The organism is Streptomyces sp. NPDC004629, from assembly GCF_042873595.1.
GTDB lineage: Bacteria > Actinomycetota > Actinomycetes > Streptomycetales > Streptomycetaceae > Streptomyces.
In genome coordinates this window covers 56,765-114,104 of record NZ_JBIALO010000021.1, presented here as the reverse complement: position 1 = coordinate 114,104, position 57,340 = coordinate 56,765, and the positions used below count along the sequence as shown (strand labels likewise).

48 protein-coding genes, 4 pseudogenes and 1 riboswitch (2 of these 53 cut by a window edge) are annotated in these 57,340 nt (G+C 71.3%); of the genes and pseudogenes, 11 read left to right on the top strand and 41 right to left on the bottom strand.

The features are described from left to right. Positions 1-29, top strand: the 3' portion of a protein-coding gene (locus tag ACFYTE_RS28745) for a VOC family protein (protein WP_388716363.1). 448 nt of this gene lie to the left of the window's left edge; only the last 29 of its 477 coding nucleotides appear in the window; its start codon lies off the left edge, out of view; its stop codon occupies positions 27-29. A gap of 39 nt (positions 30-68) precedes the next feature. Here ACFYTE_RS28745 and ACFYTE_RS28740 read toward each other — a convergent pair whose 3' ends face one another. After that, positions 69-1,613, bottom strand: coding sequence for a tetratricopeptide repeat protein (locus ACFYTE_RS28740; RefSeq protein WP_388716360.1), 1,545 nt, complete (start codon positions 1,611-1,613; stop codon positions 69-71). A gap of 289 nt (positions 1,614-1,902) precedes the next feature. On the opposite strand from ACFYTE_RS28740, the gene ACFYTE_RS28735 reads away from it, so the two are divergent. After that, positions 1,903-2,538 (top strand): flavodoxin family protein, encoded by a 636-nt coding sequence (locus ACFYTE_RS28735; protein ID WP_388716357.1) that lies wholly within the window; start codon positions 1,903-1,905, stop codon positions 2,536-2,538. Here ACFYTE_RS28735 and ACFYTE_RS28730 read toward each other — a convergent pair. The 4 genes from ACFYTE_RS28730 to ACFYTE_RS28715 form a co-directional block, all read right to left on the bottom strand. Then, positions 2,528-3,445, bottom strand: coding sequence for an ABC transporter permease (locus ACFYTE_RS28730; RefSeq protein ID WP_388716354.1), 918 nt, complete (start codon positions 3,443-3,445; stop codon positions 2,528-2,530). The two genes, ACFYTE_RS28735 and ACFYTE_RS28730, sit on opposite strands and share 11 nt — an antisense overlap. After that, complete coding sequence (locus ACFYTE_RS28725) at positions 3,432-4,418, bottom strand: ABC transporter ATP-binding protein (RefSeq protein WP_388716351.1); 987 nt, start codon at positions 4,416-4,418, stop codon at positions 3,432-3,434. The genes ACFYTE_RS28730 and ACFYTE_RS28725 overlap by 14 nt, the downstream gene beginning before the upstream one ends. A 33-nt stretch (positions 4,419-4,451) precedes the next feature. Next, positions 4,452-5,648 carry an outer membrane lipoprotein carrier protein LolA gene (locus ACFYTE_RS28720; RefSeq protein ID WP_388716348.1) on the bottom strand — a complete coding sequence of 399 codons (1,197 nt, stop codon included), beginning with the start codon at positions 5,646-5,648 and terminating at the stop codon, positions 4,452-4,454. 761 nt (positions 5,649-6,409) lie between these two features. After that, positions 6,410-7,420 (bottom strand): polyprenyl synthetase family protein, encoded by a 1,011-nt coding sequence (locus ACFYTE_RS28715; RefSeq protein ID WP_388716345.1) that lies wholly within the window; start codon positions 7,418-7,420, stop codon positions 6,410-6,412. A 236-nt stretch (positions 7,421-7,656) separates the two neighbouring features. Here ACFYTE_RS28715 and ACFYTE_RS28710 point away from each other — a divergent pair, with 236 nt between their 5' ends. Further along, on the top strand, positions 7,657-9,912 hold the full coding sequence (locus tag ACFYTE_RS28710; RefSeq protein ID WP_388716343.1) for a CocE/NonD family hydrolase: 2,256 nt from the start codon (positions 7,657-7,659) through the stop codon (positions 9,910-9,912). 295 nt (positions 9,913-10,207) lie between these two features. After that, a riboswitch (cyclic di-AMP (ydaO/yuaA leader) is annotated at positions 10,208-10,391 on the top strand. A 3-nt stretch (positions 10,392-10,394) separates the two neighbouring features. Continuing rightward, positions 10,395-10,886 carry a transglycosylase SLT domain-containing protein gene (locus tag ACFYTE_RS28705; protein ID WP_388716340.1) on the top strand — a complete coding sequence of 164 codons (492 nt, stop codon included), beginning with the start codon at positions 10,395-10,397 and terminating at the stop codon, positions 10,884-10,886. A gap of 9 nt (positions 10,887-10,895) precedes the next feature. On the opposite strand, the gene ACFYTE_RS28700 is transcribed toward ACFYTE_RS28705, so the two are convergent. The 3 genes and pseudogenes from ACFYTE_RS28700 to ACFYTE_RS28690 form a co-directional block, all read right to left on the bottom strand. After that, on the bottom strand, positions 10,896-11,702 hold the full coding sequence (locus ACFYTE_RS28700; RefSeq protein WP_388716337.1) for an HAD family hydrolase: 807 nt from the start codon (positions 11,700-11,702) through the stop codon (positions 10,896-10,898). Between the two features lie 115 nt (positions 11,703-11,817). Continuing rightward, complete coding sequence (locus ACFYTE_RS28695) at positions 11,818-13,014, bottom strand: FAD-dependent oxidoreductase (protein WP_388716334.1); 1,197 nt, start codon at positions 13,012-13,014, stop codon at positions 11,818-11,820. 55 nt (positions 13,015-13,069) lie between these two features. After that, a pseudogene (locus ACFYTE_RS28690) lies at positions 13,070-13,340 on the bottom strand (ATP-grasp domain-containing protein); the annotation flags it as partial. Positions 13,341-13,595: 255 nt separating this feature from the next. Here ACFYTE_RS28690 and fahA point away from each other — a divergent pair. Together fahA and ACFYTE_RS28680 are read left to right on the top strand one after the other, a co-directional pair. Next, entirely contained in the window at positions 13,596-14,816 is a 1,221-nt protein-coding gene (gene fahA / locus ACFYTE_RS28685) for a fumarylacetoacetase (RefSeq protein WP_388716507.1), read from the top strand. A gap of 796 nt (positions 14,817-15,612) precedes the next feature. Continuing rightward, positions 15,613-16,551, top strand: coding sequence for a M56 family metallopeptidase (locus tag ACFYTE_RS28680; protein WP_388716332.1), 939 nt, complete (start codon positions 15,613-15,615; stop codon positions 16,549-16,551). A 55-nt stretch (positions 16,552-16,606) separates the two neighbouring features. Here ACFYTE_RS28680 and recQ read toward each other — a convergent pair whose 3' ends face one another. Then, positions 16,607-18,613, bottom strand: coding sequence for a DNA helicase RecQ (recQ, locus tag ACFYTE_RS28675; RefSeq protein ID WP_388716504.1), 2,007 nt, complete (start codon positions 18,611-18,613; stop codon positions 16,607-16,609). Positions 18,614-18,802: 189 nt separating this feature from the next. On the opposite strand from recQ, the pseudogene ACFYTE_RS28670 reads away from it, so the two are divergent. Beyond that, a pseudogene (locus tag ACFYTE_RS28670) lies at positions 18,803-18,916 on the top strand (Uma2 family endonuclease); the annotation flags it as partial. Positions 18,917-19,010: 94 nt separating this feature from the next. Here ACFYTE_RS28670 and nuoN read toward each other — a convergent pair. From nuoN to ACFYTE_RS28600, 14 genes are read right to left on the bottom strand one after another with little or no spacing between them, the layout of a single operon-like run. Beyond that, positions 19,011-20,660 (bottom strand): NADH-quinone oxidoreductase subunit NuoN, encoded by a 1,650-nt coding sequence (gene nuoN, locus ACFYTE_RS28665; RefSeq protein WP_388716329.1) that lies wholly within the window; start codon positions 20,658-20,660, stop codon positions 19,011-19,013. Next, the gene (locus ACFYTE_RS28660; RefSeq protein ID WP_388716326.1) at positions 20,657-22,228 is read right to left on the bottom strand and encodes an NADH-quinone oxidoreductase subunit M; all 1,572 of its coding nucleotides are present in this window, start codon (positions 22,226-22,228) and stop codon (positions 20,657-20,659) included. The genes nuoN and ACFYTE_RS28660 overlap by 4 nt, the downstream gene beginning before the upstream one ends. A gap of 5 nt (positions 22,229-22,233) precedes the next feature. Next, positions 22,234-24,204: an NADH-quinone oxidoreductase subunit L gene (gene nuoL, locus ACFYTE_RS28655; RefSeq protein WP_388716323.1), complete on the bottom strand. Its 1,971-nt coding sequence runs from the start codon at positions 24,202-24,204 to the stop codon at positions 22,234-22,236. Between the two features lie 15 nt (positions 24,205-24,219). Next, entirely contained in the window at positions 24,220-24,519 is a 300-nt protein-coding gene (nuoK, locus tag ACFYTE_RS28650) for an NADH-quinone oxidoreductase subunit NuoK (protein ID WP_351737198.1), read from the bottom strand. Next, positions 24,516-25,358: an NADH-quinone oxidoreductase subunit J gene (locus ACFYTE_RS28645; protein ID WP_388716320.1), complete on the bottom strand. Its 843-nt coding sequence runs from the start codon at positions 25,356-25,358 to the stop codon at positions 24,516-24,518. Before ACFYTE_RS28645 ends, nuoK begins: the two co-directional genes overlap by 4 nt. Then, entirely contained in the window at positions 25,355-25,966 is a 612-nt protein-coding gene (gene nuoI, locus ACFYTE_RS28640; RefSeq protein ID WP_388716317.1) for an NADH-quinone oxidoreductase subunit NuoI, read from the bottom strand. Before nuoI ends, ACFYTE_RS28645 begins: the two co-directional genes overlap by 4 nt. Further along, entirely contained in the window at positions 25,959-27,320 is a 1,362-nt protein-coding gene (gene nuoH, locus ACFYTE_RS28635; protein WP_388716315.1) for an NADH-quinone oxidoreductase subunit NuoH, read from the bottom strand. The genes nuoI and nuoH overlap by 8 nt, the downstream gene beginning before the upstream one ends. Beyond that, on the bottom strand, positions 27,317-29,821 hold the full coding sequence (locus tag ACFYTE_RS28630) for an NADH-quinone oxidoreductase subunit G (protein ID WP_388716311.1): 2,505 nt from the start codon (positions 29,819-29,821) through the stop codon (positions 27,317-27,319). The genes nuoH and ACFYTE_RS28630 overlap by 4 nt, the downstream gene beginning before the upstream one ends. Beyond that, positions 29,818-31,167 carry an NADH-quinone oxidoreductase subunit NuoF gene (nuoF, locus tag ACFYTE_RS28625; protein ID WP_388716308.1) on the bottom strand — a complete coding sequence of 450 codons (1,350 nt, stop codon included), beginning with the start codon at positions 31,165-31,167 and terminating at the stop codon, positions 29,818-29,820. The genes ACFYTE_RS28630 and nuoF overlap by 4 nt, the downstream gene beginning before the upstream one ends. Beyond that, positions 31,164-32,030: an NADH-quinone oxidoreductase subunit NuoE gene (gene nuoE, locus ACFYTE_RS28620; protein WP_388716305.1), complete on the bottom strand. Its 867-nt coding sequence runs from the start codon at positions 32,028-32,030 to the stop codon at positions 31,164-31,166. The genes nuoF and nuoE overlap by 4 nt, the downstream gene beginning before the upstream one ends. Then, on the bottom strand, positions 32,027-33,367 hold the full coding sequence (locus ACFYTE_RS28615) for an NADH-quinone oxidoreductase subunit D (protein ID WP_388716302.1): 1,341 nt from the start codon (positions 33,365-33,367) through the stop codon (positions 32,027-32,029). Before ACFYTE_RS28615 ends, nuoE begins: the two co-directional genes overlap by 4 nt. Beyond that, a complete protein-coding gene (locus ACFYTE_RS28610; protein WP_388716300.1) occupies positions 33,364-34,116 on the bottom strand; it encodes an NADH-quinone oxidoreductase subunit C in 753 nt (250 codons plus the stop codon). Before ACFYTE_RS28610 ends, ACFYTE_RS28615 begins: the two co-directional genes overlap by 4 nt. Further along, positions 34,113-34,667 carry a NuoB/complex I 20 kDa subunit family protein gene (locus ACFYTE_RS28605; protein ID WP_388716297.1) on the bottom strand — a complete coding sequence of 185 codons (555 nt, stop codon included), beginning with the start codon at positions 34,665-34,667 and terminating at the stop codon, positions 34,113-34,115. Before ACFYTE_RS28605 ends, ACFYTE_RS28610 begins: the two co-directional genes overlap by 4 nt. Positions 34,668-34,680: 13 nt before the next feature. After that, on the bottom strand, positions 34,681-35,040 hold the full coding sequence (locus ACFYTE_RS28600; protein ID WP_388716294.1) for an NADH-quinone oxidoreductase subunit A: 360 nt from the start codon (positions 35,038-35,040) through the stop codon (positions 34,681-34,683). Between the two features lie 745 nt (positions 35,041-35,785). Here ACFYTE_RS28600 and ACFYTE_RS28595 point away from each other — a divergent pair. Beyond that, positions 35,786-36,622 (top strand): C40 family peptidase, encoded by an 837-nt coding sequence (locus ACFYTE_RS28595; protein WP_388716292.1) that lies wholly within the window; start codon positions 35,786-35,788, stop codon positions 36,620-36,622. 55 nt (positions 36,623-36,677) lie between these two features. Here the strand turns inward: ACFYTE_RS28595 and ACFYTE_RS28590 are convergent, their stop codons facing one another. Further along, complete coding sequence (locus ACFYTE_RS28590) at positions 36,678-38,507, bottom strand: FAD-dependent oxidoreductase (RefSeq protein ID WP_388716289.1); 1,830 nt, start codon at positions 38,505-38,507, stop codon at positions 36,678-36,680. Between the two features lie 89 nt (positions 38,508-38,596). Here ACFYTE_RS28590 and def point away from each other — a divergent pair, with 89 nt between their 5' ends. Next, a complete protein-coding gene (gene def / locus ACFYTE_RS28585; RefSeq protein WP_388716287.1) occupies positions 38,597-39,223 on the top strand; it encodes a peptide deformylase in 627 nt (208 codons plus the stop codon). A gap of 756 nt (positions 39,224-39,979) precedes the next feature. Here the strand turns inward: def and ACFYTE_RS28580 are convergent. Beyond that, positions 39,980-41,314 (bottom strand): geranylgeranyl reductase family protein, encoded by a 1,335-nt coding sequence (locus ACFYTE_RS28580; RefSeq protein WP_388716284.1) that lies wholly within the window; start codon positions 41,312-41,314, stop codon positions 39,980-39,982. A 230-nt stretch (positions 41,315-41,544) separates the two neighbouring features. Here ACFYTE_RS28580 and ACFYTE_RS28575 point away from each other — a divergent pair, with 230 nt between their 5' ends. Next, entirely contained in the window at positions 41,545-41,853 is a 309-nt protein-coding gene (locus ACFYTE_RS28575; protein WP_388716281.1) for a PASTA domain-containing protein, read from the top strand. 71 nt (positions 41,854-41,924) lie between these two features. Here the strand turns inward: ACFYTE_RS28575 and ACFYTE_RS28570 are convergent, their stop codons facing one another. From ACFYTE_RS28570 to ACFYTE_RS28560, 3 genes and pseudogenes are all read right to left on the bottom strand, one after another. Beyond that, entirely contained in the window at positions 41,925-42,620 is a 696-nt protein-coding gene (locus ACFYTE_RS28570) for a demethylmenaquinone methyltransferase (protein ID WP_388716278.1), read from the bottom strand. Between the two features lie 53 nt (positions 42,621-42,673). Next, a complete protein-coding gene (locus ACFYTE_RS28565; protein WP_388716275.1) occupies positions 42,674-43,768 on the bottom strand; it encodes an acyltransferase in 1,095 nt (364 codons plus the stop codon). A gap of 132 nt (positions 43,769-43,900) precedes the next feature. Continuing rightward, positions 43,901-44,101 (bottom strand): annotated as a pseudogene (locus tag ACFYTE_RS28560) (hypothetical protein); the annotation flags it as partial. An 11-nt stretch (positions 44,102-44,112) separates the two neighbouring features. On the opposite strand from ACFYTE_RS28560, the pseudogene ACFYTE_RS28555 reads away from it, so the two are divergent. After that, positions 44,113-44,811: pseudogene (locus ACFYTE_RS28555) on the top strand (hydrolase); the annotation flags it as partial. Between the two features lie 88 nt (positions 44,812-44,899). Here the strand turns inward: ACFYTE_RS28555 and ACFYTE_RS28550 are convergent. From ACFYTE_RS28550 to ACFYTE_RS28490, 13 genes are all read right to left on the bottom strand, one after another. Further along, positions 44,900-45,346: a hypothetical protein gene (locus ACFYTE_RS28550; protein ID WP_388716272.1), complete on the bottom strand. Its 447-nt coding sequence runs from the start codon at positions 45,344-45,346 to the stop codon at positions 44,900-44,902. Between the two features lie 17 nt (positions 45,347-45,363). After that, positions 45,364-46,563: a cyclic dehypoxanthinyl futalosine synthase gene (gene mqnC / locus ACFYTE_RS28545; RefSeq protein ID WP_388716269.1), complete on the bottom strand. Its 1,200-nt coding sequence runs from the start codon at positions 46,561-46,563 to the stop codon at positions 45,364-45,366. Positions 46,564-46,685: 122 nt separating this feature from the next. Then, complete coding sequence (locus tag ACFYTE_RS28540; protein WP_388716501.1) at positions 46,686-47,354, bottom strand: prepilin peptidase; 669 nt, start codon at positions 47,352-47,354, stop codon at positions 46,686-46,688. Positions 47,355-47,800: 446 nt separating this feature from the next. Next, positions 47,801-50,779, bottom strand: coding sequence for a BTAD domain-containing putative transcriptional regulator (locus tag ACFYTE_RS28535; RefSeq protein WP_388716266.1), 2,979 nt, complete (start codon positions 50,777-50,779; stop codon positions 47,801-47,803). Positions 50,780-51,052: 273 nt separating this feature from the next. Beyond that, positions 51,053-51,514 carry a TadE/TadG family type IV pilus assembly protein gene (locus tag ACFYTE_RS28530; RefSeq protein ID WP_388716263.1) on the bottom strand — a complete coding sequence of 154 codons (462 nt, stop codon included), beginning with the start codon at positions 51,512-51,514 and terminating at the stop codon, positions 51,053-51,055. Further along, on the bottom strand, positions 51,511-51,945 hold the full coding sequence (locus ACFYTE_RS28525) for a TadE/TadG family type IV pilus assembly protein (protein ID WP_388716260.1): 435 nt from the start codon (positions 51,943-51,945) through the stop codon (positions 51,511-51,513). The genes ACFYTE_RS28530 and ACFYTE_RS28525 overlap by 4 nt, the downstream gene beginning before the upstream one ends. Continuing rightward, positions 51,946-52,395 (bottom strand): TadE family protein, encoded by a 450-nt coding sequence (locus ACFYTE_RS28520; RefSeq protein WP_388716257.1) that lies wholly within the window; start codon positions 52,393-52,395, stop codon positions 51,946-51,948. A 125-nt stretch (positions 52,396-52,520) separates the two neighbouring features. Beyond that, the gene (locus tag ACFYTE_RS28515) at positions 52,521-52,772 is read right to left on the bottom strand and encodes a hypothetical protein (RefSeq protein WP_388716254.1); all 252 of its coding nucleotides are present in this window, start codon (positions 52,770-52,772) and stop codon (positions 52,521-52,523) included. 125 nt (positions 52,773-52,897) lie between these two features. Continuing rightward, complete coding sequence (locus tag ACFYTE_RS28510) at positions 52,898-53,818, bottom strand: type II secretion system F family protein (protein WP_388716251.1); 921 nt, start codon at positions 53,816-53,818, stop codon at positions 52,898-52,900. After that, complete coding sequence (locus ACFYTE_RS28505) at positions 53,815-54,855, bottom strand: type II secretion system F family protein (RefSeq protein ID WP_388716248.1); 1,041 nt, start codon at positions 54,853-54,855, stop codon at positions 53,815-53,817. Before ACFYTE_RS28505 ends, ACFYTE_RS28510 begins: the two co-directional genes overlap by 4 nt. Before the next feature lie 2 nt (positions 54,856-54,857). After that, entirely contained in the window at positions 54,858-56,165 is a 1,308-nt protein-coding gene (locus tag ACFYTE_RS28500) for a CpaF family protein (protein WP_388716245.1), read from the bottom strand. Further along, positions 56,162-57,043, bottom strand: a complete 882-nt coding sequence (locus ACFYTE_RS28495; protein WP_388716243.1) for a hypothetical protein — start codon at positions 57,041-57,043, stop codon at positions 56,162-56,164. Before ACFYTE_RS28495 ends, ACFYTE_RS28500 begins: the two co-directional genes overlap by 4 nt. Positions 57,044-57,060: 17 nt before the next feature. Further along, positions 57,061-57,340: the final stretch of a hypothetical protein gene (locus tag ACFYTE_RS28490; protein ID WP_388716240.1), read on the bottom strand. It continues 446 nt past the right edge of the window; 280 of the gene's 726 nt are visible here — the last part of the coding sequence; its start codon lies beyond the right edge, outside the window; the stop codon is at positions 57,061-57,063.

Sequence of the window (57,340 nt, the reverse complement as noted above, 5' to 3'; positions counted from 1 at the left end):
CGGAGGGCAACGAGTTCTGCGTGCAGTGACGGGCGGCGGGTCCCGGTCGGTCCGGTCGGCCGCTCGGGCTAGTCGGCCGCCCGGGCTGCGCGTTCGGTCAGGCGGACCATGCGGGCGTGTGCGGACTCCAGTTGCTCGATGTCTTCGGCCGCCGGACCGTCCTCGGCGGTGAGTTCCGTCCACAGGGCGATCAGGTCCCGGCCGAGGCTGAGACCCTGTTCGGGGTCGCGTACGGCGCGCCAGGCCGCCGCCGCGCTCTGTACGTTGCCGTAGGCCGCGTCGGGGTCCCGGCTGCTGCGGCGGAGCCGGGCGAGGTCCAGCGACAACCGGAAGGCGTGCAGCGGATCGCCGGACAAGTAGGCGATGTAGGCGGTCAGTTCGCGCAGCCGGAGCACTTCGGGGTGATCGGGCCCCAGGTCGGCGGTGGCCTCCTCGACGGTACGCTTCGCCAGCTCGGCCGCCGCGTCGATCCGCCCCGCCCTGACGGCCTCGTTGATCCGCGCGGTCGGCTCCCCGAGCGCGGCCCCGCCGCCCTCCCCGTCCCCGAGCACGGCCTCGGCCACGGCATCGAACCCGCGGGCCGGCGTCGGCCTGGGATCGGGATCGGCCCCGGCGGGAAAGTCGACGACGGGCGGACGGGGGGTGGTGCGGGGTGACTCGGGGACGCTGAGCGCGAAGGCGGAACTCGCCCCCGAAACGGCCGCGTCGGACACCCAGTCCGGCGCGGAACCGGACGTACCGTCCGCCCCGCGTGCACCCGCCGGCTTCAGCACCGCGCCCGGGACCGGCTCGGCAGACAGGGACTCCTCGACGGGGCGCGGCGGGTCCGTGGGGCGCGGCGGGTCCGTGAGGTGAGGCGGGTCCGCCGGGCGGGACGGGGGGCCGGGCATGACCGGGGGCGGTCCGAAGACGCCGGTGGGGGGCCGGACCGTGCCCGGGGCGACGTCCGTCACCCGCCCAGGCCCGAACATGGCCGCAGCCTGCGCGTGCGGCGTCGGCTCCGATACCGGGGCCTGCGCGTGCGACAGCGATTCCGGCACCGGGGGCTGCGCGTGCGGCGGCTCCGAGACCGCACGCAGCGGGAACGTCGGAGCGACCTCCCGCGCCGGTTCGGCGACGGGCCGCAGAAAGTGGGTGGACCTGTCGCGATACGGCGGCCGTTCGGCGGTGGCGGCGGCGGAGCCGTGACCTGAGCCCGAGGAGGTGCCGTCGGCCGACTCCCCGGGTCCCTCCCGCACTTCCGCCTCTTCCGGCGGCCCCGGTTCCGAAGCCGCCCCGGACTTCTCCGACGCCCCCTCCCCCGCCTTGGCCTGCGGAGTCATCCTTGCCGGGTCAGCCGTGAAGTGGCTGGCGCCGTTGGTGTCGACCTGGAGCGGGACCACATAGCCGACGCGGGCGTCGTGGATCACCGCCCGTACGGGGTGGCCGAGCGTGCGGGCCAAGCGGTGGAGGTGGTCCAGGACGGCGTGCTGGATCTCCCGACCGGGGAGTGCGGCAAGGGGTACGCCGTCGACCGTCGCCTCGCCCGCGGCCGAGACACGGACGTCCACCGGTGCCGCCGGACCCGCGCCGCGCCGTTCTTCCCGCTTCTCCTCGCGGCTGAGTCGAGACATCTGCCCCCTCACTCCCCCGGCGTCACGATCCGGTCGTACCCATGCGTACTGTCGAGTGTCGCCGCTCGCCACCGTTTCCGCGTCACTGCGACGTCACAGACTCGCACCAGGAGCCCTCCCGGGCGCCGCAACACGACGGTCCGGCCGGCGATCCGCTTCACCGGGGCCCTCCCCGCAGTCCCGGCAGCGCCTGCCCATCGCGTCCTCCGCACACTCGACGCAGCATTCTTGCGTGTGCATATGATGCGCAAGCCTGTATTCCTCTCGTGCCGATCACCTGGGGGGATCGATGACCCGCCGTTTCCTGTTCGTGCTGGGCAGCGCCCGTCTCGACGGCAACACCGAACTGCTGGCCCGCAGGGCCGCCGAGCAGTTGCCCGTAGACGTCGAGCAGGAGTGGATCCGCCTGCTCGACCACCCGCTGCCCGAGTTCACCGACCTGCGCCATGACGGCGACCATGTGCGGCCGCCCTCCGACACCGCCGCGGGCCGGCTCCTGGACGCCACGCTCGCCGCCACGGACATCGTGATCGCCTCGCCGCTGTACTGGTACTCGGTGTCCGGCCCGACCAAGCGCTACCTGGACCACTGGTCCGGCTGGCTGCGCACCCCCGGCATCGACTTCAAGGCGACCCTGGCCGGCCGCACCCTCTGGGGCGTCACCGCGCTCGCGGCCCGCGAACCCGATGTCGCCGCCCCGCTGATCGGCACGCTCAACAACTCGGCCGCGTACCTGGCGATGCGCTTCGGCGGCGTCCTGCTCGGCTGCGGCAGCGCACAGGGCGACGTACTCAAGGACGCGGAGGCGCTGGCGCGCGCGAAGACCTTCTTCGCGCAGGAGGCACCGCTCGCGCACTTCCCGCACGAGACGGACACGGCCGTCCAAGCGCCCCGGCCCCGTAAGGAGGGCGCCCTTACGCGGTGATGTCCTTCGTCGTGAACCGCGCCCAGGCCGCCGAGCCGAACACCACCGCGTACAGCGCCTGCAGCCCGAGGTTCCTGACCAGGTCGTCCCAGTAGACCGGGTCGCGCATCAGGTCGGCGAAGGACAGCCAGTAGTGCGAGAAGAAGTACGGCTGGATCGCGTGCAGTTGCGGTATCTGGTCGAGGATCTGCACGGTGATCAGCAGACCCACCGTGGTGGCCATCGCCGCGATCCCGCTGTTGGTCAGGGTGGAGACGAACAGACCGAGGGCGGCAAGACCGATCAACGACGCGGCCACGACCAGGGCGATCAGCAGCGCACGCGCCAAGCCGTCGGCGAAGCCTATCCGCGTGCCGGAGATGGTCGTCAGATCGCCCAGCGGAAACAGCAGCGCCCCTACGGCCAGCGCCGAGAGCGCCACCACGAGCGTGGCCACCAGACAGAACGCCATCGTCGTCGCGTACTTGGTGAGCAGCAGGCGGGTGCGGCCCGCCGGGGCGACCAGGAGATAGCGCAGCGTTCCGGCGTTGGCCTCGCCGGCGACCGCGTCGCCCGCGACGACCCCGATCGCCATCGGAAGGAAGAACGGGAGCGTCGCGGCCAGCGCGGTGAACACCAGGAACAGGCCGTTGTTGGTGATCTGCGTGATGAACGCCGGCCCCTCGCCGCCGCCACCGCCGACCGATGAACCGCCCCGCGTTTCGATCTTGACGGCGATGCCGACCAGGATCGGCACCGCGGCCAGCACACCCAGCAACGCGAGCGTGCGCCAGCGCCGGAAGGTGGTGAGCAGTTCGCTGCGCAGGAACCCGAAGGTCCACAGCGGGTTCGGGGCACGGCCGGCCCCGGGCCCGGCCGTCGGCACCGCGGCCGTGGACTCGCCCACCCCGGCGTCAACCTGTGACATCGAACCCCTCTCCGGTCAGTGCCACGAACGCGTCCTCCAGCGATGCCCGTTCCACCCCGAAGCCGCGGACGCGGACTCCGGCCGACACCAACGCGGCGTTCAAGTCGGCGAGTTCACCCTCCGGGGGCTCCGCGGTCACCCGGTCCTCGGCGACCACGACATCGCCCACGCCCCGCTCCTTGAGCACCCGGGCCGCATCCCCGGTGTCCGGCGTGGTCACGACCAGCCGGCCGCGCGCCCCAGCAGCCAGGTCCGCCACCGCGCCCTGGGTGATGAGCCGGCCCTGCGCCATCACCGCCGCGTGCGTGCACACCTGCTCGATCTCGTCGAGGAGATGGGAGGAGAGGAAGACGGTCGTGCCGTCGGACGCCAACTCCCGGACCAGGGAACGGATCTCGCGCATGCCCTGCGGGTCGAGCCCGTTGGTCGGCTCGTCCAGGACGAGGAGCCTGCGCGGCTGGAGCAGCGCGGCGGCCAGCCCGAGCCGCTGCTTCATACCCAGCGAGTAGGCCCTGGCTTTCTTGCCCGCGGCGGCGGCCAGGCCCACCCGGTCCAAGGCTTCGGCGACCCGGGCCCGCCGGGTGCGCGGGTCGGCGGTCGGATCGGCAGCGTCGTAGCGTACGAGGTTGTCCCGGCCGGAGAGGAAGCCATACAGGGCGGGGCCCTCGATGAGCGCACCCACCTGCGGCAGCACGGCGCGTGCCGAACGGGGCATGGGCCGCCCGAGTACCCGCGCGGTGCCGGAGGTGGGCTCGATGAGTCCCATCAGCATGCGGATGGTGGTGGTCTTGCCGGAGCCGTTCGGACCGAGGAAGCCGAAGACGCTGCCCGCCGGGACGGTCAGGTCCAGACCGTCGACGGCGAGCTGTCCGCCGCGGTAGCGCTTGGTCAGGCCGCGGGTGTCGATGACGCTCGGCCCCGCGTCCTCCGGCTCCCGCGCCGTCCTTCGCCCCGTGGCGGACGGTTCGTCCATCGGCTCCCTCGATTCGTCGTGCCCGCAGGGTACCTACTGCCCCGAGTCCGCCGCCTTCACCAGGGCGTCCTTGGTCACGGCGCCGACGTACACCTTGCCGTCGTCCGTGATCAGGGCGTTGACCAGGCGGGTGGAGAAGACCGTGCCCTTGCCGAACTTGCCGCTCACCTGGTCGCCGAGCGAGCCGAGGAAGCCGCCCAGGTCACCGCCGGCGGAACCGGACGGCAGGCCGCCCTTCTCACCCGTGTCGAAGGTGGCTATCGCATTCCAGCCCTCGCCCAGTACCTCGTGGCCCTGCGGACCCTTGGCGAGGTCGTGGCCGGACTCGGGATCCGGGACCTCGGCGGACTTGGACTTGTCCTCCTCGGTCACCTTGGCGCCCTTCGGCGGGGTGAAGTCGAAGGTCGAGGCGGCCGGCTTGGCGAAGCTGACCTGAGTGAAGCCCGCGTCGACGACCGCCGCGCCGCCGCTCGCCGGGGTCAGCGTGAACTTCAGCGGCAGGCCGGTCTTCGCGTCCACGGCGATGCTGATCGCGCCGACCGTGGTACCGGACTGCTTCGGTTTGACGAGCAGCTTGTAGGCGTCCCGGCCTGCGACCTGCATGGTGCCGTCGACGGTCACGGACGTGGTGTCGTCGACGGACTTCAGGGCCTCGTCCGCGAAGTCCTTGGGCGTGGCCGGAGCCTCGTTCTTGTGCTCCGCGCCGTCCTGGGCCGCGGTGCCGTGGTAGACCTCGTTCGACTTGCTGTCGTAGCCCCAGACGTCCTTGCCGTTGTGAATGAGGCTGTACTCGGCCGCGCTCTCGATCAGGGACAGCTTCTGCTTGTCCGGGCCGTCGGCGGCGACGCGCAGGGTGTGCGTGCCGGAGACCAGCTCGGTGAGCTTGGACGTCGGGTCGGCCGAGGATCCGTCGCCGGACGGAGCGATGCCCGAGGCCAGGCTGTTCTCCAGACCGCCCAGGTTCGGCAGGCCCAGGTCGGTGCTGACCTTCACCGTGCCGGACAGCTGCTCGACGTCCGACTTGGCGATCTTCTCTATGAGCTGCTGTGCGGTGATCTTCGGCAGACTGGGGTCGCCGGAGTCGGCGAGCGCCGGGACCAGTCCGATGGTCGCCGCCGTCACCCCCACGACCGCGACCGGGACGACGTACCGAGCGGCTTTGCGCCGGCCGGAGCGCAGCTCCTCGGCCTCCCCGGCGCCCGTGTTGTCAGCGGATTCGTTCCGTGCCATGTGTGGCTTACCTCCGTCGTCGGCGGCGGCCTTCTACGCACCGATGCACTGTTCCCACCCTGAGCCGCCATTCTCACCCGAATCGGTGAGGAGTGGTGATTTCCGTGGCTTCCATCTGACCAAATCCGGTGCGCGGACGCGTCACCCCGCGGACGCAACTCCACGTACACCTCCGGTATGACACGCGGAGGAGGCGCCTCCCCCGACCCGTAGGGGTAAGAGGGGTGCCGCCGGAAATTTCCCAGGTCAACGCGGTCAAACCGTGCGACGGTCGGGGGTTCAGCCAGTCATACGCCCGGGGGGCACGGACGGCCGGACCGGACGGGCACCTGGCGCGGACGGCCGGAACAACCGGCGCGGACAGCGGGAACAGAAGGGCGCCGGGGACGGACGGGCGGACCCTACGACCGCAACAGACGGGCACTGGCGGCGGACGGGCGAATACCTCAGGGGGCAGCCGGAGCGAACGGGCGCCGGAGGCCGGCAGGCGGGCGCGGCCCGCGGTGGGCCGAGCATCCGGACGGATGGCCGGACGCGCGGCCGGCCCGGAGGCACGGAAAGGGCGGAACAGGCGGACGGCGGGTCAGTGCGTGGTACACCGTGCCGGGATCGATGCCCGAGGGCGGGCCCGTTCTGCTCATCACGGGCCCGTTCTGCTCATCGGTCGTTCCGGCTCGCCGACCGTCCCGCCCGGTGGTCGGCCGACCCGGTCGCTACCCCGTCCGATGGCCATCCCACCCGGCGGCCATCCCACCCGATGGTTATCCCGCCCGATGGACCACCGCGTCGCACAGTTCCAGCAGGGCCGTCTTCGCGTCGCACTCCGGGAGGGGGGCCAGCGCCGCCCGCGCCTCCTTCGCGTACCGCACGGTGTCCCGCCGGGCCTGCTCCAGTGCGGGGTGCGCGCGCAGGGCCTCCAGCGCCTGCGCGTGCCGGCCGTCGTCGGACAGGTCGGAGTCCAGCAGCTCGCACAGCGCGAGGTCCTCGGGCAGCCCCAGCCGCGCCGCCCGCTCCCGCAGCCGCAGCACGGGGAGCGTGGGGACGCCCTCCCGCAGGTCCGTACCCGGGGTCTTGCCGGACTCGTGGGAGTCCGACGCGATGTCCAGGACGTCGTCGGCGAGCTGGAAGGCGACGCCCAGCCGCTCGCCGTACTGCGTGAGCACGTCCACGACCGTCTCGTCGGCGCCGGACATCATCGCCCCGAACCGGCACGACACCGCGACCAGCGAGCCCGTCTTGCCGGCGAGCACGTCCAGGTAGTGCTCGACCGGGTCGCGGCCGTCCGAGGGCCCGGCCGTCTCCAGGATCTGCCCGGTGACCAGCCTCTCGAACGCGACGGCCTGCACCCGCACCGCCTCCGGACCGAGGTCGGCGAGGATCTGCGAGGCGCGGGCGAACAGAAAGTCGCCGGTCAGGACGGCGACCGAATTGCCCCAGCGGGTGTTCGCGCTGTCCACCCCGCGCCGCACCGCGGCCTCGTCCATCACGTCGTCGTGGTACAGCGTCGCCAGATGGGTCAGCTCCACCACCACGGCCGACGGCACCACCCCGGGCGCATACGGGTCGCCGAACTGCGCGGCGAGCATCACGAGGAGCGGGCGGAACCGCTTGCCGCCCGCCCGTACCAGGTGCTGCGCGGCCCCCGTGATGAACGGCACCTCGCTCTTGGTGGCTTCGAGCAAGCCTTCCTCGACAGCCGCCAATCCGGCCTGGACATCGGCTTCCAGAGCCTGGTCCCGCACGCTCAGCCCGAACGGCCCGACGACGGTCACGAGGGGTCTCCTGTCTGCTGGTGTCTGCTGGCGATTACACGGTTTGTCGATAGGTCGCTGCCATCACTCAAGTCAGCGTATCCGGTCAGGTTTCGATCACCGATAGCGCCCACCGTCCAGCTCGGGCGGTATCGGATCACGACCGGTATGTTGCCGATCAGTCGATACAATCCGATATTCATGGACTCATGGGGATGCGACACCTTTTGCCCCGCTAATGCCTCGGAACGCCGCCCATGCACATCCGTACGTCCTTCCCCTGCGAAACCGCTCACACGGACCTCCGGATCCCCCTCGACGGGACGGGGCTGTACGCGCGCGTGTGGCGCCCCCTGACGGACGAACCCGTACCGGCCCTCCTGGAGTACGCCCCGGACCGCCTCACCGACCGGACGGCGCCGCGTGACGCCCAGCGGCACCCCTGGTACGCGGGGCACGGCTACGTCTCCGTCCGCGTCGACGCGCGCGGGTACGGCGGCAGCGAGGGCGTACCGGCGGGCGCCGGCCCGGCGGCCGAGGCCGCGGAGGCGGCCGACGGGGCGGAGGTCGTCGAGTGGCTGGCCGCACAGCCGTGGTGCGACGGCAACGTGGGCGTGTTCGGCATCTCCCGGGGCGGCTCCGCCTCCCTCCGGATCGCGGCCCTCGCGCCCGAGCCGCTCAAGGCGGTCGTCGCGGTCTGCTGCCCCGACGACCGCTACGAGAACGAAGGGCACGGCCCCGGAGGTTCCGCCGTCGCGGCCCGCCTGCACGCCCGTTCCGCAGGGGCGCTCACGACCGCAGCCCTCCCGCCAGACCCGCGGTACGCCGGCGACTCCTGGCAGGCCGTCTGGTCGACCCGCCTGGAGGCGCTGACCCCCGCCCTGCACGCCTGGCTCGCACCCCGAACCACCGGCGCACACACCGGCCCGCCTCCGGCCCTCGGTGGCGTCAAGGCAGCGGTGCTGGCGGTCGGCGGCTGGTACGACCCGCACCACGACACCGTCCTCCGTCTGGTCGAACGCCTTCCCCACGACCGCGTCCGCGGGTTGATCGGACCCTGGTCGCACCACTACCCCGACCGGGACCTGTCACCCGGACCGGCGATCGGCTTCCTCCAGGAAACCCTGCGCTGGTGGGACCACTGGCTGAAGGGCGGCTCACCGTCAGGGTCTCTCCGCGGCTCCGCAGCCGGCCCTCCCCGCAGCTCCGCAGCAGGCACTTCCCACGACTCCGTATCCGCCACTTCCGACGGCTCGGCATCCGCCACTCCCCACGGCTCCGTATCCGCCACTCCCCACGACTCGGCATCCGCCACTCCCCACGACTCCGTGGGCGCCGCTCCCCGCGGCTCCGTGGGCGCGCGCCCGGTGATGTCCGAACCGCTTCTGCGCGCGTACGTCGTCGAGTCCCACCGTCCGGACCCGGCCCGCGCCGCCCTCCCTGGCCGTTGGGTCGGCGAACCCGCCTGGCCGTCCCCCAACGTGACGAGCGTCGCCCACGACCTGCGAGGCGCCCCGGTCCTGGTGCGTTCGCCCCTGCACACCGGCGTGGACGCGGGCTGCTTCCGCCCGATCGGCGACGAGGCCGACCTGCCGCCCGACCAGCGGGGCGAGGACGGACGGTCCGTCTGCTTCGACTTCGAAGTGACCGAGGAGACCTGGGTGCTCGGGCGGCCCCGGGTGCGGCTGCGACTGACCCGCCGGGCGCCGCGGACGCAGCTGATCATCCGGATCTGCGATGTCGCCCCGGACGGTGCGTCGACCTTGGTCACCAGAGGCGTGCTGGACCTGGCGCCGCCCGGCCACGAGGAGGCGGCACCTCGGTCGCCGGGCAGCGCGCGGGGAGCGGCGCCCCGGTCGCCGGGCAGCACACAGGAAGCGGCGCCCCGGTCGCCGGGCGGTCCGCAGGAGGCGACCGTCGAACTGGGCGGCGCCGGGCACGCCTTCCCGCCCGGTCACCGCATCCGCCTCGCGGTCTCCTCCGCGTACTGGCCGTGGGTGTGGCCACGGCCCGAGTCGGCGGCGGGCTGCGTGCTCGACCCGGCGGGCAGCTCGCTCGAACTGCCGGTGCGGGCCAGGACGTCGGACCCGGCGGTCGTCTTCGAAGAACCCGAGCAGGCCGAGCCCCTTGGCGCGGGCGAGTCCGTCACGCTGGACGGGCCGCGCCCCGGGCGACTGGTGGTGCGGGACGTCGCCGAGGACGAGTGGCGGGTGGAGGTGGCCCCGTGCCGCGAGGGCACGCGCGCGTACCCGGACGGTCTGCAGTGGACCGAGGGCGCGACGGAGACGTACACGATCACGGGGAACGACCCGCTGTCGGCCCGCGCCCGCTCGGAGCGCTCGGTGCGGCTGCACCGCCCGGATCTGCCGTGGGACACCACGGTCCAGGTCCGTTCGGAGATTTCCGGTGACGTCGGCCACTTCGTCACCGCCGACGAGGTGGTCTGCACGACGGGCGGCGAAGTGATCTTCCACCGGACCTGGGAGAAGCGAATTCCCTGGACCACGGAATGAAGTGCCCGTTTTGCCGCTATTGGCACCTCAATTCCCCTTGGCGCTGAATGTACTTGAGCTTCGAGGGAAGTGACTTGGGTCACCCTTTACCGTGGCGCAGCACCCCGCCCGCAGCCCCCACCGCCCTTTCCTCGATGCTCAGTTGACCCTTGGCAATAGCAAAGGATCAAGCGGCTCATACATCTCAATCGCATGTCAATCGGTATGAGATGGGAATCCACCACTTGTTTCCGACATGTGCGGTCGCATAGCTTCCGGGCCAGTCGGATGGACGCCGAATCCTGCCGCCACCCGACATGACCCATCGACGAACCACATTTCGTACGGCAGGAGCGGGGGACCCAGGGAAGTCGCCGGGCCGGACGGCACAGCCGACCGGAACGGCTAGGGGTGAAGTCGCGTCGCCTTTCGGCGGCCGACCGGGCACCTCCCCCGCCCGAACCCGACAGCTCACCTCGCAGGCGCCGGAGAGGAACATCGCCATGTCTGCAGCCGCTCGGCACCGCCACCCCCGCACCAACCGCCTCGTCCGCACCCTCGTCGTGGCCGGCACCGGAGCCGCGGTGCTCGCCCTGCCGCTCCTCGGCGCCACCGGCGCCCACGCGGCCACCCCCGGGTCCGTGACAACGGCCGGCACAACGCCTGCCGGGTACCCGAACAACCTCGACGGCTGGATCCGCGAATCGCTCGCGATCATGGCGGAGAAGAACATCCCCGGCACCTACAACGGCATCCACCGCAACATCATGCGCGAGTCCTCGGGCAACCCACGGGCCATCAACCTCTGGGACTCCAACGCCGCCAAGGGCATCCCGTCCAAGGGCCTGCTCCAGGTGATCGACCCGACGTTCAACGCCTACCACGTGGAGGGAACGTCGTACGACATCTACGACCCGGTCGCCAACATCACGGCCGCCTGCAACTACGCCGCCAAGCGCTACGGCTCGATCGACAACGTCAACGGCGCCTACTGACACACCGCGTCACGGAAACAGTCTTTCGAGGACGACGGCCACGCCGTCGTCCTCGTTCGACAGGGTGACCTCGTCGGCCACCGCCTTCAACTCTGGGTGGGCGCCGGCCATCGCCACCCCGTGGGCGGCCCAGTCGAACATCGGGATGTCGTTCGGCATGTCACCGAAGGCGACGGCCTCTTCAGGAGCCAGCCGAAGGTGCTCGGCGGCCAGGGCCAGACCGGTGGCCTTGTTGATACCGCACGGCTGCAGCTCGACGGTCCCGGGCCCGGACATGGTCACGGTCGCCAGGGAGCCCACGACCGCGCGCGCCGTCGCCGCCAACTCGTCGTCCGACAGGGCGGGGTGACGCAGCAGCACCTTGCTGATGGGCGCGCACCACAGATCGTCGCGCCGCTCGACACGGACGGCGGGCAGGGTCGGATGCGGCATCAGATACCCGGGCTCGATGAGCGTGAGCCCGCTCACCCCGTCCTGGTCGACGGCCGCGTACACCTGCCCCACCTCGGCCTCGATCTTGCCGAGCGCGGTCTCGGCCAACTCCCGGTCCAGGGTGACCGACCACAGCAGGCGGTCCATGTCGGCGTCGTACACCTGCGCGCCCTGTCCGCACACGGCGAGCCCCCCGCGGCCCAGCGTGTCGAGCAACGGCCGCACCCGGGGCGCCGGCCGCCCCGTGACCACCAGGTGCCGGGCGCCGGCCCGTGCCACGCGCGCGAGCGCGGCGACGGACCGGTCGGAGAGGGTGTCGTCGCCACGCAGGAGCGTTCCGTCGAGGTCGGTGGCGACGAGTGAATACGCGGGAGGAGCGGCCATGACCAGAGAATACGGACAGCGGGCCGCCGCGACTCACCGCTCCGGCCGGCCCCTTGCGTTCCTCCTGCTGGCGACAGAGGTCGCGGCAACGCGCTCGTCGGGTGTGGCGCGGGCCTCAGGCGTGTGCCGCCACCAGGTGTTTCGCCAGGCGCGGCGAGGCGAACTCGGTGCCGCACACGAAGCGCATCACCGGGCCGTAGGAGGCCGCGGCCGGCAGACCGGTGAAGTAGAGGCCGGGGACCGAGGAGACATATCCGGGGCCGAGTTTCGGAGTGCCCCGGCTGGCGGCGAGCCGGGCTCGGATGCCGTGGCTCAAAAAGCCCATCGCGGCTATGTCGACGCGGTAGCCGGTCGCCGCGATGAGATGGTCGGCCGGCAACCGGCCGGTGGCTCCGGTACGCGTGCGGACCGTGAGGACCGGCGTGCCGTCGGGGGCCTCCGCGCCCATGACGCGGTCGATCTCCTCCACCCGCACCTTTCCCTCGAAGCGGTCCCGCAGCCACCAGGCTCCGAGCGGGCCGAGCACCCGGCGGACCAGGTAGTGCCGGGTGCGCGCGGGGAGGTAGCGATAGGAGTGCGGGTATTGGCTGAGGGCCCACAGCGACCAGGCACGGCCGAACGGTGACTCGGGACGCAGCCGCGGCCGGTGCCGCGGCGGGGCACCGAAGCCGACGCGGCGCCGCGCGACCACGCGCACGCGTGCGCCGACCTCCGCCGCCAGCGCCGCGGTCTCCAGCGCGGACTGCCCGGCGCCGACGACAATCAGTTCCTTGCCGGCGAACCGGGTGAGGTCGCGGTGCTGGGAGCTGTGGGACACCGGGCCCGTCGGGGCGGGTCCGTCCGCCGCGGCGGCGGCCAGCTCCGGGGGCAGATGGGACAGGCCCGACAGCCCCGTGGCGATCACGACGGCGCGGGCCGGGAACGACTCGCCCGAGGCCGGCCGGACTTCGAAACCGCCGCCGGGGCGCCGGTCGACCGCGACGACCCTGACCCGCTCCAGGTCGGGCACCAGCTCCCGCTGGAACCACTCTCCGTAGGAGATGAACGTCTCGACGGGGACGATGTCCTCATCGGCGACCAGCCGGGGTATGCCCGCCGCGTCGCAGTAGTCGGCCAGGGTGTGGCCGGGCTGCGGGGCGTCGATGCTGGAGGCCGCCGGGGTCGTCTTCAGGAGCATCCCGGCAGGCATGTGGTCGCGCCAGCTCGCCATGGGGTCGCCGAAGACGCGCACGGGGATCCCGCGCGCCTTGATATGGGCAGCGGTGGACAGGCCGAAGGGTCCGGCACCGATGACTGCTACCGGTTGGATCACGAAGTCCCTCCCCAGGATGTGACGCCTGCTTCATGTGCTTCATGTGCTTCATGGCGGTGGTCGTGCTGCCGGGGCGGTTGCTCCGCCAGATCTGAACAGAGGTGCTCGGCGTCCGGCCGCACGAAGCGCGCGGCCATCGTGAGGAACAGCAGCGGATCCTCACCCGCGAACCAGGCCGGCTCCGTCCCGCTCGGCCGGTCCGGCGCGTGCGGCGTCGTGCGGGCGCCGCGGCGGTAGGCGAGGAGGGCGGGCAGGTCGACGTTCTCCACGACGTACCGACAGCCGGCGCGCTGCTCCCCCGCCGGCGCCGGACGGCCGGTCAGGTCCGGGCTGCGGAACGGCACGCCGACGGCATTCCTGGCCACAGGTCTCCCCCCATGTGTCCCCCACGGGACCGGACCCACCTCGTCCGTGTCCCCCCAAAAGACGCTAAGCCGGAATTGCACCCTCCGACAACAGGGCCTATTTGGACATTACGGACTCTTCAGACACTGCCCTGACAGGCAACTCACCCGTAACGTGTGCCGCGATCCATGGCACACATGACCATGCACGGCACGGATGAGAGCGAGGCAGCACCCATGCTCCCCTTCGACGTCCCCGAGGGCGATCCTTTCGGCCCGCACAACCTTCCGTACGGTGTGTTCTCGCCCACCGGCAGCCAGGAACGGCGGGTCGGCGTGCGGCTCGGCGACCATGTGCTCGACGCGGGCGCCGCGGCCGCCGCGCTCGGCTCGCCGTATGTCTCGCTGCTCGCGCGGCCCACCCTCGACCCGCTGCTCGCCGCGGGCCGCACCGCGTGGTCGGACGTCCGGCGCGCCCTGACGGCGTGGCTGACGGTCCCCTCCCACCGGGAGACGATCGAACCGCTCTTCCACCCCCTGTCGTCGGTGGCCCTGCACCTCCCCTTCGAGGTCGCCGACTACGTCGACTTCTACTCCTCCGAACACCACGCCCGAAACGTCGGCCAGATCTTCCGCCCCGACGCCCCGGACTCGCTGCCCCCGAACTGGAAGCACCTTCCGATCGGCTACCACGGCCGCTCCGGCACGGTCGTGGTCTCCGGCACCGACATCGTGCGGCCGTCGGGCCAGCGCAAGGCACCCGCGGACCCGGCACCGGTCTTCGGCCCCTCGGTCCGGCTGGACATCGAGGCCGAGGTCGGTTTCGTGGTCGGCGTGCCGTCCACGCAGGGCGAGCCGGTGGCGCTCGGCGACTTCCGGGAGCACGTCTTCGGGCTGTGCCTCCTCAACGACTGGTCCGCGCGGGACATCCAGGCCTGGGAGTACGTCCCCCTCGGCCCGTTCCTCGGCAAGTCCTTCGCCACCTCTGTGTCGGCGTGGATCACCCCGCTGGAGGCCCTGGAGGACGCCCGGGTGGCACCGCCGCCGCGCACCCATCCCCTGCTGCCGTACCTGAACGACTCCGGCTCCGGCGACGAACCCGGCGGCTACGACCTGCGGATCACCGTTGCGGTCAACGGTCATGTGGTGTCCGAACCGCCGTTCTCCGCCATGTACTGGACCGCCGCACAGCAGTTGGCGCACCTGACGGTGAACGGCGCCTCGCTGCGCACCGGCGACCTGTACGGGTCGGGAACGGTGAGCGGGCCGGAGCCGGACCAGCGCGGCTCGCTCCTCGAACTGACCTGGAACGGCCGGGACCCGCTCGAACTCCCCGACGGCAAGAGGGCGTTCCTGGAGGACGGGGACGTGGTGACGCTCTCGGCCTGGGCACCCGGCCCCGGCGGCGCCCGGGTGGGACTCGGCGACGTCACCGGCCGGGTGACCGCACACGCCTGACCCGGGCTCCTGACGCCCGCCCCGCCCGACACCGGCAGCCGCCCCAGCCCGGCGACCGGCGGGGCGCGCCCCCAGCGAGCCACCGGCCAGCAGCACCACGTGGGCCGACGGCACGGCGCGGGCCGACGCCAAGACGGGGACCAGCGGCGAGGCGCGCGCTGGCAGCGGGGCTCGGGCCAGCAGTAAGGCGCGGGCCGACGGCACGGCACGGGCCAGCGGCACGGCACGCGCCGGCAGCAGGGCGGGACCCGGGGGCAAGGCGCGCGCCGGCAGCAAGGCACGAGACAGCGGCAAGGCTCGCGCCAGCAGCGAGGCACGGGCCGGCGGCAGGGCGGGGGGCCAGGGGCAAGCCGCGCGCCGACAGCAGGACACGGGCCAGCGGCACGGCACGCGCCAGCAGCAGGGCGGGACCCGGGGGCAAGGCGCGCGCCGGCAGCAAGGCACGGGCCAGCGGCAAGGCTCGCGCCAGCAGCGAGGCACGGGCCGGCAGCAGGGCGGGGACCAGTGGCAAGGCGACGGCCGGGGCAGGACGGGGCCGAAAGTGGACTCGGGTTGACAGCGGAACTCGGGCCGGCGGCAGGGCGGGGCCAGGGCAAGGCGCGCGTCGGCAGCGGGCTCGGGCTGATGGAGGGCCTGGGCGGACCGGGGGCAGGTGAGGGGTCTGCTCGGCTTTGACCCCTGACTCCGGCCGCCCATCGCCGTCATACTTGCGGGCGGGACACCGCACCACCACGCACCGATTGCCGTGCACCACCGACACCGCCCCTTCCTCCGACCAGGAACCGGAGCCCCCGGCATGACCGTCTGCCTGCTCCTGCTGAGCGTCGTCGCCCTGACGTCCGCCGTGCCGGCACCCCGCGCGCTGACCCGGGCCGCCTGGCCCGAGCGGGAACCCGTGGTCGCGCTGTGGGTGTGGCAGTGCCTGGTCGCCACCGTGCTGCTGTGCTGCCTGGCCGCGCTGACGCTCGGTGCCGCGGCCGTCTTCCACACCGTGCGCGACCAGGTCTTCGCCCCCGCTCCGCCGGCCGTCACCGCCGCCTACGACCTGTCCACCGCCCCGGTCTGGGCCGTCACCCTCACCCTGCTGCTGGCGTGCGGTGCCGCGTGGACGACGGCGATGCTCGCCCGTGAGCTGACCGAGGCACGCCGACGGCGCGGCCGGACCCGCGCGCACCTGCGCGAACGCGCCCCCGACCTGCCGGCGGGGCTGCCCACGGCTCGCGGGCCCATGCTGGTGCTGGAGGACGAGTACCCCGACGCCTGGTGGATGCCGGGCCATCCGCCGCAGCTGGTCGTCACCACCGGGGCGCTGCACCGTCTCACCGACCACCAGCTGGACGCCGTCCTCACCCACGAGCGCGGCCACGCCCGCGCCCACCACGACTGGCTGCTGCATCTTTCCACCGCGCTGGCCACCGGCTTTCCCCGGGTCCCGCTGTTCGCCCACTTCTGCGACCAGACCCACCGGCTGGTCGAGCTGGCCGCCGACGACACGGCGTCGCGCCGCTGCGGCCACCTCACCACGGCCCTCGCCCTGATCGAGCTGAACCAGCACCGCGGGGTGCTGTCCTGCGCCTCCAGCCGACGCCTGCTGAGTGAGCGCGTGGACCGCCTGCTGGAGCCTCCGCCCCGGCTGCTGCGCAGACACCGGGCCCTGACGACGACGGTGGCCGCGCTGGTACCCCTGCTGCCGCTGCTGATCACCTTCGCCCCGGGGCTGACGGCGCTGTCCTGACGCGCCCCGGGCCATGGGCGGGACAGTGCCCCAGGCAGGCGTCCCCGGTGCCCGCCTAGAACCAGTCGTCCGGCTCGGGCTCGGCGTCCGGGTCGGGCCCGCCGTCGTCCGCCGCCGCACCGCCCGCCGTGGCCGGGCCGGCAGCCGCGGGCGCGGTGACGGTCGGGTCGGCCGCGGCCGGAGCACTGAGCGAGGACAACACCGCGATCACGCCCTCCCCGTACGTCGCCAGCTTCTTCTCACCGACGCCGCCCACCGTGCCGAGGTCCCGCACCGAGCCGGGCCATCTGGTGACGATCTCCCGCAGGGTCGCGTCATGGAAGATGACATAGGCCGGAACGCCCTGCTCCCGGGCCTGTTCGGCGCGCCAGGCACGCAATGCCTCGAAGGCGGGGAGCAGTTCGTCGGGCAGCTCGGCCGCGGCCGCCCTGGGCTTGCGGTCACCCCGGCCGGACGCGGAGGACGGCGTGCGCGCGGCGGCCTGCTTCTTCGGCTCCTTGCGCAGCGGCACCTCCCGGTCCCCGCGCAGCACCGAGCCGCTCTCCTCGGCCAGCACCAGCGTGCCGTACTCCCCCTCGACCGCGAGCAGCCCCTGGGCCAGCAGCTGCCGGACCACTCCCCGCCACTCGCCCTCGGTCAGCTCCTCTCCGATGCCGAAGACGGACAGCTGGTCGTGGTCGAACTGGATCACCTTCGCCGTGCGCTTGCCGAGCAGGATGTCCACGATCTGCACCGCGCCGAACTTCTGCCCGCGCTCGCGTTGCAGCCGCACGATCGTCGACAGCACCTTCTGGGCCGCGATCGTGCCGTCCCAGGTCTCGGGCGGGGTGAGGCAGGTGTCGCAGTTGCCGCAGCCCGCCGGATCGGGATCCTGCCCGAAGTAGGCGAGCAGCTGGCCGCGGCGGCAGGTGGCCGTCTCGCACAGCGCGAGCATCGAGTCCAGGTGGGCGGCGGCCCGGCGGCGGAACGCCTCGCCGCCCTCGCCGGACTGGATCAGCTTGCGCTGCTGTATGACGTCGTTGAGCCCGTAGGCCATCCAGGCGGTGGAGGGAAGTCCGTCGCGGCCCGCGCGGCCCGTCTCCTGGTAGTAGCCCTCGATGGACTTGGGCAGGTCGAGATGGGCGACGAACCGCACGTCCGGCTTGTCGATGCCCATGCCGAACGCGATGGTCGCCACCACGACCAGGCCGTCCTCCCGCAGGAACCGGGCCTGGTGCGCCGCGCGCGTGCCCGCGTCCAGGCCCGCGTGGTAGGGCACCGCCTCGATGCCGTTGCGGCTCAGGAACTCCGCCGTCTTCTCGACCGAGTTGCGCGACAGGCAGTACACGATGCCCGCGTCCCCCGCGTGCTCCTCGCGCAGGAAGGCGAGGAGTTGCTTCTTGGGGTCGGCCTTGGGCACGATCCGGTACTGGATGTTGGGCCGGTCGAAGCTGGCCACGAAGTGCCGGGCCGACGGCATGTTCAGCCGGCCGGTGATCTCCTCGTGGGTGGCGCGGGTGGCCGTGGCGGTCAGCGCGATCCGCGGGACCTCCGGCCAGCGCTCGCCGAGCAGGGACAGGGCGAGGTAGTCGGGCCGGAAGTCGTGGCCCCACTGGGACACGCAGTGCGCCTCGTCGATCGCGAAGACGGAGACCTTGCCCCGGGAGAGCAGGTCGAGGGTGGAGTCCAGGCGCAGTCGCTCCGGGGCGAGGTAGAGCAGGTCCAGCTCGCCCGCCAGGAACTCCGCCTCGACCACGCGGCGCTCGTCGAAGTCCTGGGTGGAGTTGACGAACCCGGCGCGCACGCCGAGCGCGCGCAGCGCGTCCACCTGGTCCTGCATCAGCGCGATGAGCGGCGAGACCACGACGCCCGTACCGGGTCTGACCAGGGCCGGGATCTGGTAGCACAGCGACTTGCCGCCGCCGGTCGGCATGAGGACGACCGTGTCACCGCCCGCCACCACATGCTCGATGATCGCTTGCTGCTCGCCCCGGAATTCCTCGTATCCGAAGACCCGGTGCAGCGTGGCCAGCGCCTCGCTCTCGGTCACCCCTGGCATCTCGCCGATCCCCGTCCCGCCCATCGCCGTGTCCCCCGTACGTCGTCCCTCGACCACTGCCTCCACGATAGGGGCCCGAACCGACAACCCCGGAGTTATCCACAGGCTCCGGCCTCACACCGCGTCAAGGACACGACCGTCGTTCACACGTTCGCGGGAGACCTCTGCCCGTTTCCGGCCGATAGTCTGATGGAACCGGCGAGACTCCGTCCGATGGGAGCAGCGAAGGTGGCCGCCTCCAACTGGCCGATCCCGCCCGAGGACGGCTGGACCGCCGACGACCTGGACCGGATTCCGGATCTTCCTCCGCACACGGAGCTGATCGAGAACGAGAAGGGCCGCGCCGCAGTAGCCCGGCACGAGACGGACGACGGCCCGGCACCCCCGAGCGGTGCCGGGCCGCGGCGTACCACAGCACGCGTCAGCGCACGAAGACGCCCGCCTGGTTCGCCAGATCCAGGAAGTACTGCGGCGCCACGCCGAGCACCACCGTGACGGCGACGCCGATGCCGATCGCCGCCATCGTCAGCGGCGAGGGCACGGCGACGGTCGGTCCCTCCGGCCGGGGCTCGCTGAAGAACATCAGCACGATCACCCGGATGTAGAAGAACGCTGCGATCGCCGACGAGATCACACCGATGACCACCAGCGGGACCGCGCCGCCTTCGGCCGCCGCCTTGAACACGGCGAACTTCCCGGCGAACCCGGACGTCAGCGGAATGCCGGCGAAGGCCAGCAGGAACACCGCGAACACGGCCGCGACCAGCGGCGAACGCCGGCCGAGCCCGGCCCACCTGGACAAGTGCGTCGCCTCGCCGCCCGCGTCGCGCACCAGGGTGACCACGGCGAACGCGCCGATCGTCACGAAGGAGTACGCGGCCAGGTAGAAGAGGACGGAGGAGACGCCGTCCTTCGAGGTCGCGATGACACCGGCGAGGATGAAGCCCGCGTGCGCGATCGACGAGTACGCCAGCAGCCGCTTGATGTCGGTCTGGGTGATCGCCACGATCGCGCCGCCCAGCATGGTGACGATCGCGACCGCCCACATGACCGGCCGCCAGTCCCAGCGCAGACCGGGCAGGACGACGTACAGCAGCCGCAGCAGCGCGCCGAACGCCGCCACCTTGGTGGCCGCCGCCATGAAGCCGGTCACCGGGGTCGGCGCGCCCTGATAGACGTCCGGCGTCCACATGTGGAAGGGCACCGCGCCCACCTTGAACAGCAGGCCCATCACGACCATCGCGCCACCGATCAGCAGCAGCGCGTCGTTGCCCATCGTGTTGGCCAGGGCCGGGTCGACGCTGGTGACCGTGCCGTCGACGACCTGCGCGATCGTCGCGTACGACACCGAGCCCGCGTAGCCGTACAGCAGCGCGATGCCGAACAGGGTGAAGGCGGAGGCGAACGCGCCGAGCAGGAAGTACTTGACCGCGGCCTCCTGCGACATCAGGCGCTTGCGGCGGGCCAGAGCGCACAGCAGGTAGAGCGGGAGGGAGAAGACCTCCAGGGCGATGAACAGGGTCAGCAGGTCGTTCGCCGAGGGGAAGACCAGCATGCCGGCGACCGCGAACATCAGCAGCGGGAACACCTCGGTGGTGGTGAACCCGGCCTTCACGGCGGCCTTCTCGCTGTCGCTGCCCGGCACGGACGATGCCTGCGCGGCGAACGAGTCGACCCGGTTGCCGTGCGCCGCCGGGTCCAGGCGACGCTCGGCGAAGGTGAACAGGCCGACCAGACCGGCCAGCAGGATGGTGCCCTGAAGGAACAGCGACGGCCCGTCGACGGCGATCGCGCCCATCGCCGCGATGTGCGCCTTCGTCGTGCCGTACCCGTCCGCCGCGAGCGCGACCACCGCGGCGAAGGCGGCGCACAGTGCCACGACGGACACGAACACCTGGGCGTAGTAACGGGACCTGCGCGGCACGAACGCCTCGATCAGCACCCCGACGATCGCCGCGCCGACGATGATCAGGGTCGGCGACAGCTGTCCGTACTCGATCTTCGGCGCGTCGATCTTCGAGATCGGGTCGGCCGCGGTTGTCCACAGGCTGTGGACGGCTGCTGCACTCACTTGGCCGCCTCCACCTCGGGCTTGGGATCGGTCTTGTGTACGTCGGACATGGTCTGCTTGACCGCCGGGTTGACGATGTCCGTGACGGGCTTCGGGTAGACGCCCAGGAAGATCAGCAGCACCACCAGCGGGGCCACCACCAGCAGCTCACGCACCCGCAGGTCGGGCATCTTGGCGACCTCCGGCTTCACCGGGCCCGTCATCGTCCGCTGGTACAGCACGAGGGTGTAGAGCGCGGCGAGGACGATGCCGAAGGTGGCGATGATCCCGATCACCGGGTAGCGCGTGAACGTGCCGACCAGGACCAGGAACTCGCTCACGAACGGCGCGAGGCCCGGCAGGGACAGGGTCGCCAGGCCGCCGATCAGGAACGTGCCCGCGAGCACCGGGGCGACCTTCTGCACTCCGCCGTAGTCCGCGATGAGCCGCGAGCCGCGCCGGGAGATCAGGAAGCCCGCGACCAGCATCAGCGCGGCCGTGGAGATGCCGTGGTTGATCATGTAGAGCGTGGCGCCGGACTGGCCCTGGCTGGTCATCGCGAAGATGCCCATGATGATGAAGCCGAAGTGCGAGATCGACGCGTAGGCCACCAGCCGCTTGATGTCACGCTGGCCGACGGCGAGCAGCGCCCCGTAGATGATGCTGATCAGGGCCAGGACGAGGATGACCGGCGTCGCCCACTTGCTCGCCTCCGGGAACAGCTGGAGGCAGAAGCGGAGCATCGCGAAGGTGCCCACCTTGTCGACGACCGCGGTGATGAGGACGGCGACCGGGGCGGTTGCCTCTCCCATGGCGTTGGGCAGCCAGGTGTGCAGCGGCCACAGGGGCGCCTTCACGGCGAACGCGAAGAAGAAGCCCAAGAACAGCCAGCGCTCGGTGCTGGTCGCCATGTGCAGCGAGCCGTTGGCCCGCGCCTGCGCGATCTCCTGGAGGCTGAAGTTCCCGGCGACCACGTAGAGCCCGATCACCGCGGCCAGCATGATCAGACCGCCGACCAGGTTGTAGAGCAGGAACTTCACCGCGGCGTACGACCGCTGCGTCGCCGCAGCCTTCTCCCCGTGCTCGTGGGCACGGTCCCCGAAGCCGCCGATGAGGAAGTACATCGGGATCAGCATGGCTTCGAAGAAAATGTAGAAGACGAAGACGTCGGTGGCCTCGAAGGAGATGATCACCATCGCCTCGACGGCCAGGATCAGGGCGAAGAAGCCCTGGGTCGGCCGCCAGCGGCGGCTGCCGGTCTCCAGCGGGTCGGCGTCGTGCCAGCCCGCGAGGATGATGAACGGGATCAGCAGGGCGGTCAGCGCGATGAGGGCGACCGCGATGCCGTCCACGCCCAGCTCGTACCTGACCCCGAAGGCCTTGATCCAGGTGCGGGACTCGGTGAGCTGGTAGCGGTCGCCGCCCGGGTCGAAGCGGACCAGGATGACGATCGCCAGGGCGAGCGTGGCGAGCGAGACCAGCAGCGCCAGCCACTTGGCGGCGGTGCGTCGCGCGGCCGGCACGGCCGCCGTGGCGACCGCCCCGACGGCCGGGAGCACCGCCGTCGCTGTCAGCAGGGGAAAGGACATCGGTATCAGACCGCCCTCATCAGCAGGGTCGCGGCGACCAGGAGTGCCGCACCGCCGAACATCGAGACCGCGTAACTGCGCGCGAAGCCGTTCTGGAGTCGGCGCAGCCGTCCGGAGAGGCCTCCGAATCCGGCCGCCGTGCCGTTGACGACCCCGTCGACCAGGGTGTGGTCGACGTACACCAGGGAGCGCGTCAGGTGCTCTCCGCCGCGGACCAGGACGACGTGGTTGAAGTCATCCTGGAGCAGGTCGCGCCGGGCGGCCCGGGTGAGCAGCGAGCCACGCGGGGCGAGGGCCGGGACCGGGCGGCGGCCGTACTGCGCGTAGGCGATCGCGACGCCGATCACCAGCACCACCATCGTGGAGAGGGTGACGGTGAGGGCGCTGACCGGTGAATCGCCGTGCGAGTGGCCGGTGACCGGCTCCAGCCAGTGCAGGAAGCGGTCGCCGACGCTGAAGAGCGCACCGCCGAAGACCGAGCCGACGGCCAGCACGATCATCGGGATCGTCATGACCCTGGGTGATTCGTGCGGGTGCGGTTCGGCGTGTTCGCCGCGATGCTCGGCGGCGGGCTCCACGCTGGGCTCCGCCGGGGAGGCGGTCCTCGCGTGCCGCCAGCGCTCTTCTCCGAAGAAGGTCAACAGCATCACGCGGGTCATGTAGTACGCGGTGATGGCCGCGCCGAGCAGGGCCGCGCCGCCGAGGATCCAGCCCTCGGTGCCGCCCTTGGCGAAGGCCGCCTCGATGATCTTGTCCTTGGAGAAGAAGCCGGACAGCCCCGGGAAGCCGATGATGGCGAGGTAGCCGAGGCCGAAGGTGACGAAGGTGATCGGCATGTACTTCCGCAGGCCGCCGTACTTCCTCATGTCGACCTCGTCGTTCATGCCGTGCATGACCGAACCGGCGCCGAGGAACAGCCCGGCCTTGAAGAAGCCGTGCGTCACCAGGTGCATGATCGCGAAGACGTAGCCGATCGGGCCGAGGCCCGCCGCCAGCACCATGTAGCCGATCTGCGACATCGTCGAACCGGCCAGCGCCTTCTTGATGTCGTCCTTCGCGCAACCGACGATCGCACCGAACAGCAGCGTGACCGCGCCGACGATGGTCACGACGAGCTGCGCGTCCGGCGCTGCGTTGAAGATCGCCGCCGAGCGGACGATCAGGTACACGCCGGCGGTCACCATGGTCGCCGCGTGGATGAGGGCCGAGACCGGGGTCGGGCCCTCCATCGCGTCCCCGAGCCAGGACTGCAGCGGCACCTGGGCGGACTTGCCGCACGCGGCGAGCAGCAGCATCAGGGCGATCGCGGTGAGCTTGCCCTCGGTGGCGCCGCCCGCGAGACCGGGTTCGGTGTGGGTACCGAGCAGTGGGCCGAATGCGAAGGTGCCGAAGGTGGTGAACATCAGCATGATCGCGATCGACAGGCCCATGTCCCCGACGCGGTTGACCAGGAAGGCCTTCTTCGCCGCGGTCGCCGCGCTGGGCTTGTGCTGCCAGAAGCCGATCAGCAGGTAGGAGGCGAGGCCGACGCCCTCCCAGCCGACGTACAGCAGCAGGTAGTTGTCGGCGAGGACGAGCAGCAGCATGGCCGCGAGGAACAGGTTCAGATAGCCGAAGAAGCGGCGGCGCCGCTCGTCGTGCTCCATGTACCCGACCGAGTACAGATGGATCAGCGAGCCGACGCCGGTGATCAGCAGGACGAACGTCATCGACAACTGGTCGAGGCGGAAGGCCACGTCGGCCTGGAAGCCCTCGACCGGGATCCAGCTGAACAGGTGCTGGGTGAGGGTGCGGTGTTCGGCGTCCTTGCCGAGCAGGTCGGCGAAGAGAATCACGCCGATCACGAAGGAGGCCGCCGACAGGAGCGTGCCGACCCAGTGGCCGACGGCGTCCAGGCGCCGGCCACCGACCAGCAGGACGGCCGCTCCGAGCAGGGGCGCCGCGATCAGCAGCGCAATCAGGTTCTCTGCGTTCATACGGTCCAGCGCCCCTTACAGCTTCATCAGGCTGGCGTCGTCGACCGAGGCCGAGTGGCGGGTACGGAACAGCGACACGATGATCGCGAGCCCGACCACGACCTCCGCGGCGGCGACGACCATCGTGAAGAAGGCGATGATCTGGCCGTCGAGATTGCCGTGCATCCGGGAGAACGTGACGAGTGTCAGGTTGCACGCGTTGAGCATCAGCTCGATGCACATGAACACGACGATCGCGTTGCGCCTGATGAGGACGCCCGTGGCACCGATCGTGAACAACAAGGCGGCGAGGTAGAGGTAGTTGACGGGATTCACTTCGACGCCTCCTCGGGCCGCTTGGAGATCGACGGCTCGATCTCGGTACGCTCCAGCCGCTCCTCCGCACGCTGTTCGAGGGCACGCAGGTCGTTGAGCGCCTCCGTCGACACGTCACGGATCTGGCCGCGCTCGCGCAGCGTCTTGTTGACCGTCAGCTCGGACGGGGTGCCGTCGGGCAGCAGACCCGCGATGTCCACCGCGTTGTGCCGGGCGTAGACACCGGGGGCCGGCAGCGGCGGCAGGTGCACTCCCTCGCGCACCCGCTGCTCGGCCAGCTCCCGCTGGGTCTTGGCACGCTCGGTGCGCTCCCGGTGGGTGAGCACCATGGCGCCGACGGCGGCCGTGATGAGCAGTGCGCCGGTGATCTCGAAGGCGAAGACGTACTTGGTGAAGATGAGGGAGGCGAGGCCCTCCACATTGCCGTTCGCGTTCGCCCGGCCGGTGCCGTTGAACTCCTTCAGGGAGGCGTTCGCGATGCCCGCGAACAGCAGGACTCCGAAGCCGAGTCCGCACAGGAGGGCCAGCCAGCGCTGCCCCTTGATGGTCTCCTTCAGAGAGTCCGCCGCGGTCACGCCGACGAGCATCACCACGAACAGGAACAGCATCATGATCGCGCCGGTGTAGACGACGATCTGCACGATGCCCAGGAAGTAGGCGCCGTTGGCGAGGTAGAACACCGCCAGGACGATCATGGTTCCGGCGAGGCAGAGCGCGCTGTGCACGGCCTTCTTCATGAAGACGGTGCCCAGGGCGCCGAGCACGGCGATGGTGCCGAGCACCCAGAACTGGAAGGCCTCCCCGGTGGAGGTGGTGTACGCGGCGAGTGGCGCGGTCATGCCTGCACCCCCTCCTCCTCGGGCTTCTCACCCTTGGAGACGGCGACCTGGCGCACGGTGCCCGGCGCGGCCTCGGTGACGAGCCCGCGGTAGTAGTCCTGCTCGTCCATGCCCGGGAAGATCGAGTGCGGTGTGTCGACCATGCCCTCGTCGAGACCGGCGAGCAGTTGCTCCTTGGTGTAGATGAGGTTGGCCCGGCTGGAGTCGGCCAGTTCGAACTCGTTGGTCATCGTGAGCGCGCGCGTGGGGCACGCCTCGATGCACAGGCCGCACAGGATGCAGCGGGCGTAGTTGATCTGGTAGACGCGGCCGTACCGCTCGCCCGGCGAGTAGCGCTCCTCGTCGGTGTTGTCGGCGCCCTCCACATAGATGGCGTCGGCGGGGCAGGCCCAGGCGCACAGCTCGCAGCCGATGCACTTCTCCAGGCCGTCCGGATGGCGGTTGAGCTGGTGCCGTCCGTGGAACCGCGGGGCCGTGGTCTTCTTCTGTTCCGGGTACTGCTCGGTCAGCCGCTTCTTGAACATGGCCTTGAAGGTCACGCCGAAGCCGGCCACGGGGTTCTGGAAACCAGGCGACGTGTGCCCGGCCTCCTTGGGCTCCTCAGCCATCGGACGCCTCCTTTCCATCCGAAGATCCGTCACTGACAGTGTCCGACCCGCCACTGACAATCAGCTCCCGGTCGCGGCGCGGGCGGCGCCTCGGTACCGGCGGCATCTCCTGTCCGGGCAGCGGCGGCACCGGGAATCCGCCCGCCATCGGGTCGAATCCCGGTTCCCCGGTCGGCCGCTCGGCCGCCTTCGCCTTCTCCATGAACATGTCGACGACGAAGGACAGAAGCAGCAGGGTGAGGACGCCACCGCCCACATAGAGGGCGATGTCGGTGAAGTTGTAGTTCTCGTTGCGCAGGGCCCGCACGGAGGCGACGAGCATCAGCCACACCACGGAGACCGGGATGAGGACCTTCCAGCCGAGCTTCATCAGCTGGTCGTAGCGGACGCGCGGGAGCGTGCCGCGCAGCCAGATGAAGAAGAACAACAGCAACTGGACCTTGATGACGAACCAGAGCATCGGCCACCAGCCGTGGTTCGCACCCTCCCAGAACGTGCTGATCGGCCACGGAGCCCGCCAGCCGCCGAGGAAGAGCGTGGTCGCCACGGCCGAGACCGTCACCATGTTCACGTACTCGGCGAGCATGAACATCGCGAACTTGATCGACGAGTACTCGGTGTTGAAGCCGCCCACCAGGTCGCCCTCGGACTCCGGCATGTCGAAGGGGGCGCGGTTGGTCTCGCCGACCATCGTGACGATGTAGAGGATGAAGGAGACCGGCAGCAGCAGGATGTACCACTGGTCGTGCTGCCGTTCGACGATCGTCGACGTCGACATCGATCCCGAGTAGAGGAACACCGAGGCGAACGCGGCGCCCATGGCGATCTCGTAGGAGATCATCTGCGCGCAGGAGCGCAGGCCGCCGAGGAGCGGGTAGGTCGATCCGGAGCTCCAGCCGGCGAGGACGATGCCGTAGATGCCGACCGAGGCGACCGCGAGGATGTACAGCATCGCGATCGGCAGGTCGGTGAGCTGCATCGTGGTGCGGTGGCCGAAGATCGAGACCTCGTTGCCGGCCGGGCCGAAGGGGATCACCGCGATCGCCATGAACGCCGGGATGGCGGCGACGATCGGCGCGAGGACGTAGACCACCTTGTCCGCGCGTCTGACGACGACGTCCTCCTTGAGCATCAGCTTGATGCCGTCGGCGAGCGACTGGAGCATGCCCCACGGGCCGTGCCGGTTGGGGCCGATGCGCAGCTGCATCCAGGCGACGACCTTGCGTTCCCACACGATGGAGAACAGCACGGTCACCATCAGGAAGGCGAAGCAGAACACCGCCTTGACGACGACCAGCCACCAGGGGTCGGTGCCGAACATCGAGAGGTCTTCAGCGGCGAAGTACGGGCTCATGCCTCCACCTCCTTGGGGGCCTGGTCGGCGGGCGTCGCCGGGCCGATACGGACGAGGGAGCCGGGCCGGGCCCCGGTGTCGGAGGCGACGCCGCCGCCCACGGAGTTCAGCGGGAGCCACACCACCCGGTCGGGCATCTCGGTGACCTGAAGGGGGAGTTCGACCGCCCCGGCGGGGCCGGTCACGGTGAGGACGTCGCCGTCCGCGACGCCCGCTTCGGCGGCCGTCGCGGCCGACACGCGCGCGCGTGCCGCGTGCCGGGTTCCGGCCAGCGCCTCGTCTCCCTGTTGCAGGGCACCCTGGTCGAGCAGCAGCCGGTGCCCGGCGAGCAGTGCCTCACCGGCGGCCGGACGCGGCGGCGTGAAGGCCGTCTCCAGCGGCTCGGATGCCCACGGTCCGTCCCAGCCGCCGAGCCGGTCCAGTTCCGCGCGCGTGGTGCGCAGGTCCGGCAGGCCCAGGTGGACGTCCATGGCGTCGGCCAGCATCTGCAGGACGCGCGCGTCGGTCGGCGGCAGCCGCCGGGTCATCTGGTCGGGCTTGAGCGCTGCCTCGAAGAAACGGACCCGGCCCTCCCAGTTGAGGAAGGTGCCCGCCTTCTCGGCGACCGCGGCGACCGGGAGCACGACATCGGCGTGCTCGCTGACCTCGCTGGGCCGCAGCTCCAGCGACACCACGAAGCCGGCCTCGGACAGCGCCGCACGCGCGCGTGCCGGATCGGGCAGGTCGGCGATCTCCACGCCCGCGACGAGCAGCGCCTGCAGTTCGCCGCTCGCGGCGGCGGCCACGATCTCGCCGGTGTCGCGGCCGTAGCGGTGCGGGAGTTCGGACAGGCCCCAGACCGCCGCGACCTCCTCACGCGCGCGCGGGTCGGTCGCCGGACGGCCGCCGGGCAGCAGCGACGGCAGCGCACCCGCCTCGATCGCCCCGCGCTCCCCGGCCCGGCGCGGGATCCACACCAGCCGTGCGCCGGTCGCGGACGCGGCCCGCACGGCGGCGGTGAGGCCGCCGGCCACCCCGGCCAGCCGCTCTCCGACGACGATCACCGCGCCCTCGGCGCGCAACGCCTCGGCCGCGCTGGTCCCGGCCCCTTCCAGACCGAAGCCGCTGGCGAGCGCGTCCAGCCATTCGGTCTCGGTGCCCGGAGCCGCGGCCAGCAGCGTGCCGCCGGCCTTCTCCAGGCCCCGGGTGGCGTATGTGGCCAGCGAGAACACCTGCTGCTTGTGCTTGCGCCAGGCCTTGCGCAGCCGCAGGAAGACGCCGGGCGCCTCCTCCTCCGACTCGAAGCCGACCAGCAGGACGGCGGGCGCCTTCTCCAAAGAGGCGTACGTGGCACCCGTACCGTCGAGGTCACGGCCGCGGCCGGCGACTCGGGAGGCCAGGAAGTCGGCCTCCTCACTGCTGTGCACGCGCGCGCGGAAGTCGATGTCGTTGGTGTCGAGCGCCACGCGCGCGAACTTGCTGTAGGCGTACGCGTCCTCGACGGTCAGCCGGCCGCCGGTGAGGACGCCGGTCCTGCCGCGCGACGCCAGCAGCCCCTGGGCGGCGATCTGCAGGGCGTCCGGCCAGGACGCCGGCTCCAGTTCGCCCTCCGCGTTGCGCACCAACGGGGTGTCGAGCCGGTCCTTCAACTGGGCGTACCGGAAGGCGAACCGCCCCTTGTCGCAGATCCACTCCTCGTTGACCTCGGGGTCGAGTGCGGCGAGCCGCCGCATGACCTTGCCGCGCCGGTGGTCCGTGCGCGTCGCGCAGCCGCCGGAGCAGTGCTCGCACACGGACGGCGAGGACACCAGGTCGAACGGGCGGGAGCGGAACCGGTAGGCCGCCGACGTGAGCGCGCCGACCGGGCAGATCTGGATGGTGTTCCCGGAGAAGTACGACTCGAAGGGGTCGCCCTCGCCGGTGCCGACCTGCTGGAGCGCGCCCCGCTCGACCAACTCGATCATCGGGTCGCCCGCGATCTGGTTGGAGAACCGGGTGCAGCGTGCGCACAGCACGCAGCGTTCGCGGTCGAGCAGCACCTGCGTGGAGATGGGGACGGGCTTCTCGTAGGTCCGCTTGCGCCCCTCGAAGCGGGACTCGGCGTTGCCGTGCGACATCGCCTGGTTCTGCAGCGGGCACTCGCCGCCCTTGTCGCAGACCGGGCAGTCCAGCGGATGGTTGATGAGCAGCAGCTCCATCACGCCGTGCTGGGCCTTCTCGGCGACCGGCGAGGTGAGGTGGGTCTTCACCACCATCCCGTCGGTGCAGGTGATCGTGCAGGACGCCATGGGCTTGCGCTGGCCCTCGACCTCCACGATGCACTGCCGGCAGGCGCCGACCGGGTCGAGGAGGGGATGGTCGCAGAAGCGGGGGATCTCGATGCCGAGTTGCTCCGCGGCCCGGATGACCAGGGTGCCCTTGGGCACGCTGATCTCGACGCCGTCGATCGTCAGCGTGACGAGGTCCTCCGGCGGGACCGCCGCTTCTCCCCCGCCTGAGGGAGCGCTGGTGGTCACGGTCATGCGTTCACCTCCGGGCGGTCGGCCCAGGCAGTCGACTTGGCCGGGTCGAAGGGGCAGCCCCGGCCCGTGATGTGCTGCTCGTACTCCTCGCGGAAGTACTTGAGCGAGGAGAAGATCGGCGAGGCGGCGCCGTCGCCGAGGGCGCAGAAGGACTTGCCGTTGATGTTGTCGGCGATGTCGGCGAGCTTGTCGAGGTCGGTCATGGCGCCCTTGCCGGCCTCGATGTCCCGCAGCAACTGCACGAGCCAGTACGTTCCTTCGCGGCAGGGGGTGCACTTGCCGCAGGACTCGTGGGCGTAGAACTCGGTCCAGCGGGTCACCGCGCGCACGACGCAGGTCGTCTCGTCGAAGCACTGCAGGGCCTTGGTGCCGAGCATGGAACCCGCGGCGCCCACTCCTTCGTAATCAAGGGGGACGTCGAGGTGCTCGTCGGTGAACATCGGCGTCGAGGAGCCGCCCGGCGTCCAGAACTTGAGGCGGTGGCCGGGACGCATCCCGCCGCTCATTTCCAGGAGCTGGCGCAGGGTGATGCCGAGCGGCGCCTCGTACTGGCCGGGGCTCGCGACGTGGCCGCTGAGCGAGTAGAGCGTGAAGCCGGGGGACTTCTCGCTGCCCATCGACCTGAACCATTCCTTGCCGTTTTTCAGGATGGCGGGAACCGACGCGATGGATTCGACGTTATTCACCACAGTCGGGCAGGCATAGAGCCCTTCGACAGCAGGGAAAGGGGGACGCAGCCGCGGTTGGCCGCGGCGGCCTTCGAGCGAGTCGAGCAGCGCGGTCTCCTCACCGCAGATGTACGCGCCGGCGCCGGCGTGCACGGTGAGTTCGAGGTCGAGTCCGCTGCCCAGGATGTTCTCGCCGAGGTAGCCGGCCGCGTAGGCCTCGCGCACGGCCTCGTGCAACCGCCGCAGAACGGGGACGACTTCACCACGCAGATAGATGAAGGCATGCGACGACCTGATGGCATAACACGCGATGACAATGCCCTCGATGAGGCTATGCGGGTTCGCGAAGAGGAGCGGGATGTCCTTGCACGTCCCGGGCTCCGATTCGTCGGCGTTGACAACTAGATAGTGCGGTTTTCCATCACCCTGGGGAATGAACTGCCATTTCATTCCCGTCGGGAACCCCGCGCCGCCGCGCCCGCGCAGACCGGAGTCCTTGACATACGCGATCAGGTCGTCCGGCGACATGGCGAGCGCCGTGCGCAGCCCCTCGTATCCCTCGTGCCTTCGGTACACGTCCAGCGTCCAGGACCTGTCCTCGTCCCAGAAGGCCGACAGCACGGGTGCGAGCAGCTTCTCGGGGCTGTGGTCCTTGAGTTCGGCTGCCACGGTCATCACTCCCCCTCCTCGGCGGTAGGCCCTGCCGGGTGGGCCGGGTCGGATGCCGATGTCTCCTGCGGCGCGTCATGGGAACTGAGGTGTTCGGCCGGTGACGGCTCGTGCACCGTGTCCTGCGGCACCTCCTGCGGACCGCCGCGCGGATGGACCACGCGCGCGGGTGCGGCCTCTCCCCTTGCCAGGCGAAGGCCCACCAGCGACGCGGGTCCCGCACTGCCGCCCTCCTCGACGGCCCCGGGCCGCTCGTCGGGGAAGCCGGCCAGAATCCGCGCGGTCTCCTTGAAGGTGCACAGCCGGGCCCCGCGCGTGGGCTGCACGGGCCGGTCCCCGCGGAGGTCGTCGACCAGGCGCTTGGCGCTCGCCGGGGTCTGGTCGTCGAAGAACTCCCAGTTGACCATCACGACCGGCGCGAAGTCGCAGGCCGCGTTGCACTCGATGTGCTCCAGGGTGACCTTGCCGTCGTCGGTGGTCTCGCCGTTGCCTACACCCAGGTGCTCCTGGAGCGTCTCGAAGATCGCGTCGCCGCCCATCACCGCGCAGAGCGTGTTGGTGCACACGCCCACCTGGTAGTCACCGGACGGCCTGCGCCGGTACATGGTGTAGAAGGTGGCGACCGCGGTGACCTCGGCCGTGGTCAGCCCCAGCATGTCCGCGCAGAACTGCATCCCGGTGCGCGTGACGTGGCCCTCCTCCGACTGCACGAGGTGCAGCAGCGGCAGCAGGGCGGAGCGGGAGTCGGGGTAGCGCGCGATGACCTCGCGCGCGTCTGCCTCCAGCCGGGCCCGTACGTCGTCCGGGTACGCGGGCGCGGGCAGTTCGGGCATGCCCAGGCTGACGCCCCGCTCCGAAGAAGAGGTGGTCACCGGTCGACGCCTCCCATCACGGGGTCGATGGACGCGACGGCGACGATCACGTCGGCGACCTGGCCGCCCTCGCACATCGCCGCCATGGCCTGCAGGTTGGTGAAGGACGGGTCCCGGAAGTGGACCCGGAAGGGGCGAGTGCCGCCATCGGAGACGGCGTGCACCCCGAGCTCGCCCTTGGGCGACTCGACCGCCGCGTACGTCTGTCCCGGCGGGACGCGGAAGCCCTCCGTGACGAGCTTGAAGTGGTGGATCAGAGCCTCCATGGAGGTGCCCATGATCTTCTTGATGTGGTCGAGGGAGTTGCCGAGCCCGTCCGGTCCCAGGGCGAGCTGGGCGGGCCAGGCGATCTTCTTGTCGGCGACCATGACCGGTCCCGGCTGGAGCCGGTCCAGGCACTGCTCCACGATCCTGAGCGACTGGCGCATCTCCTCAAGGCGGACCAGGAAGCGCCCGTAGGCGTCGCAGCTGTCGGCGGTCGGGACGTCGAATTCGTACGTCTCGTAGTCGCAGTACGGCTGCGCCTTGCGCAGGTCGTGCGGCAGGCCGGTGGAGCGCAGGATCGGGCCGGTGGCGCCGAGGGCCATGCAGCCGGCCAGGTCGAGGTGGCCGATGTCCTGCATGCGGCCCTTGAAGATGGGGTTCCCGGTGGCGAGCTTGTCGTACTCCGGGAGGTTCTTCTTCATCTTCTTCACGAACTCGCGGATCTGGTCCACCGCGCCGGGCGGCAGGTCCTGGGCGAGTCCGCCGGGCCGGATGTACGCGTGGTTCATCCTCAGGCCCGTGATGAGCTCGTAGATGTCGAGGATCATTTCACGGTCACGGAAGCCGTAGATCATGATCGTGGTGGCGCCCAGCTCCATGCCGCCGGTGGCGATGCACACCAGGTGGGAGGACATCCGGTTCAGCTCCATCAGGAGCACTCGGATGATCTTGGCCCGCTCGGTGATGTCGTCCTCGATGCCGAGGAGCTTCTCGACGGCGAGGCAGTAGGCGGTCTCGTTGAAGAAGGACGTCAGGTAGTCCATGCGCGTCACGAACGTGGTGCCCTGTGTCCACGTCCGGTATTCGAGGTTCTTCTCGATGCCGGTGTGCAGGTAGCCGATGCCGCAGCGGGCCTCGGTGACCGTCTCGCCCTCGATCTCCAGGATGAGCCGGAGCACTCCGTGGGTGGAGGGGTGCTGGGGTCCCATGTTGACGACGATGCGTTCGTCGTCGGCGCGGGCCGCCGTCTGGACGACCTCGTCCCAGTCGCCACCGGTGACCGTATATACGGTGCCCTCGGTGGTCTCACGCGCCGAAGCCGCCGACGCCGCGGATGCTGACTGCGTGCTCACGAGTAAGACCTCCGCTGGTCCGGAGCCGGGATCTGGGCGCCCTTGTACTCGACGGGAATGCCGCCGAGGGGGTAGTCCTTGCGCTGCGGATGGCCCTGCCAGTCGTCCGGCATCATGATCCGGGTCAGGGCCGGATGACCGTCGAAGACGATGCCGAAGAAGTCGTAGGTCTCGCGCTCGTGCCAGTCGTTGGTCGGGTAGACGGCGACGAGCGACGGGATGTGCGGCTCGCTGTCCGGGGCGCTGACTTCGAGGCGGATCAGCCGGTTGTGGGTGAGCGAGCGCAGGTGGTAGACGGCGTGCAGCTCGCGGCCCTTGTCGTGCGGGTAGTGGACGCCGCTGACGCCGGTGCACAGCTCGAAGCGCAGGGCCGGGTCGTCGCGCAGGGTGCGGGCGACCCGGACCAGGTGCTCGCGCTCGATGTGGAAGGTCAGCTCGCCCCGGTCCACGACCGTCTTCTCGATGGCGTTGTCCGGGACGAGTCCCTGCTCCTCCAGGGCTCCTTCGAGTTCGTCGGCGACCTCGTCGAACCAGCCGCCGTAGGGGCGGGCGGCCGGTCCCGGGAGTCGGACCGAACGCACCAGGCCGCCGTAGCCGGAGGTGTCACCGCCGTTGTTGGCGCCGAACATGCCGCGCTGGACGCGGATCTCCTCACCGCCCTCGCCGCGACGGCCGGGGAGGTTGGAGGCGGCGAGGTCCTTCTCGGGGTTCACGCCGTTCGCGCCGCCGGTGCCGTTCGCGTCGCTCATCGCAGCAGCCCCTTCATCTCGATCGTGGGCAGGGCCTTGAGCGCCGCTTCCTCCGCCTCGCGGGCCGCTTCCTCGGCGTTCACGCCCAGCTTGGAGGACTGGATCTTCCGGTGGAGCTTGAGGATCGCGTCCATCAGCATCTCGGGCCGGGGCGGGCAGCCGGGGAGATAGATGTCGACGGGGACGATGTGGTCGACGCCCTGGACGATCGCGTAGTTGTTGAACATGCCGCCCGAGGAGGCGCAGACGCCCATGGAGATCACCCACTTCGGGTTGGGCATCTGGTCGTAGACCTGACGCAGCACCGGCGCCATCTTCTGGCTGACCCGACCCGCGACGATCATGAGGTCCGCCTGGCGCGGTGAGCCGCGGAAGACCTCCATGCCGAAGCGCGCCAGGTCGTAGCGGCCGGCGCCGGTCGTCATCATCTCGATGGCACAGCAGGCGAGGCCGAACGTCGCAGGGAAGACGGACGACTTACGCACCCAGCCCGCGGCCTGCTCGACGGTGGTCAGCAGGAATCCGCTCGGCAGCTTTTCTTCGAGTCCCATGTCCTAAGGCCCCTCAGTCCCATTCCAGGCCGCCGCGCCGCCATACGTACGCGTACGCGACGAAGACGGTGAGCACGAAGAGCAGCATCTCCACGAGCCCGAAAACACCCAGGGCGTCGAAGGTGACGGCCCAGGGGTAGAGGAAGACGATCTCGATGTCGAAGACGATGAAGAGCATCGCCGTCAGGTAGTACTTGATCGGGAAGCGCCCGCCGCCGGCCGGCGTGGGGGTCGGCTCGATGCCGCACTCGTAGGCTTCGATCTTGGCGCGGTTGTACCGCTTGGGCCCGATCAGCGTGGCCATGACCACGGAGAAGATCGCAAAGCCTGCCCCGAGGGCTCCCAGTACGAGGATGGGCGCATACGCGTTCACCGCTCCTCGCTCCTCTCAGTCGGCACTGACTGCTGGCGGTTGGCATCGGGCTCACATCCGCCCCACCGGTCCCACGAACCCCGCTAGTCCAGGGCGAAGATCGAGAACATGTGAAGCAGGTCACAAGCCCAACTGCCTCGCATCTTATGCCCGCCACTCTGTGATCTGCGACACGGGGTATTGCATGAGCTTTGTGATCTCCACCACCTGACGAAGGATCATGAAGTCGGATGAGCGGTGATCTTCGCACGCGAAGCGTCCGAGTGATCACCAGAGGTGATATTTCCGCTCGTCATCCCAGGCGAGAGGGGGCGTCTCCATATCAAGAGACTTCCCTTGCATGCAAATTGGTGCTGGACCGGACGTCCTGATAGTGGAGCGCGTTCACACATCAGAGGGAGGCGCGGGACGGGATGTGGACGCGTGCACGCGTTCACGAAGTCGACAGGGCGCAAACCGGACACCGGACGCGACCGCGACGGTAACCGTTCCGTGACCTCTGCCACATCGATGAGAGCCGCCTGAGGGCGGAGCTTGGCCTGGGCCTCAACGGATGGTAGGTGCGGGGCAATTCGGGCGTATTGACGAAAGCCCATGATCACGGGCTTGATCACCTGCGTCCGCAATGTCCGTTACGGCGTCAATAAAGAGTGACACGCCTGGGATTCGCCGTCGCGATTGAGCAACTGTGGCAGAGCACACGTTTCTTGAAGATATGAAGGAGCCCCTGGTACCGCTTGTTCCCATGTCCCACACCGCTCACATACCCAGCCACCGGAAGCCCCGCCGCAGCGCTTCGAAAATGGCGATGCGGGCCGGAGTTGCCGGTGGCGTCCTCGGCACCCTGGCAGTCGCCGGTGCGTCCGGTTCGGCGAACGCAGCCGAACCCGTGACGCAGACCCTCGAACTGCCCACCCTGACCGCCGACATGGCCGTCCAGGTCGCCCAGTCCGCGGAGGTCACACAGCAGGCCGCCGCGAACTACCAGCTCCAGGCCGAGCGCGACGCGGCCGCCGCAAAGGCCGCGAAGCAGGCCAAGGCGGACCTTGCCGACGCCAAGAAGAAGGCCGAGGCAAAGAAGAAGAAGGCCGAGGAGGCCGCCCGCGAGGCCGCCGCCGAGCGCGCCTCACGCACCGCCGAGCGCACCACGCTGAGCGCCTCCACCTCCACCTCCGACTCCGGCTCGGGCGCCTCCGCGAGCGTCTCCACCGGCAGTTCCACGGCGACCGGTTCGGCCGCTGCGGTCGTCTCGTTCGTGAAGGCCCAGGTCGGCAAGGCGTATGTCTCCGGCGCCACCGGCCCGTCCGCCTACGACTGCTCCGGGCTCGTGCAGACCGCCTTCAAGCAGGTCGGCATCAGCCTGCCGCGTGTCTCCCAGGACCAGTCGACCGCGGGCACCCAGGTCTCGCTGAGCAACCTCCAGCCGGGCGACATCCTGTACTGGGGCGGCGCGGGCAGCGCCTACCACGTGGGGGTGTACGTCGGGGACGGCATGTTCGTCGGCGCGCAGAACCCCTCCACGGGCGTCGTCGAGAGGCCGCTGTCGTACGACCCGCCGTCCGGCGCGGTACGGGTGCTCTGACCACGCCCGCTTCCGGGAGGGCCGCAGCCGCTCGGGGACTGCGGCCCTTCCCGCCTCATCCCAGGTCGAAGGTGTTGGGCAGGCCGAGCCGGTAGCGCACCTCGTCGAGGCGTTTGAGGGGTTCCAGCTCCGGCGGACGGAACAGCTCCCACAGCCGACAGCGTTCCGCGTCCGAATTGTCCGCATCCAGGAGTGCGTTGACGGCCCGTCGCGCCGACTCGTTGGCGCCCTCCATCGTCGCCAGGTCCACATCCGTGCGGACGTAGTCCCCGGCGAGGAAGAAGTTCGGCACGGCGGTCTTCGCCGACGGGCGGTTGTAGAGCGTGCCCGTGGGATGGATGAGCAGCTGCTCGCGGTTCTGCGGATCGGGGCCGCCGAGCCCCGACACCGCGGGGTCCATGAACCAGCCGAGCCGGTCCTCGTCCGTGAGCGTGGTCTTGCCCGAGTCGTTCAGCCCGTCCTTCAGCTGCGCCCACAGCTCGGCGACGATCTCCTCCCGGGTGCACTCACGGGCCGTCTTGCCGTACAGGATGCCGGGCTTGTCCCACTCCGAGACGATGGCCGAAAGACAGTCGTGGGCCTGCCCGTCCCCGTAGTCACGCGCGAAGTCCCGCCCGTCCCAGAACTGTGCCTGCCCGACGGCGGTCACCGCCCAGGGCGAGTCCATGCAGTTGATGTGCCCGTGCACGACGGGCGTCGGGGTGCGCAGATAGAACATGACGCCGGTCATCCAGTCCGTCTTCAGCGCGTCGCACCGGCCCAGCTGGGGGTCGGCGGCGCGCAGGGCCCGTCCCCAGGTCGCGCGGGCGTGTTCGACGGGGAGCGCGGAGACGTAGTGGTCGGCGGTGGCGGTGCGCTCCGCGCCGCCCTCACGCGCGCGCAGGCGCACCCCCGTCACCCGGCCGCCCTCGTGGACCACCTCGCGCACCTCGGTGCCGAGCACGAACTCGACTCCCCGGGAGCGCAGATACGTCTCCCAGGGATCGATCCACGCCTCGCTCGTGGGGGCGTTGAGGACGCGGTCGACGTCGGCGTCGCCGTCCATGCCCCGGCCCAGCAGGCCCCACAGCAGCAGGGCCTCGATGATGACCCGGCCGACCGTGCGGGTGGAGGCGATCTCGGCGCGGGTGGCGACCAGGTTGCGGGTCTGGCCGATGCCGAGGAGGACCTGGTACTCGCGGCTCATCTCGCCGGACCGGATGAAGTCCCACCACGCGACCTTCTCCCACTGGCCCTCGCGGCGGGCGTCGCAGCTCGTGAGGTGGACGAGGAGGCGGCCGGCGAAGTAGGCGGCCTCGTGGGCGGGCAGGCGGGTGCCGAGGTCGAGGACGGACAGGATCTGGTCGCGGATCCAGGAGGGGGTGAGGTCGCCCGGCGCGGGCGGGGTGGTGGCCCGGCGCAGCGGGAAGTGGAGATCGGGGCGGCCGGCTCCGCGCGCGAACAGCGCCTCCGTGCCGCCGCGGAGGTTGTCGCGGACTCCGCCCGCGTTGCCGGGGAAGGGGATGCGGCGCATCGTGTCCGGCAGGTTCCGGTAGAAACCGGGGAAGAACCGGAAGCCGTGCTCACCGGGGAGCGGTCTGCGGCCGCCGGTACCCGTGCCGGGGACGTCCATCGAGCGGGCCTTGCCGCCGAGGGCGTCGTAGTACTCGTAGACGGTGACGGCGTAGCCGCGTTCGGCCAGCTCGTGGGCGGCGCTGAGACCCGAGACGCCGCCGCCCAGGACGGCGACACGCTTGCCTGCGGTGCCGGGGGCCGCGGCGGCGCGTCCCGCCGTGCCCAGGGTGGCGGCCGCTCCCCCGGCCGCCACCCCGCCCGCGGCGGCCAGGAAGCGTCTGCGGGAGTGTCCGACGTGCTCCTGGGAGTGCTGGGCGTGTTCTGTTGTCATGAGAACCGGAGGGTAGGCAGGGGCCCGGCAGGCCGGAACCCCGAAGTCCCGTCACCCACAGCATCCTCACAAACACAGGGAGGCAGCAGATGCCGAGCGTCTTCGTCCAGGGCAGGCCCGTCGACTCGTATCCGCGGCTCGCGCCCGAGGCCGGGCGGGGTGTGGTCCGACGGATCACCGAGGTCGGCGAGGAGGTCCTGCACAGGCCCTGCCGGGACGTCACCGAGTTCGGGCCCGACCTCGCCGCGCTCATCGCCGACATGTTCCTGACGATGTACGTCGCCGAGGGCGCCGGACTGGCGGCCAACCAAGTCGGCGTCGGCCTCAGACTGTTCGTCTACGACTGCCCCGACGACGACGGGGTCCGGCATGTCGGGCACATCGTCAACCCCGTGCTGGACGGCATCGACCCGGCCGGCCGGCGGCTGCTCGACGGGGACGAGGGCTGTCTGTCCGTGCCGGGCGCCGTGATGGAGGTGCCGCGCCCGGACCGGGCCGTGGTGCGCGGCCTGGACCGGGACGGCCGGCCGCTCGTCATCGAGGGCACGGGGTACTTCGCGCGCTGCCTCGCCCACGAGACCGACCATGTGAACGGGCGGCTGTATCTGGACCGGCTCTCCCAGCGGGACCGCAAGGAGGCGCTGCGGCAGGTGGCGGACCGCCGGGCGGAGGTGTTCGCCCGGCGGACCGCCCGCACGGCGGCGTTCACGATCTGACCGCGAGCGCGAGCGCGAGCGCTCCGCGGGGGCCGTGCTGCGTCGTCGGTCGGCTGCGGCGCCGACGTGGCCGGTCGCGCAGTTCCCCGCGCCCCTTCGGGGCGCTGCCCGAACCGCGGCGAACCTGCTCGCCCGCTCGCGAGCCAGCCCACGGCCCCACGAGCCGGACCGCCTACACAAGCAAGCCGACCCCCGCCCCGCGAAGGGCCCGACCACGCCGTCCGTCGACTGCGGCGCCGACGTGGCCGGTCGCGCAGTTCCCCGCGCCCCTTTGGGGCGCTGCCCGAACCGCAGCGAACCTGCTCGCCCGCTCGCGAGCCAGCCCACGGCCCCACGAGCCGGACCGCCTACACAAGCAAGCCGACCCCCGCCCCGCGAAGGGCCCTACCGCGCCGTCCGTCGACTGCGGCGCCGACGTGGCCGGTCGCGCAGTTCCCCGCGCCCCTTCGGGGCGCTGCCCGAACCGCAGCGAACCTGCTCACCCCGCTCGAACGGCGGGGCACGGGTCGGCCGGCCTACATGGGCAAGCCGGGCCCTCGTGCATCGACGGCGCCCCAGGAGCGGACCCTCGGTGCACGGACGAGCCGGCCGGGGCCCCGGGCAGACCCTCGGGGCCCGCACGAGCCGGGGCGGGCCCACAGGGGTCGACGGCGCCTCGGTCAGCCCTCGGGGCCGCACGAGCCGGTCGGCGACCCGATCAGGCCCTAGGGCACCGCACGAGCCGGGCGGTGACCTGGTCAAGGCCGGGGCTCCGGGTCAGGCTCTTGGGGTCACCTTGGTCAGGCCGTTGATGATTCGGTCCATCGCGTCGCCGCCGGTCGGGTCGGTGAGGTTGGCGAGGAGCTTCAGGGCGAACCTCATCAGGACCGGGTGGGTCAGGCCGCGCTGGGTGGCGATCTGCATGACCTTGGGGTTGCCGATGAGCTTCACGAAGGCGCGGCCCAGCGTGTAGTAGCCGCCGTAGGTGTCCTTGAGGACGCGCGGGTAGCGCTGGAGGGCCAGTTCGCGCTGGCCCGGCGTGGCCCGGGCGTGCGCCTGGGCGATGACCTCGGCGGCGATCTGGCCGGATTCCATGGCGTAGGCGATGCCCTCGCCGTTGAACGGGTTCACCAGGCCGCCGGCGTCGCCGACGAGCAGCAGGCCCTTGGTGTAGTGCGGCTGGCGGTTGAAGGCCATGGGGAGCGCGGCGCCACGGATCGGGCCGGTCATGTTCTCCGGGGTGTAGCCCCAGTCCTCCGGCATGGACGCGCACCAGGCCTTGAGGATCTCGCGCCAGTCCAGGTCCTTGAAGGAGGCGGAGGTGTTGAGCACGCCAAGGCCGACGTTGGAGGTGCCGTCGCCCATGCCGAAGATCCAGCCGTAGCCGGGCAGCAGCCGGTCCTGCGGGCCGCGCCGGTCCCACAGCTCCAGCCAGGACTCCAGGTAGTCGTCGTCGTGACGCGGGGAGGTGAAGTACGTACGGACCGCGACGCCCATCGGGCGGTCCTCGCGGCGGTGCAGTCCCATCGCGAGGGAGAGACGGGTGGAGTTGCCGTCTGCGGCGACCACCAGGGGCGCGTGGAAGGTGACCTCCCGTTTCTCCTCGCCGAGCTTGGCCGTCACACCGGTGATGCGGCCGGTGCGGTCGTCGACGATCGGGCCGGAGACGTTGCAGCGCTCGTACAGCCGGGCGCCCGCCTTCTGCGCCTGGCGGGCCAGCTGCTCGTCGAAGTCGTCGCGTTTGCGGACCAGTCCGTAGTCCGGGAAGGAGGCGAGGTCCGGCCAGTCCATCTGGAGGCGGACCCCGCCGCCGATGATCCTCAGGCCCTTGTTGCGCAGCCAGCCGGCCTCCTCGGAGATGTCGATGCCCATCGACACGAGTTGCTTGACGGCGCGCGGGGTGAGGCCGTCGCCGCAGACCTTCTCCCGCGGGAACTCGGTCTTCTCCAGCAGGAGTACGTCGAGTCCGGCCCTGGCGAGGTGGTACGCGGTCGTGGAGCCGGCTGGCCCCGCGCCGACGACGATCACATCGGCGGTGTTGTCGGAGAGGGGCTCGGTCACGGCGGGGTCTCCCCAAGGTTCGTACGGTGCGTGCCGACCGGCACTGGACATGGGCAGTCTATTCAGCGGCGCTGATCACCCGGCCGAGGGCTGCCCCGTGAACCGGCCGCTTCCCCCTTGATCCGTAACGGACCTTGATCCATGACGGACCTTGATCCGTGACGCACGGTAGTCGTCTGTCACAGAAAGACACCTGGCGCTTCCGGGCGCCCTGCGCCGGAGTTACCCTTCGAGTACCGCTGGGGGTGACATCTGTGCACATAACACCCAAAACACCCGAAGTGCGCGTCCCGCGCCTCATCGGTCTGATGGCCGTGGACGCGCGCGAGCGGGCCCGGGCACAGGGCCTGTTCCTCAATGCGCCGGACCGGCCCGATTTCCACCGCACGGTCGTCGACTACGTGGTCCGCCAGTACCCGCAGCCCGGTGCCGAGGTGCCGCGGGAGTCGATGGTGTACGTGTGGTTCGACTTCGGCGAGGGCGACGGCGGCGGAGGCGTCCGCGAGCCACGCATCCCGAGACCGCCCGCGGGCGGGTTGCAACGGGAACTGGACGAACCGGGCGGCGCCTTCGAGATGACCAACCGGTAGCGGACGGTGCGGGGTCAGGACTCCTTGAAGCCCCGGTGCGGGTCAGGACTCCGTGAAGCCCCGGTGCGGGGTCAGGACTCCTTGAAGCCCCGGTGCAGGGCCACCACGCCGCCGGTGAGGTTGCGCCAGGCCACCTTCGACCAGCCCGCACGGCGCAGCCGCTCGGCCAGTCCGGCCTGGTCGGGCCAGGCACGGATGGACTCGGCGAGGTAGACGTAGGCGTCCGGGCTGGAGGAGACCGCCCGCGCCACCGGCGGCAGCGCGCGCATCAGGTACTCGGTGTAGACGGTACGGAAGGGCGCCCACGTGGGATGCGAGAACTCACAGATCACGACGCGCCCACCGGGCCGGGTCACCCGGTACATCTCGCGCAGCGCGGCGTCCGTGTCCTGCACGTTGCGCAGCCCGAAGGAGATGGTCACGGCGTCGAACGTGTCGTCCCTGAACGGCAGCCGCGTCGCGTCGCCCGCGGTGAAGGGCAGCCAGGCGTGGCGTTTCTTGCCGACCTGGAGCATGCCGAGGGAGAAGTCGCAGGGGACGACGTAGGCGCCGGTCCGGGTGAAGGGCAGCGACGAGGTGGCCGTGCCCGCCGCGAGGTCCAGGACCTTCTGCGCGGGGCGCGCGTCGACCGCGCTCGCGACCTCCTTGCGCCAGCGCCGGTCCTGGCCGAGCGACAGGACGTCGTTGGTCAGGTCGTACCGTTCCGCCACGACGTCGAACATCGAGGCGACTTCGTGCGGCTGCTTGTCCAGGGATGCGCGGGTCACCCGCCCATTGTGGCAGCAGGGGGTGTGCCGTCCGCGCGGCGCCCTCGGCGTCGTCACGGCAGCAGCCTCGGCCGCTTTCGGGCCGCCAGGTCCTCCACCCAGCCGCACAGCAGGACGAAGACCGCGATCAGGATCCAGCCGATGCCGAACATGAACCACTGGCTGTCCAGCGGCAGATACCTCTCGAAGGCGGGCACGTCCCAGAACCGGTCGATCAGCGGCACGGCGAGGACGAGCGCGATCTCGTGCCAGAGGTAGATCGTCACCGCGCGGGCGTTGCAGACCGTCACGATCCGGTCGGTCCGGGGCAGCCGGGCAAGCTGCGCGAAGTCGATCCGGAAGTACGCCTTCGCCCACATCAGCAGCGTGCCGAAGCCGGCCGACCAGTACGCCTGCGCCAGCGGGATCTCGTCCAGGTCGTACGTGCCGAACTCGGCCCGGTGCGCGAGGGCGTACCAGCCGCCGTAGCCGAGCGCGGCGAGCGAGAAGGTGACGACGGCGGCCGCTTGGATCCGCCGAAGCACCCCGTCGCGGTGGGCGAAGCCCAGGATCCAGCAGAACAGGTACGTCGACAGGTCCCACAGGGCGCTGCCCAGCCGGTCGTCCGGGGGCGACCAGAGGAAGGTCAGTACCGAGACGGGCGCGAGGGACAGCAGCAGGACCGGGACCGGCGCCCTGCGGAACAGCCACAGCAGGGCCGGGGAGAGCAGCACGAACCAGAGGTACGTCCGCAGGTACCAGAGGACCTCCCAGACCTGCTCGGCCCAGGCGTCGCCCGGGGGATCGCCGAGCGGCACGATCCAGTAGACGATCTGGCGGCCCGGCATCCAGCCGTGCACCAGCATCGCGAGGACGACGACGAAGCCCCAGAACCAGAACGGTGGGAGGAGTCTGCACAGCCGGCTTGCCAGCACCGTGCGCGCGGGCCGCTCCAGGGACCTGGCCATCAGGGTGCCGGCCAGGGCGAACATGATCCCCATGGACGGGAAGACCATGCCGCACCAGGCCCAGCCGAAGGTGTGGTACGTGACGACGCGGACGAGGGCGACCGCGCGCAGGGTGTCGAAGTACCGGTCCCGTTGGGCCGTCCGCGGCCGGGAGGGCACCGTCCGCGGCGGCCGGCCGGGCCCCGGGCCGGCATCGGACACCGGGCCTGCATCGGACACCGGGCCGGCATCGGACACCGGGCCGGCATCGGACACCGGGCCGGCATCGGGCACCGGGACCGGCGCCGCGGCCGGCCACGGCGACCGGGTTCCGCCCTTGCTGTGCGCGCCCACTCAGCCCACCCCCGCCGTGGTGCCGGCCTCGCCGGTCCGCTTCAGCTTCTGCCAGCGCAGCCGGCCGCCGGTGAGGGCGGTGACGCAGGAGTGGATGAGGACGAGGTACATCAGCTGCCGGTAGGCCAGTTGCTGCAGCGGCATCATCAGCAGGTAGCGGTACTTCTCCCGGTCCAGCCAGAAGGCGTAGGCGGCGCAAAGCCCGGCTGAAGCGGGACGGCGCGAGGGTCCGGGTCTCCTTCGGCGGGGCGTCCGGGACGGAACTCGCACGGACCTGCGCCAGTGCGTCCGAACTGGCGGCGGCCTACGGGGCGGCGCTGGACGCGGCCGGTGCCGACCAGGCCGACTTCGACATCGAGGGCGACACGCTCGCCGACTCCGCCTCGGTCGCCCTGCGCTCGGCGGCGATCGCGCTGTTGCAGAAGGAACGCGCCGGACTGAAGGTCTCCTTCACCCTGCCGGTGATGCCGTCCGGGCTCGACTCCGAGGGCCTCGCCCTGCTGGAGTCCGCGAACACGCACGACGTCCAGGTGTCGACCGTCAACATCATGACCATGAACTACGGCGAGTCGTTCACGGGCGACATGGGCGGCTACGCCCTCGCCTCCGCGAAGGCCGCGCACACTCAGCTGAAGAAGGTCTTCGGCCTGACCGACGCGGGCGCCTGGCGGGGCCTGGCCGTGACCTCGATGATCGGCGTCAACGACGTCTCCGGCGAGACGTTCACGCTCTCCGACGCGGCACAGGTGCGTTCGTTCGCGGAGGAGAAGGAGATGGCCTGGGTGTCGATGTGGGCGACGTTCCGCGACCGGCAGTGCGAGGACGAGACGGCGGCGCAGCAGGAGGCGGCGGCGAACTGCAGCGGCGTGCCCCAGCGAACGGGAGCCTTCGCGACGGCGTTCGCGGGCTGAACCCGGCCGCGGACCACCCTCCCGGCGGCCGACGACCGACGCCTCGACGACCGGCGACCGGCGCCTCGGCGACCGACCGGACGCTCGCTCAGCGCCTGCGGTGCACGAGGCGGCCCGCGCAGACCGTCGCGATACAGGCGCCGGTGTCGTCCAGGACGGCCAGATCGGCGCGCCCCGTCGGACGGACCGCGGTCGGCCCGGGACTCGGCAGCACCGCCACGTCGTTCCGCTCGGCGGCGGCACGCAGTTCGGGCGAGTCGACGTGCTCCGCCAGGACCGCCACCGCGCCGAGCTTCAGCACCGCGTGGACACGTTCGCGCGGGCTCGGCGCGTCCGGGAGCGGTCCCTCATGGACGCGGGCAGGACCCAGCACGCCGGGCCATCTGCGCACCCGCGCGCCCGGGTACCGCTCCCGCAGGTCCTCGAAGGTCCCCACCGCGCCGATACGGTCGTTCCCCACCACGACGGCACCGTTCTCGACCGGCGCCGACTCCCAGGTCACATACACCCGGTCGGCCGCGTGGATGGTCTCCACCTAGCTCCCCCGCCCGGTCAGTTGGACGCGAGCAGCTTCAGTTCGGGGTGGGCCGTGCCGCCCTCGATGGCCGTGGACGAGATGTGCGACATCACCCGCTCGTCCACGGGGTCGTTCGCCGGGTCGTCGTGCACGACGAGGTGCTCGTACGTCGTCGCGCGCTGCGCCGGGACCCGGCCCGCCCTGCGGATCAGGTCGATGATCTCCAGCCGGTTGGAACGGTGCTTGGCGCCCGCGGAGGAGACCACGTTCTCCTCCAGCATGATCGAGCCGAGGTCGTCGGCGCCGTAGTGCAGAGACAGCTGGCCGACCTCCTTGCCGGTGGTCAGCCAGGACCCCTGGATGTGCCGGACGTTGTCGAGGAAGACGCGGGCGATCGCGATCATCCGCAGGTACTCGAAGAGCGTGGCCTGGGTGCGGCCCTTCAGGTGGTTGTTCTCGGGCTGGTAGGTGTACGGGATGAAGGCCCTGAAGCCGCCCGTGCGGTCCTGCACGTCCCGGATCATCCGCAGGTGCTCGATCCGCTCGGCGTTGGTCTCGCCCGTGCCCATCAGCATGGTCGACGTGGACTCCACGCCCAGCCGGTGCGCGGTCTCCATGATCTCCAGCCAGCGCTCGCCGCTCTCCTTCAGCGGCGCGATGGCCTTGCGCGGCCGCTCCGGCAGCAGTTCGGCGCCCGCGCCCGCGAAGGAGTCGAGGCCCGCCTCGTGGATCCGGGTGATGGCCTCCTCGACCGTCACCCCGGAGATCCGGGCCATGTGCTCGACCTCCGAGGCGCCCAGCGAGTGGATCACCAGCTGGGGGAACGCCTCCTTGATGGCACTGAAGTGCTTCTCGTAGTACTCGACGCCGTAGTCGGGGTGGTGCCCGCCCTGGAACATGATCTGCGTGCCGCCCAGTTCGACGGTCTCGGCGCAGCGCCGCAGGATGTCGTCGAGGTCGCGGGTCCAGCCCTTGGCGGTGTCCTTGGGGGCGGCGTAGAAGGCACAGAACTTGCACGCGGTCACGCAGACGTTGGTGTAGTTGATGTTGCGCTCGATGATGTACGTCGCGATGTGCTCGATGCCCGCGTACGTGCGCCGGCGTACCGCGTCCGCGGCGGCGCCCAGCGCGTGCAGCGGGGCGTCGCGGTAGAGGTCGAGCGCTTCCTCGGGGGTGATCCGCCCCCCGGCGGCCGCACGGTCGAGGACGGACTGGAGGTCGGCCTTCTCGGTCACCGGGGCGTCCCTTTCGTCAAGGAAATCAAAAGGTGCGCGCGAAGCGCTCGGTACAAGAGTGGTGGTGGAAGACGGGCGGGCGGACCGAACCAGCCTACGCCAGGCCCCTCACCGGCCCGGCTTCAGGCCGCGTACGCGCCGATCAGCACGCCCGCGTACGCCCCGGCGATCAGGAACGGTCCGAACGGGATCGCCGTCTTGCGGTCCGCCCGTCGGCCGGCCACGAGGGCGGCGGCGTACACCGCTCCGAACAGGAAGCCGGCGAAGGTGCCGAGCATCAGGGTCGGCCAGCCGTACCAGCCGAGCGCCGCGCCCGCCCCGAGGGCCAGCTTCACATCGCCGAAGCCCATGCCGCCGGGGTTGATCAGGAACAGCACGAAGTAACCGCCGCCGAGGGCGAGGGCGCCGTAGAGCGCGGTGAGCCAGTGGCCGGCGTGCTCGGGCACGAGGGCCGCCAGGGCGAGCAGGCCGAGCGCCGCGGCGGCCAGCGGCAGGGTCAGCGGGTCCGGCAGCCGCCGCACCCGGAAGTCCACGACCGCGAGCAGCACCCCGAGGGGCGCGAGCAGCAGCCAGACGCCGAGTTCGGGACGGGTGCCGGTGGCGGCGGCGAGGCCGGCGCAGAGCAACGCGGTGACGGCGGCGAGCGCGGCGACACGGGGGCCGTACCGGCACGCAGCGCCGACGCCCCACAAACTCCGCCCCTCCGAAGCCCCATCACTGCCCGTGTCGGGGCCGTTCGCGGCCGGACGGCCCGGGTACGGACCGTCGGCGCCCTTACCTTCCGTGCCCACGCCCTCCGCGCCCGCGCCCTTCGCGCCCGCACCGTCCGTGCCCGTCCCCTCCGCGCCCGCATTGTCCGTGCCCGCGCCCTTCGCGCCCGCACCGTCCGCGCCCACGCCCTCCGCGCCCGCACCGTCCGTGCCCGCGCCCTTCGCGCCCGCACCGTCGGCGCCCGCGCCCTCGGTGACCGCACCGTCGGCGCCCGCGCCCTCCGTGACCGTGTCGTGTCTCTCGGGCGGAGGGGTGTCCTCGGTGGGCCGGGGGCGCGGGGCTCCCGGGGGTGGGGCGCAGGCGGCGCAGTGGGCCGGGCCCAGCCAGCCCCGTACCGGGTGGCCGGCCGGGCAGAGGTGGCGCCATGGCTCGCCCGCCGGGGCGGAGAAGCGGTAGGCGGCCCGCGGCAGCAGCGCACCGGCCGCCGCGCCCCACAGCGCGGCGGCGACGATCGTCGCGAAGTCGCTCATCCCGCGGCGGCTACGCCGTCGCGCCACGACGGCAGCAGTTCGTCGAGGAGCGCTTCTGTGCGCGGCGGCAGGCCGCGGGCGCCGCTGCGGGCGAGCAGGTCGGCGGCGAGCGAACGGACCCGGGCGGGTTCGCCGGTGGCGTGCGTGGCGCGCAGCAGCTCGTTCCACAGCCGCTCGTCGGACGGCGCGGTCCGCAGCGCCGCGTCCAGCGCCTCGATCGCCTTCTCCGCGCGGTCCTTCTCCAGGTGGAACGCGGACAGCGCGAGCCCGATGTCGGCGACCAGCAGCGGCAGTCGGGCGTCGATGATCTCGTGGGTGAGCCAGCCGTAGCGGTCCTCGGGGCGGTCCGCGAGCAGCGGCCCGCGGACCAGGACCAGCGCGTCGGTGAGCAGCCGTCCGCGCACGGCCCGGCTGTCCACGCCCTTGCCCTGCGTGGCCTCGTGATAGAGGGATCGCAGCACGTCCAGGTCGGAGACGACGGACTTGGCGAGCGTGAGCCGGCCGGTCGCGTCGGTGCCGAGGCGTGCCGTGCCGTCCGGGTCGCTGCCGAGCCAGCCGCGCAACCGCTCGACGAGCGCGTCCCGCACGTCCTCGGTGACACCGCGCGGCCACAGCGCGGAGGCCAGCACGCGCGGGTGGACGCCCTCGCGGTGCAGGAGCAGCAGGGCCAGCGCCTCGTGGAGCAGCGCGCTGCGCTCCCCGTCCGGGGTGTCCAGGCCGATGATCTCGTACGGTCCGACGAGGCGGGCGTACACCGCGGGCCGGCCCTGCTCGCTGATGTCCACGAGGAACGGCGGGGTGTTGACCGGGCCGTCCGGATCGTGCTCGGGATCGGCGTCGACGAACAGCTCGACGACGGCGCGCTGCTGGACGGCGGGCAGCATCTGGGCGTCCAGCTCAAGGCCGAGCAGCGGAGCGAGCAGCCTGCCCTCGGTCGTGATCTCCATCTCCCAGGCAGCGCCGGGCAGTTCGCCGGTCTCGGTGCCGACCAGATAGCCGATGCCGAGGCGGCCGGCGTCGGCGGCGAGTTCGGCGAGCCTGAGCGCGTCCTCGGCGGAGGGCTGTGCGGCGAGCAGCACCAGGTGCGGCGCCCAACGGGTGTGCTGGGCGGGCCCGGTACGGCCGGTGAGGACGGAGTCGTGCCCGGCGGCGCCCAATGCCCCGCGGCGCTGCCGGGTCTCGGCCTCCATGGTCTCGATGAGCGCGTCGATGCCGTCGAGGTGGCGCAGCCGGTTCGGGGCGAGCGGAGTGAGGTCCGCGCCGAAGCCGACGAGGGTGATGGTCATGCGGTCCGACCAGCCGTTGGTGGCGAGTTCGGCGGCGACCGAGGCGAACACGGCGGCCCGGTCGGCCTCGCGTCCGCTGAGCGAGACGATGCCGGGCACCGCCTCCAGGTTGAGCAGCAGCCGGGAGTCGTCCATGGTGCCGAGGCTGACGAGACCCGGGTAGGGCGCCGCGGTGTCCACGTCCTCGTACCGTTCGGCGTCGGCCCGTGCGAGCATCCAGAACGTCTGGTCCTGCCCGAGCTGCCAGGGCGCGGGCGGCTTCCCGGTCGGCTGGGCGAGCTGGAGGTGCAGGTCGCCGTTGCTCAGCCAGGCGGCGTAGACGACGGGCAGGGCCCGCGACTCGGCGGCGAGGCCGGCGGCCAGGCCGCGCAGCGACCGGTCGAGCAGCCGTACGCCCTCGGGGTCGGCGCCGACCAGCAGCGCGTCCTGCGCGTCCTGGGCGTCGCCGGACGGCGTGGGCGGCTCCATGCCGCGCCGGCCGCCGACGGCCCCGAGCGCCGACTGCCACAGTGCCTGTCGGCGCCGGCGTCCGACGGCGCCGAGCAGGCCGGCGGCGAGGAGGGGCGCGCCGATGAGGGCTTCGGGCAGGCCGAAGCCCTCGGCGGCGCGGCTGCCGGAGCCGTTCTGGGCGGGGCTCGCGTGCTGCTGCCCGCGCTCGTGCGTCTCCCCCTGCCCGGCGCCGGCGTCCGTGCCGGGCCGCTGCTCGGGCAGCGAGGCATGGGAGGCGTTCGAGTCGCCGCTGCCGCCCTGCTGGGCGTGGCCCTGGTCCTGGTCCCCGGTCCTGGCGTAGTCGTGGATCTGCTGCTGGACGTCCGGGGAGACCTGGGCGTCGGGCATCTCGACCAGCTCGCCGCCGCGTGCGTCGGCGGGCATTTCCATGATCCAGCCGGGCCGGATCAGGCTCGCCTCGGACAGCCGCGAACCGTCGGGCTGGACGCGGTCCTTGTTGAGTTCGTAGATCTCCTTGTACCGGCGGCCGTCGCCGAGGTGTCGCTGCGCTATCTCCCAGAGGGAGTCGTGGTGGCGTCCCTCGGGCGGCTGGATCCGGTAGTACTTGGTCCCGCCGTCCCTGGCGGAGGCGGCGCCGGTGTCCGCGTGGGCGGCGGCGTGCGCGGCCTGCTCGGCGAGGGCGGCGGCGGTGCCGGCGGCCTGTTCCTGCTGCTGGGCGAAGAGTCCCGGGGTCTGCTGGGCGGCGGCCACCGTACCCTTCTGGTTGCCCTCCGGGCTGTGCCCCAGCTGCGCCAGGCCCGGGGTGAGGCCGGCCGCGGTGGCGCCGACCAGCAGCAGCGCGGCGACGAGTTGGCGGGCGAGCAGCTGGCTGGGGCCGGCCCCGGGGACGCGTCCGGCCAGGCCCACGCCGGACAGCGCGGCCTTGGCCTCCACGAGCACGCAGGCGGTGAACTGGGCCCAGGCGAGCCACACGATCACCGTCAGCACGTTCAGGAAGGTCTGGACGGTGATCTCCTGTTGCAGCCACTCCAGCTTCGGCGCCCCGCTCGGCAGCGGCCACCCGGCGGTGACGGCGAGGGCGCCGGGGACGCCGACGACGAGCACGAGCAGGGCGATGAACGCGAAGAACGCCTTGACGAAGTCCCCGAACGTACGGCGCCGCACGCGTACCGGCTGCGGTGTCCGATTCCTCGGGCCCGTCGGGCTTCCCGTCGAGCTTGATGTGCTGCGTCGCGCCATGGCGGGTGTCCTGGGTCGTGTGTGGAAGGCGTGGGTCGGGGGCGGGTGGAACGTACAGAGATCCTATGGACTGGGACCGACACCGTAGAAGCCGTGATGGTGCCCGAACCGGGCGCTCAGGCGGCCCAGTTCACCGGATGCCCGATATGCACCCGTTGCCGGTGGCCCGCCGCCCCGTCCGTACGCGCCACCCTCGCCCTTCGCGACCGCCATGCCCCAGCCCTTCCCGGTCCCCACACCGTCCCCGGCCCTTCGAGTCCGCCGTCCGCCGCCTCAGCCCACCCGGTTCTCCGCCAGGGCGCGGCCGTGTACGACCACGTCTCCGCCGTAGAACATGCCCGTGAAGACCGGCTGGTAGGTCAACTGCACCTCGACCTCGACCTGTTGGGTGTCGGCCGTCACGCAGTGGCTCGCGGCGATGTCGGGGCCGGTCATGTCCATCTCGCGGGCGAAGGTCTTCACCCGCGCGTCGCAGTTCTGGTAGTTGATCGGCGCGGGGCCGCCCTGGTTGTCGTAGAGGGCTTCCTTGTCTATGTCCTGGGCGGCGTAGCGGGCCGCCTGTTCCGCGATGTCGGCGGCGCGTTCCCGCTTCGAGACGGACAGGCCGCCGTCGATCACGAACGCCGACAGGGACAGGAAGACAAGGGTGAAGATGATGACCGCGCCGGCGCCGGAGCCCCGGTCGTCCAGCCTCGACCGGCGGGCGGACCACCACGCACGTACGACTGTCCTCACGCCGTCCTCCGGAACGGGTCCAGCGGGGAACTGAAGCTCGCCGACAGCCGGGTCGGGACGTCCAGGCCCAGCATGGCCAGGCCCCGCACCTGGCAGCTCACCTCGACCGTGAAGATGGTGTCGGGTTCGAAGCCCTGGCTGGTCTGGACGACGGACACCGGCCCGGAGCAGACGTCGGCGAGGTCCGCCTCGGCGGCCCTGCGGGCCTCGGCCAGGGCGGTGGCGTGGTCCTTCTGGATCGAGCCGGCGCGCGCCGCGTCGCGCGCGGCGCCGTCCAACGCTCCGCGCCCGTCGACGAGTTGCCCGAAGGCCACCAGGACCAGGACGAACAGGATCATCACCGGGGCCAGGATCACGACCTCGACCGTCGACAGGCCGCGGTCGCCTGCGGCCGATCGTCTGAAGGCGGCGAGGAAGCGGGGAGCGGGCATTCAGTTGCCCCCTTCCGGCACGAATCGCTCCACCGGTCCGGAGGACCGCGCGTGCACCGTCAGGTCGAGGCCGGGGAACACCGTGGGCACCCGCGCGGAGATCTCCACGCCCACCGTGTCCGGCTCGGGCTGGAGCAGCTTCACGTCCGGTGCCAGCACGAGTTGCGGGCCGAGTTGGCGGATGTAGGAGTCGACGACGTCACGTGCCTCGCCCCGCCAGCCGCCCGGCTGCTCGTCGGCCGTGGCGCGGGCCTTGCGGGCGCCCGCCTGGGCCGCCGCCTGGGCCACGTGGTCGGCGAAGAAGTACAACGCGAACTGCACCGTGGCGAAGATCATGAAGAACAGGACGGGAGTGAGCAGCACGAACTCGATCGCGGTCATGCCGGAGTCACCGGCCTCGCCGCGCGCGGCCCGCGCGCGGCGGCGCGCCCATCTGACCACGCCCACCATCAACCCCCCGTCGTCCCCGTCGTCGTGCGTCGTGCGTCGTGCGTCGTGCGCGTGTCGAGTCGGCTCGGCCCGTCCCGGGCCGCGTCGAATCGTCCCTGCGTCGTCGTCCCGCGGCGTGTGTGCGGTCAGCAGGTCTTGCCCGCGTCGGCGCCCTTGATGCAGTCGCCGACCTTGTTCGCGCCCTCGCTCAGCGCGGCGTTGATGATCGCGGCGACCACGCCGACGATCGCCACCACGACCGCGGAGATGATGACCCACTCGACGGCGGATGCGCCGCGGTCCAGTTCGTCGGAGCGGGCGCGCTGCACGCGCGCCTGTAGGAAGGTGACCAGGAAGTCCACCGCCGGGATTCCGGTGCGGACGGTACGTTCGGTCATGGGAGTCGTCCTCTCAACTCAGCTCAACTCGGCTGGCGTTTCGGGCAGTGGGGCGATGGAAGCTGGGGCGGCTGCGGCGGCCCTGGGATCACGGATCGTAGGACGATGCGTACATCGTGCTCGGTTCACACCTGAAACACCCGCATGGCCGCAGGGAAGATCAGGAACACCAGGAAGCCGGCGCACAGCAGCAGTTGCGCCACCAGCATCGACTGCGACTTCTCGCCCGCGCTGCCCTCGATCTCGGCGAGTTCGCGGTGCCGCATGGTCTCGGCGCGGGAGGCGAGCGATTCGCGCACCTTGGCGCCGTCGTCCGCGACCAGCGCCAGCGACGCCGAGAGGTCCTTCAGTTCCTCCACGCCCAGTTCCTCGCCGAGTTGACCGAGCGCCTGCCACTGGCTGATACCGGTGATCCGGGCGTCGGCCAGGGCGCTGCGGATGCGCCGGTTGGCCCAGCCGTCGGAGATCTCGGCCGCCGCCATCAGCGCCTCGGGCAGGCCCCGGCCGCCGGCCAGGCTCATCGACACCAGGTCCAGGTAGGCGCCGATCACCCGCCGCAGGTCCCGGCGCTTCTCGGCGGCGTCCCGTCGTACCTCCAGATCGGGCAGGAAGAAGAACAGCGCCCCGCACAGCAGGGCCAGCCAGACCGGGATGAGCGGGCTGCGGCCGAAGCCCAGCGTGTAAACCACCGCGAACAGGAACGGCCCGAAGAACAGCCCGGCCGTGGCCAGCAGCACCTTCGTCGCCAGGAACTTCTCCCAGCTGCGGTCCAGGACCGCGAGGTCGGCGCGCAGCGAGCGCTGCTCCCAGCCCTGGTGGAGATAGAACTCGGAGACGCGGGCGCCGATTTCGGCACGCAGCGAGCCGAAGCGCCCGGTGTCCTTGGTCTGCCGCGCCGACTCGTACGCCGCGCCCCGCGCGCGCATCGCGTCGATGCGGGCGACCTGGGCGACCGCGCTCCGCTTCGACGGCATCAGGGCGCGGATGAGGGCGTAGACACCCAGTCCGAAGACCACGCCCACCACGATCGGCATCGTCAGGTTCACCGGCGTGCACCTTCTTCCGACGGGAACGACTGGAACGGCGGGGACTGCTGGGGCTGTTGGGGCTGCTGTCCGCTCGGGGCGGCGGTGCGAGGCCGTACCAACTGCACCGAGGACTCGTCGCGGACCAGGAAACGTTCGGGCGTCTCGATCGTGGACAGCTTGCGCAGCCACCAGAAGCCGAGGGCGAACAAGGCGCAGACGACCGCGAGTACGAGCTGGCCGACCGGGGTGCCGTACGGGGACACGAAGTCGCGGTTGAAGATGGCGAGGCCGAGGACGAAGGCGATGGACACCGCGACCACGATCTGCACCGAGCGGCGGGTGGAGGCGCGCTGCGCCATCACGCGCTGGCGCATGTCGACCTCCTCGCGCGCCGACTTGGCGAGCGCGCCGAGGACCTGGCGCAGACCGGGGCCGCGCAGCCGGGCGTTGAGGATCAGCGCGGCCACGATGATGTCGGCGGACGCGTCGTCGATCTCGTCGGCGAGGTGCTGAAGCGCCTCGGGCAGCGGGGTGCGGGCGCGCAACCGGTCGACGAGGGCGTCGAGATGGGGGCGCAGGACGGGGGCCGCGGCGCGCGCGGACGCCGGGATCGCCTGCTCCAGACCGACCGCGCCCGCGATGGTGTCGCGCAGCGACTCCGTCCAGGAGGCAAGGGCCTCCACCCGGCGCATGGCGGCCCGTTCCTCCGCGGCACCGCCGAAGAGGCGGTCCCAGAAGAAGACGAGGACACCGGCCGCGAGTCCGGCCACCGCCCAGCGGGTCAGCAGCGGCACGGCGAGGCCGGCGATGGCGGCGAGCGAGCCGCGCTGTCCGGCGAACCGGAGCAGCTCGGCGAACCGCTCGTCGGCCTTCTGCTTCTCGTGCGCGGGCTTGGCGGGCAGGCCCCGCACGGCGAGCATCAGCAGCGCGAGTCCGCCGCCCACGGCGACGCCGCTGCCGATCGAGTACAGGACGGTGGTGGAGAAGAGGCCGCCCGTGGAGCCGAGCGAGCCGAGCGCCGTGTGCGTGGCCGCGTCGGCGGCGAAGTGCGTCATGGTCACCCCCACGCCCCGTGCGGCTGGTAGCCGTAGGCCATCAGGTCCTCCAGGCAGGCTATGGGCGCGTGCGGTACGACCCGGCCGTCGGGGGTCTCGGCGAACACCTCGCTGGACAGCACGCGGCCGTCGACGCCGTTGACCTCGCGGACGGAGGTGACCATGCGCTGGAGCCGGCCCCCGCTCTGGTAGTCGTTGCGCCGCTGGATGAAGACGACGAAGTTCACCGCGCCCGCGATCAGCATCTGGCTGGCCTCGATGGGCAGCCGCTCGGATGCCTGCAACGCGTACGTGGAGATGCGGTTGAAGACCTCGCTGGAGCTGTTGGCGTGGATCGTGGACAGCGAACCGTCGTTGCCCTGCGACATCGCGTTGAGCATGGTGACGATCTCGTCGCCCAGCACCTCGCCGACTATCACCCGGGAGGGGTTCATACGCAGCGAGCGGCGGACCAGTTCGGCCATGCTGATGGCGCCCTGACCCTCGGAGTTGGGCAGCCGTTCCTCGAACGCCACCACGTTGGGGTGCAGGTCGGGGAAGGTGTCCAGCCCTAGTTCCAGGGCGCGTTCGACGGTGATGAGCCGCTCGTTCGGCGGGATCTCGTTGGCCAGGGCGCGCAGCAGAGTCGTCTTGCCCGCGTTGGTGGCCCCGGCGATCATGATGTTCTTGCGGGCGCGGACCGCACAGGCGAGAAAGTGCCCCAACTCCGGGCCCAGGGTGCCGTTGCCGACGAGGTCCGAGATGAACACCTTGCCCATGCGGGCGCGCCGGATGGACAGCGCGGGCCGCCGGGCGACGTCCATGACGGCGGAGAGCCGGGAACCGTCGGGCAGCCGCAGGTCGAGCTGCGGGTTGGCGGAGTCGAAGGGCCGGGAGGACAGACCGGAGTAGGCGCCCAGCACCTGGATCAGCTCGATCAGTTCCTCGTCGGTCTCGGCGACCGGCTCGCCCTTGACCTCCCGCCCGTCCGAGTATCCGACGAAGACCTGGTCGCAGCCGTTGATGTCGATGTTCTCGACGTCGGGGTCGTCCAGCAGGGGCTGGAGCCTGCCCACGCCGAAGAGCGCGGCGTGCACGGCGGCCGCGTACTGCTCCTCGGTCTCGGCGTCGAGGGGTGTACGGCCCGCGTTGATCTCGGTGCGGGCGTACTCCTCCAGGATCTGGGCGATGACCGCGCGCGCGTACTGCCGTTCGTCCTCCGCGGACATCGGCGAGACGCCGCCCACCTGGTCGAGACGGCGCTGTTCGGCGATGCGGTCACCGGCGTCCTGCCGGAACCGCTTGACCAACTGGTGGTCGACAGCGGTCATCGGCCGGCCCCCGCGTGACCCTGCTGGGGCCGCTGCGCCTGGTGGGGCTGCTGGGACTGGTGGGCCTGCGCGGAGGCGGCCCAGGCGGCGCCGTACTGCTGGTACAGGTCGGCGGTCACCTTGCGGGCGGAGCGGATCAGCAGGGACTTGTCGAGGCGGCCCCGCTTGCGGCCGGCCAACTGGTCGGCGCCGGTGGGGTCGTTGGCGAGGGTGCCGACCACCCGGGCGCCGGTCTGGGCGTGCACCAGCATGTCGTTGACCTGGCCGGCGATCTTCGCTGAGCTGTTCGGGTCGGCGATCAGGACGACCCCGATGAGCGGGGTGGCGAGGGCCGCGGCGCCGCGCGGACCGCCGTGCAGCTTGGCGGAGAGGGCGGCGGCCCGGTCCCGGACGCGGGCCAGCGACTCGGGTTCGGTGCGCGAGACGAGCAGCACGAGGGCCGCGTGCGCGAACAGTTCCACGGCCGGGGTGTCCCCGCTGATGCGTCCGCAGTCCGCGATGACGTCGGCGGGCGCGTTCGGGGAGTCGGCGAGGGAGGCGAAGGCGTGCCCGAGCGTGGGCCAGAGCCCGGCGAGACCGGCGGCCTGCTCGGCGCTGCCGAGCCCGACAAGCACTTCGAGACCGCCGCTCAACGGCTGTACGTGGTCCCAGAGTTGGTCGGGTACCAGGCCCCGGCGGGCGGTGGCGGCTATGGACAGCATGCCGGTGTTCGGGTTGAGCGGTCCGCCGTGCGCGGCGGCGCTGCGGTAGACCAGGTCACCGCCCGCCGGGTCGGCCTCGGCGAGCAGCGCGCGCCGGGGCCAGACCGCCGCGAGGGCGACGGCCGCGGTGGTGACGCCGGGGGAACCCTTGTCGGCGGCGAGAGCGATGAGCGCCATGGGGTGGGTTCCGCCTCTTAGTCGGTGCCGGGGACGCGGACGAGGGCCACTTCGCCGTTGGACGCGGCCTGCGCGAGCGCGGCGGCCTTGTCGCCGTCCACGGCCAGGGTGACGGCCAGGTTGGTGCTGCTGACGAAGTCGTCGCTCTTCTTCGGCGGGACATAGCTGACGCGCGCCTGCTCGACGATCACGGAACTGCTGCTGCCTGCCGAGGAGGAGTCGGACGAACCGCCGCCGGAGGAGCCGCCGTTGCCGCCGACCCGGTAGGCGGCGACGACGTCTCCGATCTGGAGCCCG

Coding starts and splice junctions, on each gene's coding strand:
- ACFYTE_RS28740 (WP_388716360.1), bottom strand. CDS start 1,613: ATGTCTCGACTCAGCCGCGAGGAGAAGCGGGAAGAACGGCGCGGCGCG.
- ACFYTE_RS28735 (WP_388716357.1), top strand. CDS start 1,903: ATGACCCGCCGTTTCCTGTTCGTGCTGGGCAGCGCCCGTCTCGACGGC.
- ACFYTE_RS28730 (WP_388716354.1), bottom strand. CDS start 3,445: ATGTCACAGGTTGACGCCGGGGTGGGCGAGTCCACGGCCGCGGTGCCG.
- ACFYTE_RS28725 (WP_388716351.1), bottom strand. CDS start 4,418: ATGGACGAACCGTCCGCCACGGGGCGAAGGACGGCGCGGGAGCCGGAG.
- ACFYTE_RS28720 (WP_388716348.1), bottom strand. CDS start 5,648: ATGGCACGGAACGAATCCGCTGACAACACGGGCGCCGGGGAGGCCGAG.
- ACFYTE_RS28710 (WP_388716343.1), top strand. CDS start 7,657: ATGCACATCCGTACGTCCTTCCCCTGCGAAACCGCTCACACGGACCTC.
- ACFYTE_RS28705 (WP_388716340.1), top strand. CDS start 10,395: ATGTCTGCAGCCGCTCGGCACCGCCACCCCCGCACCAACCGCCTCGTC.
- ACFYTE_RS28700 (WP_388716337.1), bottom strand. CDS start 11,702: ATGGCCGCTCCTCCCGCGTATTCACTCGTCGCCACCGACCTCGACGGA.
- fahA (WP_388716507.1), top strand. CDS start 13,596: ATGCTCCCCTTCGACGTCCCCGAGGGCGATCCTTTCGGCCCGCACAAC.
- ACFYTE_RS28680 (WP_388716332.1), top strand. CDS start 15,613: ATGACCGTCTGCCTGCTCCTGCTGAGCGTCGTCGCCCTGACGTCCGCC.
- recQ (WP_388716504.1), bottom strand. CDS start 18,613: ATGGGCGGGACGGGGATCGGCGAGATGCCAGGGGTGACCGAGAGCGAG.
- ACFYTE_RS28660 (WP_388716326.1), bottom strand. CDS start 22,228: ATGTCCTTTCCCCTGCTGACAGCGACGGCGGTGCTCCCGGCCGTCGGG.
- nuoL (WP_388716323.1), bottom strand. CDS start 24,204: ATGAACGCAGAGAACCTGATTGCGCTGCTGATCGCGGCGCCCCTGCTC.
- ACFYTE_RS28645 (WP_388716320.1), bottom strand. CDS start 25,358: ATGACCGCGCCACTCGCCGCGTACACCACCTCCACCGGGGAGGCCTTC.
- nuoI (WP_388716317.1), bottom strand. CDS start 25,966: ATGGCTGAGGAGCCCAAGGAGGCCGGGCACACGTCGCCTGGTTTCCAG.
- nuoH (WP_388716315.1), bottom strand. CDS start 27,320: ATGAGCCCGTACTTCGCCGCTGAAGACCTCTCGATGTTCGGCACCGAC.
- ACFYTE_RS28630 (WP_388716311.1), bottom strand. CDS start 29,821: ATGACCGTGACCACCAGCGCTCCCTCAGGCGGGGGAGAAGCGGCGGTC.
- ACFYTE_RS28610 (WP_388716300.1), bottom strand. CDS start 34,116: ATGAGCGACGCGAACGGCACCGGCGGCGCGAACGGCGTGAACCCCGAG.
- ACFYTE_RS28605 (WP_388716297.1), bottom strand. CDS start 34,667: ATGGGACTCGAAGAAAAGCTGCCGAGCGGATTCCTGCTGACCACCGTC.
- ACFYTE_RS28595 (WP_388716292.1), top strand. CDS start 35,786: ATGTCCCACACCGCTCACATACCCAGCCACCGGAAGCCCCGCCGCAGC.
- ACFYTE_RS28590 (WP_388716289.1), bottom strand. CDS start 38,507: ATGACAACAGAACACGCCCAGCACTCCCAGGAGCACGTCGGACACTCC.
- def (WP_388716287.1), top strand. CDS start 38,597: ATGCCGAGCGTCTTCGTCCAGGGCAGGCCCGTCGACTCGTATCCGCGG.
- ACFYTE_RS28580 (WP_388716284.1), bottom strand. CDS start 41,314: ATGTCCAGTGCCGGTCGGCACGCACCGTACGAACCTTGGGGAGACCCC.
- ACFYTE_RS28535 (WP_388716266.1), bottom strand. CDS start 50,779: ATGGCGCGACGCAGCACATCAAGCTCGACGGGAAGCCCGACGGGCCCG.
- ACFYTE_RS28525 (WP_388716260.1), bottom strand. CDS start 51,945: ATGCCCGCTCCCCGCTTCCTCGCCGCCTTCAGACGATCGGCCGCAGGC.
- ACFYTE_RS28520 (WP_388716257.1), bottom strand. CDS start 52,395: ATGGTGGGCGTGGTCAGATGGGCGCGCCGCCGCGCGCGGGCCGCGCGC.
- ACFYTE_RS28515 (WP_388716254.1), bottom strand. CDS start 52,772: ATGACCGAACGTACCGTCCGCACCGGAATCCCGGCGGTGGACTTCCTG.
- ACFYTE_RS28505 (WP_388716248.1), bottom strand. CDS start 54,855: ATGACGCACTTCGCCGCCGACGCGGCCACGCACACGGCGCTCGGCTCG.
- ACFYTE_RS28500 (WP_388716245.1), bottom strand. CDS start 56,165: ATGACCGCTGTCGACCACCAGTTGGTCAAGCGGTTCCGGCAGGACGCC.
- ACFYTE_RS28495 (WP_388716243.1), bottom strand. CDS start 57,043: ATGGCGCTCATCGCTCTCGCCGCCGACAAGGGTTCCCCCGGCGTCACC.